Source organism: Cellulomonas sp. S1-8 (genome assembly GCF_026184235.1).
GTDB lineage: Bacteria > Actinomycetota > Actinomycetes > Actinomycetales > Cellulomonadaceae > Cellulomonas.
On the sequence record NZ_CP110806.1, the window covers coordinates 1 to 57671 of the forward strand.

The 57671-nt window shown below is 72.8% G+C and carries 49 protein-coding genes, 3 tRNA genes and 1 pseudogene (1 of these 53 running past the window's edge); 31 read left to right on the forward strand and 22 right to left on the reverse strand.

Going from position 1 to position 57671, the window contains the following annotated elements; translation table 11 throughout:
- Window positions 1-100: 100 nt before the first annotated feature.
- The 11 genes and pseudogenes from dnaA to OKX07_RS00055 all read left to right on the forward strand — a co-directional run bounded on the left by dnaA (window position 101) and on the right by OKX07_RS00055 (window position 12865).
- Window positions 101-1657, forward strand: coding sequence for a chromosomal replication initiator protein DnaA (dnaA, locus tag OKX07_RS00005; protein WP_265629820.1), 1557 nt, complete (start codon window positions 101-103; stop codon window positions 1655-1657).
- A gap of 784 nt (window positions 1658-2441) precedes the next feature.
- Entirely contained in the window at window positions 2442-3572 is a 1131-nt protein-coding gene (gene dnaN, locus OKX07_RS00010) for a DNA polymerase III subunit beta (RefSeq protein WP_265629821.1), read from the forward strand.
- 51 nt (window positions 3573-3623) lie between these two features.
- Window positions 3624-4604 (forward strand): annotated as a pseudogene (gene gnd, locus OKX07_RS00015) (phosphogluconate dehydrogenase (NAD(+)-dependent, decarboxylating)); the annotation flags it as partial.
- A gap of 5 nt (window positions 4605-4609) precedes the next feature.
- The gene (gene recF, locus OKX07_RS00020; protein ID WP_265629823.1) at window positions 4610-5800 is read left to right on the forward strand and encodes a DNA replication/repair protein RecF; all 1191 of its coding nucleotides are present in this window, start codon (window positions 4610-4612) and stop codon (window positions 5798-5800) included.
- A complete protein-coding gene (locus OKX07_RS00025) occupies window positions 5790-6440 on the forward strand; it encodes a DUF721 domain-containing protein (protein ID WP_265629824.1) in 651 nt (216 codons plus the stop codon). The genes recF and OKX07_RS00025 overlap by 11 nt, the downstream gene beginning before the upstream one ends.
- 263 nt (window positions 6441-6703) lie before the next feature.
- Complete coding sequence (gene gyrB / locus OKX07_RS00030; RefSeq protein ID WP_265631976.1) at window positions 6704-8722, forward strand: DNA topoisomerase (ATP-hydrolyzing) subunit B; 2019 nt, start codon at window positions 6704-6706, stop codon at window positions 8720-8722.
- 64 nt (window positions 8723-8786) lie between these two features.
- Window positions 8787-11381, forward strand: coding sequence for a DNA gyrase subunit A (gene gyrA / locus OKX07_RS00035; RefSeq protein ID WP_265629825.1), 2595 nt, complete (start codon window positions 8787-8789; stop codon window positions 11379-11381).
- Window positions 11378-12379: a DUF3566 domain-containing protein gene (locus OKX07_RS00040; protein WP_265629826.1), complete on the forward strand. Its 1002-nt coding sequence runs from the start codon at window positions 11378-11380 to the stop codon at window positions 12377-12379. Before gyrA ends, OKX07_RS00040 begins: the two co-directional genes overlap by 4 nt.
- Window positions 12380-12519: 140 nt before the next feature.
- Window positions 12520-12593, forward strand: a tRNA-Ile gene (locus tag OKX07_RS00045).
- Between the two features lie 63 nt (window positions 12594-12656).
- Window positions 12657-12776, forward strand: coding sequence for a DLW-39 family protein (locus OKX07_RS00050; protein ID WP_265629827.1), 120 nt, complete (start codon window positions 12657-12659; stop codon window positions 12774-12776).
- A gap of 16 nt (window positions 12777-12792) precedes the next feature.
- Window positions 12793-12865, forward strand: a tRNA-Ala gene (locus tag OKX07_RS00055).
- 49 nt (window positions 12866-12914) lie between these two features.
- On the opposite strand, the gene OKX07_RS00060 is transcribed toward OKX07_RS00055, so the two are convergent.
- Window positions 12915-13478, reverse strand: a complete 564-nt coding sequence (locus tag OKX07_RS00060) for a hypothetical protein (protein WP_265629828.1) — start codon at window positions 13476-13478, stop codon at window positions 12915-12917.
- Window positions 13479-13571: 93 nt separating this feature from the next.
- On the reverse strand, window positions 13572-14042 hold the full coding sequence (locus OKX07_RS00065; RefSeq protein WP_265629829.1) for an ATP-binding protein: 471 nt from the start codon (window positions 14040-14042) through the stop codon (window positions 13572-13574).
- A gap of 646 nt (window positions 14043-14688) precedes the next feature.
- Here OKX07_RS00065 and OKX07_RS00070 point away from each other — a divergent pair.
- Entirely contained in the window at window positions 14689-14895 is a 207-nt protein-coding gene (locus OKX07_RS00070; RefSeq protein WP_265631977.1) for a cold-shock protein, read from the forward strand.
- Between the two features lie 211 nt (window positions 14896-15106).
- Window positions 15107-16333 carry an RtcB family protein gene (locus OKX07_RS00075; protein ID WP_265629830.1) on the forward strand — a complete coding sequence of 409 codons (1227 nt, stop codon included), beginning with the start codon at window positions 15107-15109 and terminating at the stop codon, window positions 16331-16333.
- Window positions 16334-16406: 73 nt separating this feature from the next.
- On the opposite strand, the gene OKX07_RS00080 is transcribed toward OKX07_RS00075, so the two are convergent.
- The 4 genes from OKX07_RS00080 to OKX07_RS00095 form a co-directional block, all read right to left on the reverse strand.
- A complete protein-coding gene (locus tag OKX07_RS00080; protein ID WP_265629831.1) occupies window positions 16407-16973 on the reverse strand; it encodes a hypothetical protein in 567 nt (188 codons plus the stop codon).
- Between the two features lie 65 nt (window positions 16974-17038).
- The gene (locus OKX07_RS00085; RefSeq protein ID WP_265629832.1) at window positions 17039-17740 is read right to left on the reverse strand and encodes a GNAT family N-acetyltransferase; all 702 of its coding nucleotides are present in this window, start codon (window positions 17738-17740) and stop codon (window positions 17039-17041) included.
- 248 nt (window positions 17741-17988) lie between these two features.
- Window positions 17989-21477, reverse strand: a complete 3489-nt coding sequence (locus tag OKX07_RS00090) for a glycoside hydrolase family 9 protein (RefSeq protein ID WP_265629833.1) — start codon at window positions 21475-21477, stop codon at window positions 17989-17991.
- A gap of 215 nt (window positions 21478-21692) precedes the next feature.
- A complete protein-coding gene (locus OKX07_RS00095) occupies window positions 21693-22535 on the reverse strand; it encodes a hypothetical protein (RefSeq protein WP_265629834.1) in 843 nt (280 codons plus the stop codon).
- A 169-nt stretch (window positions 22536-22704) separates the two neighbouring features.
- Here OKX07_RS00095 and OKX07_RS00100 point away from each other — a divergent pair, with 169 nt between their 5' ends.
- A complete protein-coding gene (locus OKX07_RS00100) occupies window positions 22705-23244 on the forward strand; it encodes a peptidylprolyl isomerase (RefSeq protein ID WP_265629835.1) in 540 nt (179 codons plus the stop codon).
- A gap of 184 nt (window positions 23245-23428) precedes the next feature.
- Complete coding sequence (locus tag OKX07_RS00105) at window positions 23429-24139, forward strand: rhomboid family intramembrane serine protease (protein ID WP_416220806.1); 711 nt, start codon at window positions 23429-23431, stop codon at window positions 24137-24139.
- Between the two features lie 207 nt (window positions 24140-24346).
- Here OKX07_RS00105 and OKX07_RS00110 read toward each other — a convergent pair whose 3' ends face one another.
- On the reverse strand, window positions 24347-24643 hold the full coding sequence (locus OKX07_RS00110; RefSeq protein WP_416220807.1) for a cell division protein CrgA: 297 nt from the start codon (window positions 24641-24643) through the stop codon (window positions 24347-24349).
- 181 nt (window positions 24644-24824) lie between these two features.
- Between OKX07_RS00110 and OKX07_RS00115 the strand changes: the two genes are divergently transcribed.
- Genes OKX07_RS00115 through OKX07_RS00130 form a run of 4 tightly spaced genes read left to right on the forward strand, consistent with a single transcriptional unit; the run spans window position 24825 to window position 27285 of the window.
- Window positions 24825-25682, forward strand: a complete 858-nt coding sequence (locus tag OKX07_RS00115; protein ID WP_265629837.1) for a DUF881 domain-containing protein — start codon at window positions 24825-24827, stop codon at window positions 25680-25682.
- Window positions 25679-26446 (forward strand): class E sortase, encoded by a 768-nt coding sequence (locus tag OKX07_RS00120; protein ID WP_265629838.1) that lies wholly within the window; start codon window positions 25679-25681, stop codon window positions 26444-26446. The genes OKX07_RS00115 and OKX07_RS00120 overlap by 4 nt, the downstream gene beginning before the upstream one ends.
- Before the next feature lie 54 nt (window positions 26447-26500).
- Window positions 26501-26662 carry a hypothetical protein gene (locus tag OKX07_RS00125; RefSeq protein WP_265631982.1) on the forward strand — a complete coding sequence of 54 codons (162 nt, stop codon included), beginning with the start codon at window positions 26501-26503 and terminating at the stop codon, window positions 26660-26662.
- A complete protein-coding gene (locus tag OKX07_RS00130) occupies window positions 26662-27285 on the forward strand; it encodes an aminodeoxychorismate/anthranilate synthase component II (RefSeq protein WP_265629839.1) in 624 nt (207 codons plus the stop codon). The genes OKX07_RS00125 and OKX07_RS00130 overlap by 1 nt, the downstream gene beginning before the upstream one ends.
- A gap of 74 nt (window positions 27286-27359) precedes the next feature.
- On the opposite strand, the gene pknB is transcribed toward OKX07_RS00130, so the two are convergent.
- The 7 genes from pknB to OKX07_RS00165 are packed head-to-tail and all read right to left on the reverse strand — an operon-like array spanning window position 27360 to window position 36472.
- Window positions 27360-29381 carry a Stk1 family PASTA domain-containing Ser/Thr kinase gene (gene pknB, locus OKX07_RS00135; RefSeq protein WP_265629840.1) on the reverse strand — a complete coding sequence of 674 codons (2022 nt, stop codon included), beginning with the start codon at window positions 29379-29381 and terminating at the stop codon, window positions 27360-27362.
- Complete coding sequence (locus OKX07_RS00140; protein WP_265629841.1) at window positions 29381-30736, reverse strand: serine/threonine-protein kinase; 1356 nt, start codon at window positions 30734-30736, stop codon at window positions 29381-29383. The genes pknB and OKX07_RS00140 overlap by 1 nt, the downstream gene beginning before the upstream one ends.
- The gene (locus OKX07_RS00145) at window positions 30733-32184 is read right to left on the reverse strand and encodes a peptidoglycan D,D-transpeptidase FtsI family protein (protein ID WP_265629842.1); all 1452 of its coding nucleotides are present in this window, start codon (window positions 32182-32184) and stop codon (window positions 30733-30735) included. Before OKX07_RS00145 ends, OKX07_RS00140 begins: the two co-directional genes overlap by 4 nt.
- The gene (locus OKX07_RS00150; RefSeq protein ID WP_265629843.1) at window positions 32181-33770 is read right to left on the reverse strand and encodes an FtsW/RodA/SpoVE family cell cycle protein; all 1590 of its coding nucleotides are present in this window, start codon (window positions 33768-33770) and stop codon (window positions 32181-32183) included. The genes OKX07_RS00145 and OKX07_RS00150 overlap by 4 nt, the downstream gene beginning before the upstream one ends.
- The gene (locus OKX07_RS00155) at window positions 33770-35248 is read right to left on the reverse strand and encodes a Stp1/IreP family PP2C-type Ser/Thr phosphatase (protein WP_265629844.1); all 1479 of its coding nucleotides are present in this window, start codon (window positions 35246-35248) and stop codon (window positions 33770-33772) included. The genes OKX07_RS00150 and OKX07_RS00155 overlap by 1 nt, the downstream gene beginning before the upstream one ends.
- 3 nt (window positions 35249-35251) lie before the next feature.
- On the reverse strand, window positions 35252-35755 hold the full coding sequence (locus OKX07_RS00160) for an FHA domain-containing protein (RefSeq protein WP_265629845.1): 504 nt from the start codon (window positions 35753-35755) through the stop codon (window positions 35252-35254).
- Window positions 35756-35764: 9 nt separating this feature from the next.
- Window positions 35765-36472, reverse strand: a complete 708-nt coding sequence (locus OKX07_RS00165; protein WP_265629846.1) for an FhaA domain-containing protein — start codon at window positions 36470-36472, stop codon at window positions 35765-35767.
- 360 nt (window positions 36473-36832) lie between these two features.
- Between OKX07_RS00165 and OKX07_RS00170 the strand changes: the two genes are divergently transcribed.
- Window positions 36833-36915, forward strand: a tRNA-Leu gene (locus OKX07_RS00170).
- Window positions 36916-37184: 269 nt separating this feature from the next.
- Here OKX07_RS00170 and OKX07_RS00175 read toward each other — a convergent pair.
- Window positions 37185-37493 (reverse strand): hypothetical protein, encoded by a 309-nt coding sequence (locus tag OKX07_RS00175; protein WP_265629847.1) that lies wholly within the window; start codon window positions 37491-37493, stop codon window positions 37185-37187.
- A 391-nt stretch (window positions 37494-37884) separates the two neighbouring features.
- Between OKX07_RS00175 and OKX07_RS00180 the strand changes: the two genes are divergently transcribed.
- Complete coding sequence (locus OKX07_RS00180) at window positions 37885-38721, forward strand: matrixin family metalloprotease (protein WP_265629848.1); 837 nt, start codon at window positions 37885-37887, stop codon at window positions 38719-38721.
- A 268-nt stretch (window positions 38722-38989) separates the two neighbouring features.
- Here OKX07_RS00180 and OKX07_RS00185 read toward each other — a convergent pair whose 3' ends face one another.
- Window positions 38990-40114 (reverse strand): class I adenylate-forming enzyme family protein, encoded by a 1125-nt coding sequence (locus OKX07_RS00185; RefSeq protein WP_265629849.1) that lies wholly within the window; start codon window positions 40112-40114, stop codon window positions 38990-38992.
- Between the two features lie 14 nt (window positions 40115-40128).
- Window positions 40129-41607 carry an AMP-binding protein gene (locus tag OKX07_RS00190; RefSeq protein WP_265629850.1) on the reverse strand — a complete coding sequence of 493 codons (1479 nt, stop codon included), beginning with the start codon at window positions 41605-41607 and terminating at the stop codon, window positions 40129-40131.
- 189 nt (window positions 41608-41796) lie between these two features.
- Between OKX07_RS00190 and OKX07_RS00195 the strand changes: the two genes are divergently transcribed.
- Window positions 41797-42324, forward strand: coding sequence for a phosphopantetheine-binding protein (locus tag OKX07_RS00195; protein ID WP_265629851.1), 528 nt, complete (start codon window positions 41797-41799; stop codon window positions 42322-42324).
- Between the two features lie 98 nt (window positions 42325-42422).
- A complete protein-coding gene (locus tag OKX07_RS00200; protein ID WP_265629852.1) occupies window positions 42423-43355 on the forward strand; it encodes a transglutaminase domain-containing protein in 933 nt (310 codons plus the stop codon).
- Window positions 43356-43431: 76 nt separating this feature from the next.
- On the opposite strand, the gene trpS is transcribed toward OKX07_RS00200, so the two are convergent.
- The 4 genes from trpS to OKX07_RS00220 all read right to left on the reverse strand — a co-directional run bounded on the left by trpS (window position 43432) and on the right by OKX07_RS00220 (window position 47551).
- The gene (gene trpS / locus OKX07_RS00205) at window positions 43432-44562 is read right to left on the reverse strand and encodes a tryptophan--tRNA ligase (protein WP_416220808.1); all 1131 of its coding nucleotides are present in this window, start codon (window positions 44560-44562) and stop codon (window positions 43432-43434) included.
- 99 nt (window positions 44563-44661) lie between these two features.
- A complete protein-coding gene (locus OKX07_RS00210; RefSeq protein ID WP_265629853.1) occupies window positions 44662-45615 on the reverse strand; it encodes a phosphotransferase family protein in 954 nt (317 codons plus the stop codon).
- Window positions 45616-45680: 65 nt separating this feature from the next.
- Window positions 45681-46730, reverse strand: coding sequence for a hypothetical protein (locus OKX07_RS00215; protein WP_265629854.1), 1050 nt, complete (start codon window positions 46728-46730; stop codon window positions 45681-45683).
- Window positions 46724-47551 (reverse strand): hypothetical protein, encoded by an 828-nt coding sequence (locus OKX07_RS00220; protein WP_265629855.1) that lies wholly within the window; start codon window positions 47549-47551, stop codon window positions 46724-46726. The genes OKX07_RS00215 and OKX07_RS00220 overlap by 7 nt, the downstream gene beginning before the upstream one ends.
- A gap of 435 nt (window positions 47552-47986) precedes the next feature.
- Between OKX07_RS00220 and OKX07_RS00225 the strand changes: the two genes are divergently transcribed.
- The 5 genes from OKX07_RS00225 to OKX07_RS00245 all read left to right on the forward strand — a co-directional run bounded on the left by OKX07_RS00225 (window position 47987) and on the right by OKX07_RS00245 (window position 52131).
- On the forward strand, window positions 47987-48985 hold the full coding sequence (locus OKX07_RS00225) for a hypothetical protein (protein ID WP_265629856.1): 999 nt from the start codon (window positions 47987-47989) through the stop codon (window positions 48983-48985).
- Window positions 48986-49134: 149 nt separating this feature from the next.
- Window positions 49135-50202, forward strand: a complete 1068-nt coding sequence (locus OKX07_RS00230) for an AMP-binding enzyme (RefSeq protein WP_265629857.1) — start codon at window positions 49135-49137, stop codon at window positions 50200-50202.
- Window positions 50199-50945, forward strand: coding sequence for an SDR family NAD(P)-dependent oxidoreductase (locus OKX07_RS00235; protein WP_265629858.1), 747 nt, complete (start codon window positions 50199-50201; stop codon window positions 50943-50945). Before OKX07_RS00230 ends, OKX07_RS00235 begins: the two co-directional genes overlap by 4 nt.
- Entirely contained in the window at window positions 50942-51268 is a 327-nt protein-coding gene (locus OKX07_RS00240) for an acyl carrier protein (RefSeq protein WP_265629859.1), read from the forward strand. Before OKX07_RS00235 ends, OKX07_RS00240 begins: the two co-directional genes overlap by 4 nt.
- Window positions 51269-51327: 59 nt before the next feature.
- Window positions 51328-52131: an HAD family hydrolase gene (locus tag OKX07_RS00245; protein WP_265629860.1), complete on the forward strand. Its 804-nt coding sequence runs from the start codon at window positions 51328-51330 to the stop codon at window positions 52129-52131.
- 37 nt (window positions 52132-52168) lie between these two features.
- On the opposite strand, the gene OKX07_RS00250 is transcribed toward OKX07_RS00245, so the two are convergent.
- Window positions 52169-54073, reverse strand: a complete 1905-nt coding sequence (locus OKX07_RS00250) for an ABC transporter ATP-binding protein (RefSeq protein ID WP_265629861.1) — start codon at window positions 54071-54073, stop codon at window positions 52169-52171.
- Window positions 54074-54360: 287 nt separating this feature from the next.
- Here OKX07_RS00250 and OKX07_RS00255 point away from each other — a divergent pair, with 287 nt between their 5' ends.
- The 3 genes from OKX07_RS00255 to OKX07_RS00265 form a co-directional block, all read left to right on the forward strand.
- Window positions 54361-56433 (forward strand): hypothetical protein, encoded by a 2073-nt coding sequence (locus tag OKX07_RS00255; protein WP_265629862.1) that lies wholly within the window; start codon window positions 54361-54363, stop codon window positions 56431-56433.
- A 461-nt stretch (window positions 56434-56894) separates the two neighbouring features.
- On the forward strand, window positions 56895-57659 hold the full coding sequence (fabI, locus tag OKX07_RS00260; protein WP_265629863.1) for an enoyl-ACP reductase FabI: 765 nt from the start codon (window positions 56895-56897) through the stop codon (window positions 57657-57659).
- A 5-nt stretch (window positions 57660-57664) separates the two neighbouring features.
- Window positions 57665-57671 carry the 5' portion of a nitronate monooxygenase gene (locus tag OKX07_RS00265; protein WP_265629864.1) on the forward strand. It continues 1475 nt past the right edge of the window, so 7 of the gene's 1482 nt are visible here — the first part of the coding sequence; its start codon is at window positions 57665-57667; its stop codon lies beyond the right edge, outside the window.

Below are 57671 nucleotides of genomic sequence, written 5' to 3' on the forward strand. Positions count from 1 at the left end.
CGACCCGAGACCCGCGCGCACAGGTGTGGACAACTATGTGGACGACTGTCGACCGTGCCAGACTCACCCATCCCGCCGTACCGAGGACCGAGGTAGGACGTTGTCACAAGACGAAGAGCCGACCCGCGTCTGGGGTCACGTCGTCACGAACCTCGAGGCGAGCCCCGACATCACCCCGCGGCAGCTCGCGTTCGTCCGTCTCGCACACCCGCTCGGGCTGCTCGACGGCACGATGCTGCTCGCGGTCGGCAACGACCTGACCAAGGAGTACCTCGAGACGCGGGTCCGCGCCGAGGTCACCCGCGCGCTGTCCGAGGCACTGGGCCGCGAGGCACGGTTCGCGATCACGGTCGACGCCGAGGTCGCGGACGACATGCCGCCCGCGCTGCGCGTCGTCCCGCCCTCCCCCGGGCAGGCGCCCTACGAGCGCAACGGCGAGCAGCGTCCGGACCTCGCTCTGGTGACGTCGCACCACGGCTTCTCGCGCGACGACCACGGCGACCAGACGTCCGGGCGCTCCGACGACGGTCCGGGTGATCGCCACGACGACGGTCGGCCGTCCCTGCGCTCGGTCGACGGCTCCTCGCACGACGGCGCCGCACCACGGCGCGGGCTGTCCGAGCCGGCCAGGCTCAACCCCAAGTACCTGTTCGAGACGTTCGTCATCGGGTCGTCCAACCGGTTCGCCCACGCCGCGGCGGTGGCGGTCGCCGAGGCGCCCGCGAAGGCGTACAACCCGCTGTTCATCTACGGCGACTCCGGGCTGGGCAAGACGCACCTGCTGCACGCGATCGGGCACTACGCGCAGAACCTGTACCCCACGGTGCGCGTGCGGTACGTGAACTCGGAGGAGTTCACCAACGACTTCATCAACTCCATCGGCGAGGGCAAGGCCGGGTCGTTCCAGCGGCGCTACCGCGAGGTCGACGTCCTGCTGATCGACGACATCCAGTTCCTGCAGGGCAAGGAACAGACGATGGAGGAGTTCTTCCACACGTTCAACACCCTGCACAACGCCAGCAAGCAGGTCGTCATCACGTCCGACGTCCCGCCCAAGCAGCTGAACGGGTTCGAGGACCGGATGCGGTCCCGCTTCGAGTGGGGCCTGATCACCGACGTGCAGCCGCCCGACCTCGAGACGCGGATCGCGATCCTGCGCAAGAAGGCGGCGAGCGAGCGCCTGCAGGCCCCGGACGACGTGCTGGAGTACATCGCCTCGCGCATCTCGACGAACATCCGCGAGCTCGAGGGTGCGCTCATCCGCGTCACCGCGTTCGCGAACCTCAACCGCCAGCTGGTCGACGTGTCGCTGGCGGAGATCGTCCTCAAGGACCTCATCACCGACGACCAGACGCAGGAGATCACGTCCACGACGGTCATCGGCCAGACGGCCGCCTACTTCGGACTGACGATCGAGGACCTGTGCGGTTCCAGCCGGTCCCGCGTGCTCGTCACGGCCCGGCAGATCGCGATGTACCTGTGCCGTGAGCTCACGGACCTCTCGCTGCCGAAGATCGGTCAGGCGTTCGGTGGACGCGACCACACGACCGTGATGCACGCGAACCGCAAGATCCGCGAGCTGATGGCGGAGCGGCGCTCCATCTACAACCAGGTCACCGAGCTGACCAACCGCATCAAGCAGCAGCACCGGGGCTGACGCACGCCCCTCACCACCGGTCTTCTCCTTGCCGGACGCAGCCTCCCCCTGGACACCCGACCAGAGTTATCCACAGGTTTGCCCACTGCCTGGGGACACTTGTGAACGCCTTCACCCAATCGGGTTAACCAGGCGCCCTCAGGCGCGCAAAGAACGCACGTCACAGCGTCGTGACCTGCAGGGACGCCATCTGCACCCCACGCTGAGCGCGTCCACAGGTGGTCGAGAAACACCGTGCTCACGCGAGTTCTGTGAGAGGACTCTCACCATCAAACCGCCACGAATCGCTTGACGACGCCGCGCGGGACCGGGTGAAACATGCATGGGACGAATGTTCACACCTGTGTACACACCTGTGGACGACGGTGGACGACACGCGGTGGAGCTGTGGATCCCGGCCGCGGATCGGTGGACGACGAATCGCTCCGCTCGCACCGTCCACCCTCGTCCACCGCGCAGCGTCCTGGGACCACAGGCTCCTCCACACGCCGCCACGCCTGCTGACCTGCGCACCGACCCTCCATCCACATCATCAACAGGACCGATGACGACGACGAACCATTGATCAGAGGGGAATCCACACACCGACGTTGGGGACGGGGCGCGGGCGGCGGCGACCCGCGCCGAACTCACCGGCCACCCCGACCCCGTGGCCTGTACCGGGTGTCGGGCCTGTCGCGTAGTGTTCGGCACAGCCCCGACAACGCCCGCTGCCGTGCCCGAACGTGCCCGTTGCGCACCGCCGTGCACACGCTCCCGGGCCGGACGACGAGAAAGGTGATGCATGAGGTTCCGCGTCGATCGTGACGTGCTCGCCGATGCCGTCACGTGGACCGCACGCAGTCTGCCCACGCGTCCGCCGGTCCCGGTCCTGGCAGGGGTCCGCATCGAGGCGGACACCACGGGCACCGTCCAGCTGTCGAGCTTCGACTACGAGGTCTCCGCCCGCGCCCAGCTGCCGGCGGACGTGAGCGAGCCCGGCACCGTCCTGGTCTCGGGACGCCTGCTCGCGGAGATCTCCCGGTCGCTGCCGGCCAAGCCGGTCGACGTCGTCCTGGACGGCACGAAGGTGCAGGTCACGTGCGGGGCCAGCCGCTTCACGCTGCTGACGATGCCGGTCGAGGACTACCCGAACCTGCCCGTCATGCCGGAGCTCACGGGCACCGTCGACGGCGACGAGCTCACGCACGCGGTGGCCCAGGTCTCGGTCGCCGCGAGCCGCGACGACACGCTGCCCCTGCTCACCGGCGTGCGGGTCGAGATCGAGGGCGAGAAGGTCACCATGCTGGCGACCGACCGCTACCGGCTCGCCCTGCGCGAGATGACGTGGAAGCCGACCAACCCGGCCGTCGCGGCCGTCGCCCTGGTCCGGGCGCGGACGCTCTCCGACGCGGCGAAGTCGCTGGGCGGGTCGGGCTCGGTGTCCGTCGCGCTGTCGACGGGCGGCGGTGTCGACCTCATCGGCTTCGAGGCCGCCGGGCGCCAGACGACGAGCCTGCTCGTCGACGGCGACTACCCGCCCGTGCGCCGGCTGTTCCCGGACGACACGCCGATCCACGCGATCGTCAACACCCAGGCCCTGGCGGAGGCCGCCAAGCGCGTGGCCCTCGTCGCCGAGCGCAACACCCCGATCCGGCTGACGTTCACCGACGGCCAGGTCGTGCTGGACGCCGGCCAGGGCGACGACGCGCAGGCCTCCGAGGCGCTCGAGGCCGTGCTGGTCGGTGAGGACATCTCAGTCGCGTTCAACCCGCACTTCCTGGCCGACGGCCTGGGCGCGCTGGACACCACCTTCGTCCGGATGTCGTTCACGCACCCGAACAAGCCCGTGGAGTTCACGGGCCAGGAGTCGCTCGAGGGCGACGACCTCAAGGACTACCGCTACCTGCTGGTGCCGATCCGCTTCGCCAGCTGACACCGCACGCGCCGACGCCGCACGCGCGGCCACGCCACGGGTGCGGCACAGTGGCCCGGACGGACGTCGCCGCACACGGCGGGACGCGGAGAGGGGCACGGCATGCACATCGGTCTGGTGGGTCTGGGCAAGATGGGCGCGAACATGCGCCTGCGGATCCGGGGCGCGGGCATCGAGGTCACGGGGTACGACCGCAACCCGGACGTGACCGACGTGCCGTCGCTGCAAGGGCTGGTCGAGGCGCTGCCCGCCGGTGAGCGCGTCGTCTGGGTGATGGTGCCGTCGGGTGCGATCACGGACGGCGTGATCCAGGACCTCGCCGGCCTGCTGGCCCCGGGCGACCTGGTCATCGACGGCGGCAACTCGTACTACCAGGACGACGCACCGCACGCGGCGACGCTCGCGGCGCACGGCATCGGCTTCATCGACGCCGGGGTCTCCGGTGGCATCTGGGGCCTGGAGAACGGCTACGGCCTGATGGTGGGCGGCGCGCCGCAGGACGTCGAGCGGGCGATGCCGGTGTTCGACGCCCTGCGCCCCCCGGGCGAGCGTGCCGACGGCTTCGTGCACGCGGGCCCGGTCGGCGCCGGCCACTACGCGAAGATGGTGCACAACGGCATCGAGTACGGACTCATGCAGGCGTACGCCGAGGGCTACGAGCTGCTCGCCGCGAAGGACCTGATCACGGACGTGCCGGCGACGATGCGCGCGTGGACGACGGGCACGGTCGTGCGGTCGTGGCTGCTCGACCTGCTGGTCCAGGCGCTCGCCGAGGACCCGCGCTTCGGTGCGATCGACGACTGGGTCGAGGACTCGGGCGAGGGTCGCTGGACCGTCGACGAGGCGATCGACCTGGCCGTCCCGGCGCCCGTCATCTCGGCGGCGCTGTTCGCCCGCTTCGCGTCCCGGCAGGGCGAGTCCCCCGCGATGAAGGCCGTCGCGGCGCTGCGTCAGCAGTTCGGTGGGCACGCCGTGCGCGCCGCGGGTGCGGCGACGGTGACCCCGACGGCGCCACCCACGTCGGAGGCCTGAGCCGCGTGTACGTCGCGCACCTGTCCCTCACCGACTTCCGGTCGTACCCGCAGGTCGAGCTGCCGCTCGAGCCGGGCATCACCGCGTTCGTCGGACCCAACGGGCAGGGCAAGACGAACCTCGTGGAGGCGATCGGGTACGTCGCCACGCTGGGCAGCCACCGGGTCCCGTCGGACGCGGCGCTGGTCCGGGCGGGTGCCGGCCGCGCGGTCGTGCGGGCGCGGGTCGTCCGCGAGGAGCGCGCGTCGCTCGTCGAGGTCGAGATCACGCCCGGCAAGGCGAACCGCGCCCGGGTCAACGGCGGCTCCCCCACGCGGGCGCGCGACATCCTGGGGATCCTGCGGACCGTGCTGTTCGCGCCCGAGGACCTCGCGCTCGTCAAGGGCGACCCGGACGGGCGCCGCCGCTTCCTGGACGATCTGCTGGTGCAGCTCACGCCGCGGATCGCGGGTGTCCTCGGGGACTACGAGCGGGTGCTGCGGCAGCGATCGGCGCTGCTGAAGTCGGCGGCCGCCGCGACGCGGGCGCGCGCGGGTGCCGACCTGCGCACGCTCGACGTGTGGGACGCGAAGCTCGCCCAGGTCGGCGCGCAGGTCGTCGTCGCGCGGCAGGCCCTCGTGGCCGCGCTGGGGCCGCGGGCCGCCGACGCGTACCGGCAGGTCAGCTCGGGTCAGGGCGAGCTGCGCCTGGCGTACCGCTCGACGCTGGACGCCGCGGCGGCGGACGGCGAGCCCACGGTCGAGCCCGATGCGGGCGTCGACCTGGTCGAGGCACGGCTGCTCGACGCGATGGGCCGGCTGCGCAGCAAGGAGATCGAGCGGGGGGTGTGCCTGGTCGGTCCGCACCGCGACGACCTGGTCCTCACCCTCGGTGACCTGCCGGCCAAGGGGTACGCGAGCCACGGGGAGTCGTGGTCGGTGGCGCTGGCGCTGCGGCTCGCGTCGTACGCGCTGCTGACCCACGGCGTCGACGACGCGGGCGCGTGGGCGGCGGACTGGGGTCCGGACGGCGAGCCGGTGCTGATCCTCGACGACGTCTTCGCGGAGCTGGACACACGCCGCCGTGAGCGGCTCGCGGAGCTGGTGGCGGGGGCGCGGCAGGTGCTGGTGACCGCGGCGGTGCCGCAGGACGTGCCCGAGCCGCTGGCCGGTGCCCGCGTCGACGTCATGGGGGGCGAGGTCGCGCGTGTCCTCTAGGCCGGGACGCGGCTCGTCGGGGGCGGGACGACGCTCCCCCGTCGACACGTCCGGCCCGAACGCTCCGGGACCGGACCCCGCGCAGGGGACGGACGACGACGCGCTCCTGCCGGCGCCGACGTCGGTGCCGGATGGGCTGCCGGTGTCCGAGCTGGTCGTGCTCACACCTCCCGAGCAGGTGGTCCGTGCCGCGCTGGCGCGCGCGAAGGCGGCCGCGCGGGCGCGGGGCCTGCGTCCCGGCGTGGTCCGCAGCAGGCCCGTGAGCAGCGGGGCCGCCGCGGGGCCGCGCGACCCGCAGCCGCTCGCCGTGTCCGCGGGCCTGCTGGCCCGTGACCTGGGCTGGGAGCCGGGGCTCGTCGTGGGTGACCTGGTGCACCGGTGGGCGCAGATCGTGGGGCCGCAGGTCGCGGACCACTGCGAGTTCGTGTCGTTCGAGGCGGGGCTGCTGACGGTCCGGGCGTCGTCGACGGCGTGGGCGGCGAACCTGCGGCTGCTGGCACCGACGATGTTGGCGCGCTTCGACGAGACGCTCGGCGAGGGCGTCGTCGTGCAGGTCGAGGTGGTGGGTCCGGCGGGCCACGGCTTCGGACGTGGCCCGCGCCGGGTCGCCGGTCGCGGTCAGCGGGACACGTACGGCTGAGCCGCCCACGACCTGTCCTGCCACACGCGCCCCTTCCTGCCCGATCCGGGGCGTCCAGCGGGTAGACTAGACAGGTCAACAAAGGCGCCTGCCTGCCCACGAGAGCCCGGAACTCCGCCGACATGGAGTGATCCGGTCTCCCCGCCGGTTCGCAGCCGCCCACGACGCGCCTGGCGCGTACGAGCTCTCGAGGAGAACCGCTGCCCGTGGCCGACCAGAGCACCCCTCGAGACCCGCAGGACACACCCGTCGAGGGGCAGGGGATGGCCACCGGGTCGGCCGCGCGCCGGTCGGGTGACCCCTACGACGCGGACCAGATCACCGTCCTCGAAGGCCTCGAGGCCGTCCGCAAGCGTCCCGGCATGTACATCGGCTCGACGGGCGCCCGCGGCCTGCACCACCTGGTCTACGAGGTGGTCGACAACTCCGTCGACGAGGCCCTGGCCGGGTACTGCGACACGATCGAGGTCACGCTGCTCGCCGACGGCGGGGTGCGCGTGAGCGACGACGGCCGCGGCATCCCCGTGGCCATGCACCCGACCGAGGGCCGTCCGACCGTCGAGGTCGTCATGACGATCCTGCACGCCGGCGGCAAGTTCGGTGGTGGCGGCTACTCGGTCTCCGGTGGTCTGCACGGGGTCGGCATCTCCGTGGTGAACGCGCTGTCCTCGCGCGTCGAGACCGTGATCCGGCGCGACGGCCACGTCTGGAGCCAGGACTTCGCCGACGGCGGCAAGCCGGTCGGCGAGCTGCGCAAGGGCGACGCGACCGACGCGACGGGAACGACGCAGACCTTCTGGGCCGACGCGTCGATCTTCGAGACCGTCGAGTACGACTTCGAGACCCTGCGCGCGCGGTTCCAGCAGTACGCGTTCCTCAACAAGGGACTGCAGATCTCGCTGACCGACGAGCGCCCGCAGCACACGGGCACCGAGGACGAGGTCACGGGCGAGCGTCCCGACGCCCCGCCGGCGGTCTCGCACAACGTCACCTACCGGTACGACGGCGGGCTCGTCGACTACGTCACGCACCTGAACTCGGCCAAGAAGGTCGACGTGGTCCACCCCGAGGTCATCGACTTCGAGGCGGAGGACACCGCACGGCGCATCTCCGTCGAGATCGCGATGCAGTGGACGAACGCCTACTCCGAGTCCGTCCACACGTTCGCGAACACGATCTCGACGACCGAGGGCGGCACGCACGAGGAGGGGTTCCGGGCGGCGATGACGTCGCTGATGAACCGCTACGCGCGCGAGAAGGGCATCCTCAAGGACAAGGACGAGAACCTCACGGGCGACGACATCCGCGAGGGCCTCACCGCCGTGGTGTCCGTCAAGCTCGGCGAGCCCCAGTTCGAGGGCCAGACCAAGACCAAGCTCGGCAACACCGACGCCAAGCGCTTCGTGCAGCAGGTCGTCAACGACCAGCTCGGTGCGTGGCTCGACGCGCACCCGGTCGAGGCCAAGGACGTCATCCGCAAGTCCATCCAGGCGGCCGCCGCCCGGATGGCCGCCCGCAAGGCCCGCGAGGCCACGCGCCGCAAGGGCCTGCTCGAGTCCAACTCGATGCCCGGCAAGCTGCGTGACTGCCAGTCGAACAACCCGGCCGAGTGCGAGGTCTTCATCGTCGAGGGCGACTCCGCCGGCGGGTCGGCCGTGCGCGGACGCAACCCGCGGACGCAGGCGATCATGCCGATCCGCGGCAAGATCCTCAACGTCGAGCGCGCCCGGCTCGACAAGGCCCTGGGCAACCAGGAGGTGCAGGCGCTGATCACGGCGTTCGGCACGGGCATCGGCGAGGACTTCGACGTCTCCCGCCTGCGGTACCACAAGGTCGTGCTGATGGCCGACGCCGACGTCGACGGGCAGCACATCCGCACGCTGCTGCTGACGCTGCTGTTCCGCTACATGCCGCAGCTCATCACGGGCGGGTTCGTCTACATGGCGCAGCCGCCGCTGTACCGCATCAAGTGGAGCAACGCCCCGCACGACTACGTGTACTCGGACCGGGAGCGGGACGCCGTCATCGCCGACGGGCGGGCGAACAACCGCCGCCTGCCGAAGGAGAACGGCGTCCAGCGGTACAAGGGCCTGGGCGAGATGGACTACACGGAGCTGTGGGAGACCACGATGTCCCCGGAGCACCGGACTCTGCTGCAGATCACGCTGGACGAGGCCGCGGCCGCCGACGAGACGTTCTCGGTGCTGATGGGCGAGGACGTCGAGGCGCGTCGCGCGTTCATCCAGCGCAACGCCAAGGACGTCCGCTTCCTCGACATCTGACGCGGGCGCCGGCGACGCCGGCCACCGCGACCGACCTGGTACCGACGACTGGAGTGACCCGCACGTGACCGAGACCCCGGGCGACATCGAGCACGGCCGCATCGACCAGGTGGACCTGCAGCTCGAGATGCAGCGCTCGTACCTGGACTACGCGATGGCGGTCATCGTCGGACGTGCGCTGCCGGACGTGCGCGACGGCCTCAAGCCGGTGCACCGCCGCGTCCTGTACGCGATGTACGACGGCGGCTACCGCCCGGACCGGCAGTTCTCCAAGTGCAGCCGCGTCGTCGGCGACGTCATGGGCAAGTACCACCCCCACGGCGACACCGCGATCTACGACGCGCTCGTCCGCCTCGTGCAGGACTGGTCGCTGCGCTACCCGCTCGTGTCGGGGCAGGGCAACTTCGGCTCCCCCGGCGACGACCCGGCCGCCGCCCCGCGGTACACCGAGTGCAAGATGGCGCCGTTGGCCATGGAGATGGTCCGGGACATCGACGAGGACTCCGTCGACTTCCAGGACAACTACGACGGCCACACCCAGGAGCCGGCGGTCCTGCCCTCGCGCTTCCCGAACCTCCTGGTCAACGGCTCGTCGGGTATCGCGGTCGGCATGGCGACGAACATCCCGCCGCACAACCTGCGTGAGGTCGCGGCAGGCGTGCAGTGGCACCTGGACCACCCGGAGTCCTCGAAGGAGGAGCTCCTCGAGGCGCTCATGGAGCGCATCAAGGGCCCCGACTTCCCGACGGCGGCCACGATCCTGGGCCGGCGCGGCATCGAGGACGCGTACCGCACGGGACGCGGGTCGATCACGATGCGCGCGGTCGTCGAGGTGGAGGAGATCCAGGGCCGGCAGTGCCTCGTGGTCACCGAGCTCCCCTACCAGGTGAACCCCGACACCCTGGCGAAGAAGATCGCGGACCTCGTCAAGGAGGCCCGCGTCCAGGGCATCGCGGACATCCGCGACGAGACCTCGGGCCGCGCGGGCCAGCGCCTCGTCATCGTGCTCAAGCGCGACGCGGTCGCGAAGGTCGTCCTGAACAACCTGTACAAGCACACGCAGCTGCAGGACACGTTCGGCGCGAACATGCTCGCGCTCGTCGACGGCGTCCCTCGCACGCTGAGCATCGACGCGTTCGTCCGGCACTGGACCGCGCACCAGATCGACGTCATCCAGCGCCGCACGCGCTACCGCCTGCGCAAGGCGGAGGAGGACATCCACATCTACCGCGGCTACCTCAAGGCGCTCGACGCGCTCGACGAGGTCATCGCACTGATCCGGCGCTCCCCGGACGCCGAGCAGGCCCGCAACGGCCTGATGGCGCTGCTCGAGATCGACGAGCTGCAGGCGCAGGCGATCCTCAACCTGCAGCTGCGCCGGCTCGCCGCGCTGCAGCGCCAGGAGATCCTCGACAAGCACGCCGAGCTCGAGGCGGTCATCACCGAGCTCAACGCGATCCTGGCGTCGCCCGTGCGGCAGCGGCAGATCGTCAGCGAGGAGCTCGCGACGATCGTCGACAAGTTCGGCGACGAGCGCCGGACGCACATCCTGCCGTTCGACGGCGAGGTCTCGATCGAGGACCTCATCGCCGAGGAGGACGTCGTCGTCACGATCACGCGCGGCGGGTACGCCAAGCGCACGCGCGTCGACGCGTACCGCGCGCAGCGCCGCGGCGGCAAGGGCGTGCGCGGCGCCCAGCTGCGCGAGGACGACCTGGTCGACCACTTCTTCGTCACGACGACGCACCGCTGGCTGCTGTTCTTCACCAACCTGGGGCGCGTCTACCGGGCCAAGGCGTACGAGCTCCCCGAGGCGGGCCGCGACGCGAAGGGTCAGCACGTCGCGAACCTGCTGGCGTTCCAGCCGGGCGAGAAGATCGCGCAGGTCCTGGACCTCAAGGACTACCAGCAGGCCGAGCACCTGGTGCTGGCCACCAAGCGTGGCCTGGTGAAGAAGACGATGCTGACGGAGTACGACTCCAACCGCAGCGGCGGCGTCATCGCGATCAACCTGCGCGAGGACGACGAGGGCCGCACGGACGAGCTCGTCGCGGCGCGCCTGGTGAACTCCGACCAGGACGTCATCCTCGTCTCCCGGCAGGGGCAGTCGGTGCGGTTCACCGCGTCCGACGACGCCCTGCGGCCGATGGGCCGGGCCACGAGCGGCGTCACGGGCATGAAGTTCCGCGGGGAGGACGACCTGCTCGCGATGGACGTCGTCCGCGACGACGCGTACCTGTTCACGGTCACGGAGGGCGGCATCGCCAAGCGGACCGCGCTCACGGTCGAGAACTACCGGCAGCAGGGCCGCGGTGGGCTGGGGATCAAGGTCGCCAACCTGCCCGAGGCGAACGGGGACCTGGTCGGCGCGCTCGTCACCGACGCCGACGACGAGGTCCTGGTCATCATGGAGCGCGGCAAGATCGTGCGTTCGGCGACGACCGAGGTCAACGCGACGGGACGCACCACGCAGGGCGTCATCTTCGCCAAGCCCGACGCGGGTGACCGGATCATCGCCGTCGCCCGGAACAGTGAACGACACCTCGTGGACGATGGCGGTACCGTGGGCGAGAACGTCACCAACCACGACGCAACCGACGTACCGGACCCTGACGGGTCGGTGCCTGACAGCGGCGACCGACCTGCGGAGGATGCATGAGCGACACGCCCCCCTCGATCCCCCCGCGGAAGCGACCGACGACTCCCATGACGGGCGGCGCGCCGTCGCCCGACCAGGGAGGTGCGGTGCAGGCCGCCGAGCACGACGCGTCGGCCGGCAGCTCGTGGGCGTCGCTCGGTGGGGTCGGGGGCTCCGCTCCCCCGACGTACACGGTCGACGTGGGCCGGGCGCCGTCGACGTCGGGCCGGACGTCCGGTCCCGCGTCGTCGCCGCAGCGGTCGTCGAGCGGTGCCGCGCCGGCGCGGTCGTCGGGTCCCTCGGGGTCATCGGGTGCGTGGACGGACGAGCGGTCCCGCTCGACCGAGCCCCGCCGGACCACGACGGCCGCCCCTGCCCCGGGTGAAGGTTCTGGCGACGACGAGCCGCCGTCGCCGCTGGTCACGGCGGTGGACGCCACGACCGAATGGCTGAAGAAGGCCGCGGGAGTCACGGGATCCGGCCTGTCCAGGGCGTATTCTCAGCTGACCCGACCCCGCACCGAGGACGCCCACATGACAGCGACGCCGACGACAGCCGGTGCCACCACCGCCGAGCGCCCGGCAGCGCGGTCCACCGCGCCCGTCACGGGGGCGACCCCGCGGCCGGCGACGGGCCGCATCCCCACGGTGGGCGGCGGGCCACGGCGCGTCCGGCTCGCGATCTCGCGCGTTGACCCCTGGTCGGTCATGAAGCTCGCGTTCCTGCTGTCCGTCGCGATCGGCATCATGATCGTCGTCGCGGCAGTCGTCGTGTGGTTCACGCTCGACGGCCTGCACGTGTTCACGCAGATCGACGACCTGGTCACCCAGGTCGTCGGCACGGAGAGCCCGCTGGACATCCTGGCGTACGTGTCGTTCGAGAAGACGGTCTCGGCGGCGACGCTGGTGGCCGTCATCGACGTCTTCCTGCTGACGGCGCTCGCCACGATCGGCGCGTTCCTGTACAACATCGTGGCGGCTCTCGTCGGTGGCGTGAACGTCACGATGACCGACGAGTGAGCCGTCCGGGTCTGCCTCCGGTGCTGGACTGCGGGACCGCCGCCATCGGTTTGGGTGCGGTGGCCGCGCTGGGGTAGTCTCGACCGTCGCGCCCGCCGGTGCGGATCCCCTCGTGGGGTCGGACCGGTCGGACGTGTCACGGGCCTATAGCTCAGACGGTTAGAGCGCTTCCCTGATAAGGAAGAGGTCACAGGTTCAAGTCCTGTTAGGCCCACGCTGCAGGTACGCGCGTCGTACCGCGGACTGGCGGCACCCGCCCGAGACACCGGGGGAACCGATGAAGAAGCTCCTGCTCCTGGCCGCTGCCGCGGCCGTCGGATACGTCGCCTGGCAGAAGTACGCGCAGGACCGCGACGAGCGGGACCTGTGGGCCGAGGTCACCGACACCTTCGAGTGACTCCCCGGCCCGTCCCGGGGCCATGGCGCAATTGGTAGCGCACCTGCTTTGCAAGCAGGGGGTTAGGGGTTCGAGTCCCCTTGGCTCCACCCGGCACGGTTCGCGACGGCACAGGTGCGCGACGCGGAACGCCGTGACTCAGTCCCGCGTCACCACGATGCGATCGGCGAGCTCCTCGACGTCGAGGCCCTCGTCGTCGGGCAGCCGCAGGGCGTTCACCAGCCGCGCAGGTGTGCACCCGTGCCGGCGCAGCTCCTCGACGAGGATCCGCAGGCAGGTCAGGGCCCGGTAGGGGAAGGGGTCCTCGTCCTCGCGCGCGTCGAACGCGAGCACCACCGTGCCGCCCTGGACGTCCGGGTAGCCGAACGGGTCCGGGTCCTCGATCTCGACGTCCGGGCCGGCCTCGACCCCCTCGTCGTCGACCCGGGCGAACCGCCGCCACGCGACGTCGCACGCGTCCCGCGTCCGTGCGGCGTCGGCCGACTCCACCCGGACCCAGCACCGCATCACGACGTACCCGCCCGGGGTGAGCACGGGTCCGAAGACGTCACCGCCGCACTGCACGTCCCCGGCGGTCGACTTCGCGCGGACCGCCAACGCCCACAGGCCCTGCGAGACCCGCACGTCGTCCCCGTCGGGGTCGGCGAGCACGGCCTCGATCGCCGCGCGCCACACGCCGTCCACGGCCACCGCATCGCTCATGCCACGGACGCTACCGGCTCGCCCACCCCGCCGACCGGAACCCCACTCCATGTCTGCCACCCCCAGCGGTGAGCGGTGTTGCGGTCGTGGCCGTCAGCGGACTGCGAACGTGGCCCAGACGTTCTTGGTCCGCTCCGTGGCGTACCAGCCGACCTCCTGCGAGAGCTGCCGCGCCAGGTGCAGGCCCAGGCCGCCCTCGCCGCGGATGCGCGCGCCGGCGTACACGGGCGCGGACTCGGGGTCGTGGTCCCCGACGTCGAGCATCCAGCGGTCCTCGCGTCGCGACAGGCGCACCATCGTGGGCGGCAGGCCGTGGACGAGGGCGTTGGACGCCAGCTCGGTGGCGATGAGGACGAGGGCCTTGGGCGTGCCCGTCAGCTCGTGCAGTCCCCCGACCTCGTGCTCGGCGATCTGCGAGGCGAGCTCGTGGCGCAGCGTTCGCAGCTGGGCCGTCGTTGACAGCGCCCACTCGCGCACCAGCTCGTACCCCGCCGGCGGCTGGCTCAGGGGCAGTCCGGCGTCGACCCCTGGCAGGTCCAAGGGCAGGTGCTTCCAGTCCTCCATGTGAGCTCCCTCCCGTCGGTCCAGAGTCGAGCCTCACAGCAACGGGACGAAGATGCACGTCGGAGCCCCGCGCGGCACGTGACGAGGGCTGGCGCGGTACGTGACGAGGGCTGGACGAGGGCCTGCTCGCGCGTCATCGGAACCGTGGTGTACAGTCGTCATGCGTTCTTGCCACGCGAACACCTACCGTGGCGTACTTCGGTCCACCGCATCGGAGCGAGGACCAACGCAACCGGGCAGCACCGCTGCCGTCGAACATCTCCGCCGCCGAAGGCGCGGAGCGAAAGTAGAGATCATCACTGACCAGTACCTCGAGTCGTCCGCCGTGCCAGCAGTTGCGGCACCGGTCAGCTCCGGGCAGGCTCCCGTGTGGCGCCCCGCCGATGACGACCTCTGGGTCGCCACGGCAGGCGGCGAGTACGCGGGCCTCATCGCCCGCCGTGCCGACGGCTTCCATGCCCATGACCAGCTCACCCGCCCGCTCGGCGTCACCCCGACGTTCGACGCTGCGGCCCACCTCGTGGCGACGCTCCGCGTCCGCCCGCTGCGTGCACGACGTGCACGCACCCACCACCGTCAGCGCCCCTCCGGGCGCGGCATCCGGAGACGCATTCGCGGTCCGGTCGACCGAATGAAGGAAGACATCATGGCCACCGGAACTGTGAAGTGGTTCAACGCTGAGAAGGGCTTCGGCTTCATCGCCCCGTCCGACGGCTCCGCCGACGTGTTCGCGCACTTCAGCGCGATCGCCGACACCGGGGGCTTCCGTAGCCTCGACGAGAACCAGCAGGTCGAGTTCGACGTCACGCAGGGCCCCAAGGGCCTGCAGGCGTCCAACATCCGCCCGCTCTGACTCACACCGGCTCCGGGGCGCGCGAGCGCCCCTGACCGATGCACCACGAGAGCCGCGCAGCATCTGCTGCGCGGCTCTCGTCGTTGCGTACCGGGGAAACAGGGCGACGCGGCCGGGGATCAGCAGGGATCCTCCTCTCGGCCCGGCGGGAGACCTCCGCCGGGTGTCCCGCGTCCGGACGCTCCCGGACGCCTCTACCAGGAGGGGTGCCATGACCAACGCGTTCCCCGTCGAGCTGCGCGGCGCCGCCGCGCCCACGCTCATGTGGGCCCACGAGCACGACGTCGAGCCGGCTGCGCTGCAGCAGCTGCGCAACATCGCCGCGCTGCCCTGGGTGCACGGGGTCCGCGTCATGCCCGACGTCCACCTGGGCAAGGGGGCGACGGTCGGGTCCGTCATCGCGATGCGCGACGCGGTCTCCCCCAACGCCGTCGGCGTCGACATCGGCTGCGGCATGATCGGCGTCCGCACGTCCCTGACGGCGGACGACCTGCCGGACGACCTCCACGCGCTGCGCACGGCGGTGGAGGCCCGCATCCCCGTGGGTTTCCGCTCGCACGACGAGGCGGTCGACCTGCGCCGGCTGCGGCCCATCGGCGCGCGGGCGCAGACCGCCGAGGCGCTGCGGGGCGCGGATGCGTTCTGGGCCCGGTTCGACTCGCTGACGCCGCAGGTGCGGGACCTGGAGACGCGTGCGCGGCGCCAGCTCGGCTCGCTGGGCGGCGGGAACCACTTCCTCGAGGTGTGCCTGGACCAGGACGACGGCGTGTGGCTGCAGCTGCACTCCGGGTCCCGGAACATCGGCAAGACGCTCGTGGAGGTGCACGTCGCCGTCGCCAAGGGCCTGGCGCACAACCAGGGCCTCGTCGACCGGGACCTCGCGGTCCTGCTGACCGGCACACCGCAGATGGAGGCCTACCTGAACGACCTGTGGTGGGCGCAGGAGTACGCGGCCCGGTCCCGTGCGGTCATGATGACGCTGTTCGTCGACGCCGTACGGGCGACGTTCTCCGACCGGGAGGTGACGTTCGAGGAGGTCGCGAACGTCCACCACAACTACGTGACGACCGAGCACATCGACGGCGCCGACCTCGTCGTGACCCGCAAGGGCGCGATCCGGGCCGGCGCGGGGGACCTGGGCCTCATCCCGGGGTCGATGGGGACGGGCTCGTACATCGTGCGCGGGCTGGGGAACCCGGCGTCGTACTGGTCGGCGTCCCACGGCGCCGGCCGGCGCATGTCGCGGAACGCGGCCAAGCGGACGTTCACGCTCGACGACCTGGCGGCGCAGACCGCAGGCGTCGAGTGCCGCAAGGACGCCGGCGTGCTCGACGAGATCCCCGGTGCCTACAAGGACCTCGACCAGGTCATCGCCGCCCAGGCGGACCTGGTGGAGGTCGTCGCCCGGCTCCGGACGATCGTCTGCGTGAAGGGGTGACGGGCCGAAGGCCGTGCAGCAGTCTGCTGCGCGGCCTTCGCTCTCTCCTGGTGTCGCTCAGCCCTGGTGTCGCTCAGCGGCGCACCCCGCGCCGGGCCCGCGCGACGATGTCGGCGAGCACGTCGTCGGTGTAGACCGGTTCGGCCTCGTCGGTCACGACCCCCTCGTCGAGCGTCGCCCACTGCCAGTGCGGGTGGACGTCCGCGGTCGTCGCGTCGTCGTGCAGGCGCAGGTCCAGCAGCACGGCGTACCGGTAGCCGAACCGCCGCTGGATGGCCTGCGCGACTGCGAGGTCCGCCGCGCCGGGCGCCGCGGCGGACGCGTCGGCCGTCAGCTCGACCAGCAGCAGGTTGTGCTCCGGCCCGAGCCGGCCGCGCTGGTGGACGATCAGGTGCGGCGGCCGGTGCGTGGCGCCGTCCAGCCGCACCGACGACTCGAGCACCATGCCCGACCGGTCGTAGTCGGCGTCGACGTCCCACGTCCGCTCGACCATGCCGCGCAGCGCCCAGCCCAGGTGGAACGAGACCGTGCGTTCCGACGGTCGGCTCGTGCCAGCGGACGGGGCCACGAGCGTCCACTCGTCGACGAGCGTGGTGGTGAGCGCGATGCGCACCCTGGCCTGCAGGTCGGCGAGCAGCATGACGGGACGCTACCGCTGCGCAGCGGCGGCCGACCAGGACCTGTGGGTGCAGGTGCCCCGCCAGGTCACGCCATGCCGAGCTGCTCCCGGACGGGACCGAGGCCCTCGATGCGCATGTCCGGGCGCAGCGCGTCGGGCCGGGCGTCCCAGTCGGCGCGGTCGAGGACGAACAGCTGGCTGTCCACCGGGCCGCCCTCACGCGCCTGGTGCAGCACGCCGTTCTCGCGGTACCCGATCTTGCGGCTCACCCCCGCCGAGCCGGGGTTGTCGACGAACGCCGAGCTGGTCGCGTGCAGCGCGTCGAAGCCCTCGAACAGCAGGTGCAGCACCATCAGCCGCATCCGCGTCCCGACGCCGCCGTGCTGGTGGCTCAGGCCGAGCCACGAGCCCGTCTCGGCCGTGCGCGTCACCAGGAAGTCCTTCGCGTAGAAGCCCTGCGTGCCCAGCGGCACGCCGTCGCGGACCACCGCGAGCTCGATCGCCCAGTCCGTGGGCGTCGTGCGCTGCCGCAGGCCCCACTGGTACGTCATGACGCTGCGCGCCACCTGCGTGGGCGTGCCGCGCGTCCACGGCACCAGGAACGGCATGTAGTCCTCGCGGTGCACGCCCCGCGCGGCGAGCCGGGCCAGGTCCAGCAGCATCCGGTCGTCCGGGGCGCGCAGCTCGAGGTCACCGCAGACGACGCGCAGGCCGGTCAGCGGCCAGATCTCGACGTCGGTGAGGGCGGGGGACGGGTCGACGGGCGGCGTCGGGGAGGCGTCGTTCACCGCTGCAGCCTCCCCGGCGCGCGGGGGCGGGGTCAATACGGAACCTCCGAGCACGGGGCGGGCACCGGCGGGCTGCCGGGCAAGGTGGCGAGGGCGTCGCGCGCAACACGCGACGCCCTCGCCCGACGTCCGACTGCCCCCGCGTCGGACGTCAAGCCCGGGCGGACGGAAGCGGGCCGCCCGCCCGGGGTTTGAAGCGGTCCCGATCCGGCGACGTCGGGGGTCGAGCCGGACCGGGACCCGTCTGGTTACCCCGACGCGCAGGTCGCGCCGTTCACCGCGAACGACGTCGGGGCAGGGTTCTGGCCGGTGTGCGACCCGTTGAAGCCGAGGTCGACGGTCGCGCCCGGTGCCAGCGTGGCGTTCCACGCCGCACCGGTGGCCGTGACCCGCGTCCCCGTCTGCGACCACGTCGCGCTCCAGCCCTGCTGGACCCGCTGCCCGGCCGTGAGGTCGAACGCAAGGGACCACGTCAGGGGCGCCGAGCCCGTGTTCTTCAGCCGCACGGACGCCGTGAAGCCGGAGTTCCAGCTGCTCGCGGAGTACGTCACCGCGCAGTTGGCAGGACCGGACGTGGGGGTGGGCGTCGACGTCGGTGTCGGCGACGACGTGGGACCGACGGTCGTGGTCGCGCTCACCCAGGGTGAGACGGCCCCGTCCGCGGCGACGGAGCGGACGTGCACCGTGTACAGCCCGGGGGGCAGGTCGAAGCCGGAGACGGACGTCGTCGTGGTCCGGCCGATGGTGCGGCTGCTGCCGCTGGACGGCCCGATGAACTGCGTCTCGTACGCGACCACCTCGGGCTCGCCGACGGGCGCACGCCACGTGAAGTTGACGTACCCCAGGTCGCCGGGCGACCCCGTGAGGTCGACCGGGACCGGCACGGTCGTCGGCCACGTCCCGGCGGCCGGGATGCTGACGTTCCGCACGACCCAGGCCGACGTGCCGCTGCCCGACTGCGACCGCACCTTCACCGTGTGCTCACCCGGTGCCAGGTCCAGGCGGTTGTACCAGGTGTTCGCGGTGCTCTGGACCGGCTCGTCGTCGACCTGCGTCTGGTAGGTCGTCACGCCGGCGCCGGTCGCCGGACTCGTCCACGTCAGGCGCAGCTCGGTGCCGGCGGCGACGAGACGCACGTCCTGCGGCGTCGTGCCCGGGTTCGTGGTCGGGGAGGGTGTCGGCGACGGCGTCACGACCGGTCCGACGTCCACGGTGCGGGTCACCCACGGTGAGACGGCGCCGTCCGCGGCCACGGACCGGAGGTACAGCCGGTACACCCCGCTCGGCATGCTGCTGGAGGTCATCGACGTGGACGTCGTCCGGTTGGGGGAGATGTTGCCGTTCGAGCCGACGAAGGAGATCTCGAAGGCGACCACCGCCGGCTCGCCGGTCGGGAAGCCCCAGTCGATCCGGACGCTGGGGACCGTGCGGTCGACCGTGGTCGTGACGTCGACCGGGACCGGGACCGTGGTCGGCCACGCGCCGGCCGGGATGCTGACGGTCCGCTCGACCCAGGCCGACGTGCCGCCACCAGAAGCCAGTGACCGCACCCGGACCGTGTGCTCACCCGGCGCCAGGTTGAAGCGGTTGTACCAGGTGTTCCTGGTGCTGTTCGGACCCTCGCCGTCGACCTCCGTCTGGTAGGACACGATGTCGGCGCCGATCGTCGGCTTGGTCCACGTCAGGCGCAGCTCGTTGCCGCCGGCGACCAGACGCACGTCCTGCGGCGTCGCGATGATCGGGTTGACCGTGGGGGTCGGCGTCGGCGTCGGCGTGGGCGAGGGCGTCGGGCCGTTCGGCACCGTGCCCCACAGCAGCGTGCTGCCCTCGTGGAGCGTGATCCCCTTCGTCTTCACGGGGTCGCCGGTCGCCGGCAGGCCCGCGAACGACGGGTCGTTCACCGCGTTCCACTGCAGCGTGCCCTGCACGCGGAACTGGATCTCGCGGCGGTGCTGCGACTGGCCACCGGGGTGGATGTTCTGGCCCGCGCAGCCGATCTCGGCGTAGTACAGGGAGCCGGACGCGTGCTTGACGGCGGCGGGCTGGCTGCCGCACTCGGTGTAGTTCGTCGAGACGGACAGGCTCGAGGCGGGGACGCCCTCGTCGAGCGTGAACCAGTAGCGGATGGACGCGTCGTTCAGGGCCCGCGCCGGGAACGCCGAGCGGTTGCGGATGATCGCCTTGACCTCGGTGAACGCACCCGACTGCGGCTGGTTGAGCTTCGCCTCGACGAAGAACTCGTCCTGGTCGGGCTTCTCCGCGGTGGGGAAGCCCGCCAGCGGCGTGCCGCCGTACTGGGCCGTCAGGTAGGCCAGGGCGCTGGTGAACCCGGCGTTGTAGTCGGTGGCGACCTCGTTCGCGACGTAGTCGCCGCGGTCGTCGGTGTACGCGTCGTTGGCCGATCCGGGCCCTCCGACGAGCGCGCCGTACAGCACGTGACGCGTCTCGACGGGGTCCTTGAGCGAGTCCAGCCACGACCCGTGCGCGGTGCGGTGGTGCGGGTTCTTGGGCGGGTTGGCACCGAAGCCGACGACGTAGGACGCCTTGCGCGGGTTGTCACCGAGCGCGTAGTTGATCTGCCGCACGCCGAAGTCGTGGTAGCGCGCCTTGCGGGTCGCGTCGGTCGTCCAGTCGGAGTAGACCAGCGCGACGAAGGAGGTGTTGGCGGCGTACCGCAGCGCGCCCCACGAGTCGAGGACGGCCATGCCGCCGGGGGAGTAGGTGACCTTCTGCCCGTTCACGCCGACGGTCCAGTAGTCGAGCCAGCGGTTGGCGTCGTCGACGTACTTCTGCTTGCCCGTCTCCATGGCGAGCAGCGCGTACGCCGCGTACGACTTGTCGTCCCAGGCGACGGTCCACTTGAAGGACTTCGTCGACGTCTGGTTCTCGTTGCTCAGCTTGTCGTACTCGGACTCGGCCTTCGTCAGGTAGGCGGCGTCCCCCGTGGCCTTGTAGAGCCAGTACGCGCCCCAGACGAGCTCGTCCTGGTAGCCGGACCACGACTTGTAGAACGACTGGGCGTCGGTGACGCAGTCGGAGTACTTGCCGCGGTAGGTGTCGGCGAACGTGTAGAGCTGCTTGGCGTGGGTCAGGAGCGTCGCGGAGTAGGCGGGGTCGGCCTGCTGGAAGACGAGGGACGCGGACGCCATGGCGGCGGCGGTCTCCGCTGCGGCGTCGGAGCCGGGGCAGGACGCGGTGATCTTGTACGACGGGCGGGCCATGGTCATGACCTCGGCGGGACCCCACCACTTGTGGTCGTCGTCGCCCTTGCCGATCTGCACGTACAGCTCGTTGGGCGCGGTGTGCGCCTTGACGAAATAGTCGTTGACGGCGCGCAGGTTGTCGCGCAGCTCGTCCATCTGGCCCGACTCGGTGTAGCCGGCGGGGCTCTCGAGCGCGCCCCACGCGAGCATGGTCGCGGTGAAGGCCATCGGCAGCCCGAACTTCACGTGGTCGCCGGCGTCGTACCAGCCGCCCGTCAGGTCCTTGCCGACGTCCTTGCCGTCGTCGAGCGCGGAGTCCCCGCGCCACGAGACGGGGTAGTCCGCGGGCAGGTCGCCGGAGCGCTGCGCCTGGTAGAAGAACATCGACTTCTGCAGGGCCTCGGCGTAGTTGTACGCGGGCGCGGCCTGCGCGGCCTGGACGGGCAGGGTGACGGTTCCGGCGACGACCGCGACGGCGGCTGCGCCGGCCCACAGCGCGCGACGCTGCGCGCGGCGGGCGGAGGTGCGGGGCATGGAACGTCCCTTCAGACGGAGCACGAGCGCCTGGTGGAGCGCTCCCACGGGCGTCACCGCACGGCGCACGACGATGTCGCGCCGGGGCGGCGGCCCGCGCTGATCGTGCTGAGGGACCCGCGCGGGGGTCAACTCTCGAATCCTTTAGGCGCGGGCATACGCCGGCCCCGGACCGTCGGGGACGGGCCGGGGCCGGCGTTCGGGTGGTGCAGCGATCAGATCGCGGGGGTCTCGCCCTCGTCCGGGGTCTTCGGCGCCGAGCGGCGGGTGGCCTTGCGCGCGGTCTCCTGCGCGGCCTCCTTGGCCTCCTTGGCCTTGTCGCCGATCTCCTCGCTCGCGTGCGCGACGGCCTCGGCGGCCTTGTCCGCTGCCTCGCGACCCTTCGCGACGGCCGCGCCGGCAGCCTCGCCGACCGCGTCCGCTGCGTCGCCGACGGCGGTCTGCGCGCGTGCCTTGAGCGACTCCCCGCCGAGCGAGTCCGCGGGCTCCCACGGCTCGGCCCAGGGGTCGGTGGTCGAGCGCGAGCGGAGCCAGGCGAAGACCGCCGCGCCCGCACCCGCGAGACCGGCGACGACCCAGAACACCTTGGCGCCCGAGTGCGAGCGATCGGCCTTGGCGGCCTCCTTGGCGGCCTTGCGCGCCGCCTTCGCGACCTTCTTCGAGTGCTTGCCGGCCTTCCCGGCCGCGACGTCGGCCGCGTGCTCGACCTGCGCGCCGGCCTTGACCGCGGCTGCGTTGAGCGCGGCGACCAGCGCCGGGATCAGGTCGTCGACGAGCTTGTCGTGCGCCGTGTCGATCGCCGGCGTCGCCTTCCTGGCGGCCTTCTCGACCTGGGGCGCCGCGGTCTTGACGCTCTCCTTGTACAGGTGCTCCGCGCGGGGCAGGAGCCAGTCGATGAACGCCTCCACCTTGGGCGTCGTCCACTCCTTGGCGTGCCCGGCCGCGTCGGAGGCCTTCGCCGCCGCGTCCTTGGCGCCGTCGGCGAGCGATGCTCCCAGGTCGGCCGCCTGCCCCTTGAGGCGTTCGGTGTCCACGTCGATCTTCGGACGATGGGTCATGTGCCACTCCCGCGCTGTCTCGGACTGCTCTCGACTGGTCGGCGACGCTGTGACCTCACACTCTGCCACTGCCGGGCCACTCGTGCCTGATGCACGCCGGTGGTTCGCCAGCGGCGAAGTGCACGGTGCGACCGGGTGCGACGTCGGCGACGGGTGCCAGACTGGTGCCATGTTCGCGACCATCCACACGTCCGCCGGTGACATCCGGGTCGAGCTGTACGAGAACCACGCACCGCGCACCGTCGACAACTTCGTCGGCCTCGCGCAGGGTTCGATCGAGTGGACGGACCCCTCGACGGGTGCGCCCCGGACCGACCCCCTGTACTCCGGCGTGGTGTTCCACCGCGTCATCCCCGACTTCATGATCCAGGGCGGGGACCCGCTCGGCAACGGCCGTGGCGGCCCGGGCTACCAGTTCGACGACGAGATCCACCCCGAGCTGACGTTCTCCGAGCCCTACCTGCTCGCGATGGCGAACGCCGGCAAGCAGCTCAACCCCGTGACCGGCAAGGTCGGCGGGACCAACGGCTCGCAGTTCTTCATCTCGGTCGCCGCGACCACGTGGCTCAACGGCAAGCACACGATCTTCGGCAAGGTCGCCGACGACGCCAGCCGGAAGGTGGTCGACGCGATCGCTGCGCTGCCGACCCGTCCGGGCGACCGCCCCGTGCAGGACGTGACCATCACGTCGATCGACGTGGAGGGCTGACATCAGCGGCTCCTCCGTCCCGGGCGGCCCCCTCGCGGGGCCGCCCGCGGCACCCGGCGACGACGGGTCGCAGCCCCCGGTCTGCCCCCGTCACCCGGACCGCGTGGCGTACGTCCGGTGCCAGCGGTGCGGGCGCCCCGCGTGCCCGGACTGCCAGCGGCCCGCGCCGGTGGGCGTGCACTGCGTGGACTGCGTCGCGGAGGCGGCGCGGACCGCGCCGGAAGGTCGCACCGTCTTCGGCGGGCGCGTGCGCGGGGGGCGTCCCGTCGTCACCCTGACGCTCATCGCGCTGTGCGCCGTGTCCTACGTGCTGCAGCTGACCGTGACGGGCTGGACCTCGCAGTGGGCGTTCAGCCCGGTGGCCGGCGCCTTCGAGCCGTGGCGCTTCCTTACGGCCGCGTTCCTGCACTCCCCGGGGCAGATCTTCCACATCCTGTTCAACATGATCGCCCTGTACATGGTCGGGCCGTACCTCGAGTCGACGCTCGGCCGCGCGCGGTTCGCGACGCTCTACCTGGTCAGCGCACTGGGCGGGTCGGTCGGGGCCGTGCTGCTCGCCCCGGCGACGGACACGTGGACCACGGCGATGGTCGGCGCGTCGGGCGCGGTGTTCGGGATGTTCGGTGCGGTGCTCGTGGTGCTGCGGCGCCTCGGCCGTGACGCCGGCCCCATCATCGGGATCCTCGTCCTCAACGGCGTCCTGGGCTTCGTCCTGCCGGGCATCGCGTGGCAGGCGCACCTCGGTGGCCTCGTCGTCGGCGCGGCCCTCGGCGCCGCCTACGCGTACGCGCCCCGGGAACGTCGTGCGCTCGTGGGGTGGGCCGCGCCGCTGGCGCTGCTCGTCCTGCTCGGTGCCACGACGTGGGGGATGTACGCGTCGTACGGCCTGGTGTGACGGGCCTGGTGCGAGGGGCGTTCTGTGACCGGCCTGGGGCGACGTCCGCCCGGGCCGCTGCCCGGGGGGCGAACTACACCGGTGTAGTTCTCCACAGGTCTGTGCACTGCCTGTGGACGGCCCGTAGGACCGCCTGTGGACGAGACTGTGGGCAGAGCGACGCGCCCTGCCCCACCGGCCGACGACGACCGCGCCGACGAGGTCCGATCAGCGCCAGCGGGTGAGCATGCCGAAGCCCACGATGATGATCGCGAAGCCGATCGCCAGGTTCCACTGACCGAGGCCGGGGACGGGGTAGCCGGCGCCCGGGGACAGGTAGGTGACGACGAGCCAGACCAGCCCGAGGATCATCAGCCCCAGGGACAGGGGCAGGAACCAGCGGGGCAGCGGCGGCAGCGGGGTGGCCTTCGCGGGCGGCGGGGTGTACGTCGCCTTCTTGCGCGACTTCGACTCGGGCACGGGCGTGGCTCCTGTCTGCGACGGTGCGGTGAGCAGGCGGGGCATCGACGCCACCGCGAGGACCAGGACGGTGGGCCGTCCGGGTGCCCCGTGTCGTCGACCTGCACACCGGTGTCGGCATGCTGCCGAACGTGACCTAGCGTAGTGCCGTCGTCCCGCGTGCCGTGCGGGAAGCCCGCGAGGGCCGGCACGGGGCGCGGCGGACGACGCAGCGGAGGGAGCAGAGGTGACGCACGACGGGAACCGGGCGGACACCCGCCCCACGCGGCCGCGTCGCCGCGGCCTGGGTCGCGGAGCCGTCGCGGTCGGCCTGGTCCTGGGGCTGTCCGGTCTGCTGTTCACCGTCAACGCGCGCAGCACCAGCGCGGGCGAGGCCCGTCACCCGCAGGACCTGCGCGAGCTCACCGAGCAGAAGGCCGCCACTGTCGAGCGGCTGTCCCTCGAGGTGGACGCCCTGCGCTCGCAGGTCGAGACGCTCGCCGCCGAGCAGAACGCCCTCGCCGGCCTGCCGGTCGTCACCGCGGGCGCGGGCGCCCTCGTCGCCGGGGGATCGGTCCCCGTCGCCGGCCGGGGCCTGGTCGTCCGGCTCGACGACGCCCCCGTCGACTCGCGTCGCGAGGACGTCAACCCCGACATGCTCGTCGTGCACCAGCAGGACATCCAGTCGGTGATGAACGCGCTGTGGGCCGGCGGCGCCGAGGCGATGGGCCTGATGGACCAGCGCGTCGTGTCGACCACCGGGGTGCAGTGCCAGGGCAACGTGCTGCGCCTGCACGGACGCATGTACTCCCCGCCGTTCGTCATCACGGCGGTGGGCGACCCCGACCTGCTGCGCGCCGCCCTCGACGACGACCTGGCCGTGAGCAGCTACATCCGCGACGCGGGCGAGCTCGGGCTGGGCTGGCACGTCGAGGACCGCACGGACCTGGCGCTGCCCGCCTACTCCGGCGCCACCGAGCTCACCTGGGCGCACGTGCCCGACGACGTCGAGGTGCTGCCCGGCCTCCCGGCCGCGACGACGACCGGCGACGACGCCCTCGCCGGCGACGCCCTCGCCGGCGACGCGGCGGAGGCCGAGCTGTGAACGCCGCGCCCGCCGCGGTGCGGCCGCCCGCGCACGCCCGCACGCCACGGCCCCGGACCGCCGCGACGTTCGTGTACGGCGCCGTCGGGGTGCTCGGCGAGCTGCTCATCACCATCGGCGTCCTGCTGCTCGGGTTCCTCGTGTGGCAGCTGTGGTGGACGGACGTCGAGGGCAACGCCGTGCAGGCGGAGATCGTGCGCGAGCTCGACTTCGAGCAGCCCGTCGTCACGGCGGCCGACGACGGGATCGCCGAGCCGCGGCGCGACGAGCCGCCCGTGATGGACGAGCCGGCCCACGCGACGACGTTCGCGACGCTGCAGGTGCCGCGGTGGGTCGGGGAGCAGGAGCGCCCGATCTCGCAGGGCACGGACCGTCCCACGGTGCTCGACGTGCTCGGCATCGGCCACTACGAGGGCACCGCGATGCCGGGCGGCGTCGGCAACTTCGCGCTCGCCGGCCACCGCGTGACGTTCGGCAAGCCGTTCAACCGCATCGAGGAGCTGCAGGTCGGCGACGCGATGGTCGTGCGGACCACGGACACCTGGTACGTCTACAAGGTGACGGCGACGGAGGTCGTCATGCCCGCCGAGGTCCGCGTGATCGCGCCCGTGCCCAACCAGCCGGACGCCACGCCGACCGAGCGGTTCATCACCCTGACGACCTGCCACCCCATGTTCTCGGCGCGCGAGCGGTACGTCGTCCACGGCGTGCTCGACTACTGGGCGCCCGTGGCCGACGGCACCCCCGCCGAGCTGCTGGGATGACGGCCGGGTGACCGGCAGGCGGGACCGGGCTGGGCGGACGACGACGGGAGGCACATGATGTACGGATGGTTGTGGCGGCACCTGCCGGGCCCGACGCCCGTGCGCCTGCTGCTCGCGGCCGTGCTCGCCGCGGCGGTGCTCGTGGCGTGCTTCCTGTGGGTGTACCCGGCGATCGCGCCGTTCATGCCCTTCAACGAGACCACGGTGGGGGAGTGATGACGCGGATCCTCGTCGTCGACAACTACGACTCGTTCGTCTACACGATCGTCGGCTACCTCGACCAGCTGGGCGCGAAGACGGAGGTCGTCCGCAACGACGCCGTGCCGCCCGCCGACGAGCGCGCCGGGTACGACGGCGTCCTCATCTCCCCCGGGCCGGGCGCACCCGTCGACGCGGGCGCGAGCATCCAGGTGATCCGGGACTGCGCCGCGGCGGGCACGCCGATGCTCGGCGTCTGCTTGGGCCACCAGGCGCTCGGCGAGGTCTTCGGTGGCGTCGTCACGCACGCGCCCGAGCTCATGCACGGCAAGACGAGCCAGGTCGAGCACGACGGGCAGGGTGTCCTGGCCGGCCTGCCGGAGCCGTTCACCGCGACGCGCTACCACTCGCTCGCGGTCGTCGACGGCACGTTCTCCGACGAGCTGGTCGTCACGGCCCGCGCGCACGGCATCGTCATGGGCCTGCAGCACCGCGAGCTGCCGCTGCACGGCGTGCAGTTCCACCCCGAGTCCGTGCTCACCGAGGGCGGGCACCGGCTGCTCGCCAACTGGCTGCGGGTCTGCGGCGCGGCCGACGCGATCGAGCGGTCCGTGGGGCTGCACCCGCTCGTGCGGCTCTGAGCCTCGCGCGCTGACGGCAGGCTCACCACGAACGCCCCCGGCCAACAGGCCGGGGGCGTTCGTCGTGCGTGCTGCTAGCCGCCGCTACCCGGCAGCAGAGACGACGGTGTCGGCGTGCTGCCCCCGCCCCCGCCGTTCCCTCGCGGCCCGCCCGACACCCGCAGCTGGACCTGCTGCCCCTTGGCGATCTCGGTGCCGCCGCTCGGGTTGGACGACACGACCGTGCCGACCGGGTCGTCGGACTCACCGGGGTCGAGGTCGTCCCTGCTGACGTTCGTCAGCCCGACGGCCGTCAGCGCCGCCACGGCCTGCTCGTACGTCATGCCGCGCAGGTTGTTCGGCACGACCGCGGTGCTGGGCGGCGCGGCGATGCCGAGGTTGACGACCGTGCCCTGGGGGACGATGTCGCCCTCCGCGCGGTCCTGGGAGATGACGTTGCCCTCCGGCTCGGTCGACTCGACCTCGCTGGTGTTGACGCGCAGGCCCAGGTCGGCCAGCGCCTGCGTCGCGACCTCGACGTTCTGGCCGGTGACGTTGGGGACGACGACGTTGCCCGACGACACGAACAGCGTGACGGTCGCTCCCGACGAGGCGGCGGCGTTCGCGGCCGGCTCCGTCTTGGTGACCCGGTCCTTCGGCACGGTCGGGCTGTCCTCGCGCTGGCGCGCGGGAGCCACGACGAGCCCCGCAGCCTCGAGCGCGGCGACCGCCTCGGCCTCGGTCTTCCCCGTGACGTCAGGGACGGTGACCTCGGACGGTCCGGTCGAGATGTAGAGCAGGACCTCGGTCTCCTTCTCGACCGACTCGCCCTCGGCGGGGTCGGTGCGCGTCGCGAGCCCGGCGGCGACCTCGTCGCTGGGCTCCTGCGCGGGCTTGGACAGCAGGTCCGCCTCGCTGAGCGCCGCCTGGGCGGCCTCCAGCGACAGGCCCGTCACCGCCGGGACCTCCACCGTGGTCTCGGGCGGCGGTGCGGAGCTCGCCATGATCGCCCAGATGATGCCACCGACGGCGAGCAGGGCCACGGCCGCGAGCACCCACACGAGCCACGGGCGCTTGTTCTCGTCGTCCTCGTCGCCCTGCTGGGTGGTCGTCGTCGTCGCCAGGCCCGTCGCGCCCCACGGCGCCGTCGCGGGCGGCATCGCCTGCGTCGTCGCCACGGCGGGCGCCATGACCTGGGTCGCGTCGCCCGCGGGGACCGCAGCGAGCGCCGCGCCGACGGCGGGCGCGTCGACGTGCCCGCCGCGCAGCACGGCCTCGAGGTCGGCGCGGAACTCCGCGGACGAGGAGTAGCGGGCGTCGCGCTCCTTGGCCAGCGCCTTGAGCGTGATGCGGTCCAGCGCGTCGGGGACGTCGGACGCGATGGTGCTCGGCACCGGCGGGATCTCGCGGACGTGCTGGTAGGCGACCGCCACGGGGGAGTCCCCGACGAACGGCGGACGGCCCGTGAGCAGCTCGAACAGCAGGCAGCCGGTGGAGTACAGGTCGGACCGGGCGTCGACCTGCTCGCCGCGCGCCTGCTCCGGCGACAGGTACTGGGCGGTGCCGATGACGGCCTGCGTCTGCGTCATCGTCGCGGCGGAGTCCGCGATGGCGCGCGCGATGCCGAAGTCCATGACCTTGACCGCGCCCGTCGGCGTGATCATGACGTTCGCGGGCTTGATGTCGCGGTGCACGATGCCCGCGTGGTGGGAGTACTCGAGCGCGGAGAGCACGCCCGCGGTGATCTCGACGGCCTCGTCGATGGGGACGGCGTGCCCGTCGCGCAGGATGTCCCGCACGGTGTGGCCCTCGACGTACTCCATGACGATGAACGGGACGTGCGCGACGTTGCCGGACGGCTCGGTGAAGGTGTCCTCACCGGTGTCGTAGACGGCGACGATCGCGGGGTGGTTCAACGCGGCGGCCGACTGCGCCTCGCGGCGGAAGCGGGCCTGGAACGACGGGTCGCGCGCCAGGTCGGAGCGCAGGATCTTGATGGCGACGGTTCGCCCCAGGCGCGTGTCGTGCCCGATGTGCACCTCGGCCATGCCGCCACGCCCGATGAGCTCGCCGACCTCGTACCTGCCGGCCAGGATCCGGGATCCGTCGTCCACCACTAGTGGTCCTTCGCTTCCGTCGGTCGCGGGTCATCGGTGCGTGCACGTGCCCCGCCTGCGGGATCGGACGCGCCGTCCCGGGTCGGTTCTGCGGTGATCATCCCACCCGGTGGGCCGCCACGAGGGTACTCGGCGGACACCGTGGCACCGCCTGTCTGCGGGGCTCCCGCGCCCAGCAGCCGGTCCGCGAACGCGGCGCCGAGCAGCGCGACGAGCACGAGGACCAGGACGACCAGGGGCAGCCGCAGCCGGCGCACCCAGGCGACCGCGCTCGCGAGCGCCCCGTCGAGGGACCGGTCCGGGGTCGAGCCGTGCCGGGCGCGTCGCGTCCCCTCGTCAGGGGCGGCCGCCGCACGGCCGGGCCGCTCGCGGCGCGACGGCGGGTACGACGGCGGCGCGTCGTCGGCCGTGGCCGTGCCGGGGGCCGTGCCGGGGGCCGTGCGCTGCCGGTCACCGGGCGCGGGCTCGGTCGCGCGGCGGCTGTCCCGCGCGCGCGACGGCTTGCTGACCAGGACGGCGACGCCCGACGGCGGCGTCTGCGGCATGAGCTTGTCCAGCAGGCCCGCGAGCTCCTCGCCCGACGCGGGCCGCTCCGCCGGCTCCTTCGACAGCAGCCGCAGCACGAGCGCCGCGAGCTTCTTCTCGACGGCGGCCGACAGCGGTGGCACCGGGTCGTTGACGTGGGCGACCGCGATGTCGACGGCCGTCGGCCCCGTGAACGGCCGGCGGCCCGCCAGCGCCTCGTACGCGACGACCCCGAGGGAGTACAGGTCCGACAGCGGCGTCGCGGGACGTCCCACGGCCTGCTCGGGGGACAGGTACTGGGCCGTGCCCATGACCATGCCCGTGGCGGTCATCGTCTTCTGGTCGGCGGCCAGGGAGACGCCGAAGTCGGTGATCTTCACCTTGCCGGAGCGCGCCAGCAGGATGTTGCCCGGCTTGACGTCGCGGTGCACGACGCCCGCGAGGTGCGCGGCGTGCAGGCCGCGGGCCGTCTGCGCGAGGATCGGCAGCAGCCGGCGGGCCGGCAGGACCGGCTCGCGCTCGAGCAGGTCGGACAGGGGCTCGCCGACGACGAGCTCCATGACGAGGTACGCCGAGCCGTCCTGCTCGCCGTAGTCGAACAGCGCCGCGATGTGCGGGTGGTGCAGCGCGGCGGAGTTGCGCGCCTCCGTGCGGAACCGCTCGAGGAACCCCGCGTCCCCGGCGAACTCCTCGCGCAGGACCTTCACGGCGACGGCCCGCGCGAGGGCGTCGTCGTTCGCCTCCCACACCTCGCCCATGCCGCCGACGGCGATCCGGCGCAGCAGCCGGTAGCGGCCACCGCCCAGCGCGACACCCGGTGCGGACCTCATGAGCCGAGCACCGCCTCGATGACGGCGCGGGCGATCGGTGCGGCGACCGCACCGCCGGTGGCCTCGTTGCCGAGGCTGCCGCCGTTCTCGACGATGACCGCGACCGCGACGCGGGGTGCCTCGGCCGGCGCGAACGCCGTGAACCACGCGTGCGGGGGCTCACCCTCGACGGTCTGCGCCGTGCCCGTCTTGCCCGCGACCTGCACACCGTCGATGCGGGCGGAACGTGCCGTGCCGGACTCGACCACACCCACCATCATCTGGGTCAGGGCGCTCGCGGTGGACGCCGACACGGCGTCGGAGAGCAGCGCGGGCTCCGTCTGGGAGACGACCGTCAGGTCCGCGGCGCGGACCGTCTCGACGAGGTACGGCGTCATGAGGCGTCCGCCGTTGGCGATCGCCGAGGCGACCATCGCCATCTGCAGCGGCGTGGCCTGCACGTCCCGCTGCCCGATCGCCGACTGAGCGAGCTGTGCGGCGTCCAGTCCGGTGGGGAAGACCGACTCGACGACGGGCATGGGCACCGTCAGCGACGGGTCGAGGAACCCGAACCGCTCGGACTGCTCGCGCAGCGCGTCCTCGCCGAGCGTCATGCCGAGGCTCGCGAACGCGGTGTTGCAGGAGATGCGCATCGCGTCCGCCAGGGTCGACTGCTCGCCGCCGCAGCTGCTGCCGCCGAAGTTGCCGATGGTCGCGGACGTCTGCGGCAGCGTGAGCTCGGTCGGCGACGGCACCAGCGTCTCGGCGGTGTACGCACCCGACTCGAGCGCAGCGGCGGCGGTCACGAGCTTGAACGTCGAGCCGGGCGCGTAGCGCTCCTGCGTCGCGTTGGAGCGCAGCGGGTTGCCCTCGACGGCCTCGAGCGCGCGGTACTGCGCGGCGGCGTCGCTCGTGGAGTGCACGGCCAGCACGTTGGGGTCGAAGCCCGGCGTGGAGACGAGCGCGAGGATCCGGCCCGTCGACGGCTCGATCGCGACGACCGCACCGTGCTGGTCGCCGAGGCCGTCGCGCGCGGCCTGCTGCGCCGCGGGCAGGATCGTCGTCTCGACCGCGGCGCCCTCGGGGCGTCGGCCCGTCAGCAGGTCGCGGATGCGGGAGAAGAACAGCTGGTCGGACCGGCCGGTGAGCTGGTCGTTCGCGTGCTCCTCGAGCTGGCTGCGGCCGTTGGCGATCGAGTAGAAGCCCGTCACGGCGGAGTACAGCTCGCCGTTCGAGTACGTGCGCTGGTAGCCGAACGGGTCGTCGACCGGGACGGACGACGCCACGGCCTCGCCGCCCGCGACGATCGGGCCGCGCGCGTTGCCGTGCTCGCGGTAGAGCGTGCGGACGTTGCGCGGGTCGGTGTTGAGGGACTCCGCCTGGAAGAACTGCACCCAGGTGGCCGAGGCCATGAGCGCGACGAACATGACGAGCGTGATGGTGGCGAGGCGACGCAGCGGGGTGTTCATCGTTGCTCACCTCCCCGCTGGTCGTCGCTCAGGTGCTGGGTCGGGCTGTCGTCGGGCGCGGGTCCGTCGGCGGCGCGGGTGGCCGTCGACGTCCGCACCGGCGGGGCGCCGCCCACCACCGGGGTCCCGGCGACGGGCGTGCCGGTGCGCCCGCTGCCCGTGCTGCGTCCCCCGCCGACGGGCCGGCTGCGCTCCGGTGAGGACATGGGGATGCCGATGTCCGGCGTCGCGACCGCCCGCACGGCGGGGACGGGCCGGCGTGCCTCGTCGGACACGCGCAGCAGCAGCGCTGCGATGACCCAGTTGGCCACCAGGGACGACCCGCCGTACGCCAGGAAGGGCGTCGTCAGGCCCGTCAGGGGGATGAGGCGCGTGACGCCACCGACGACGACGAACAGCTGGAACGCGATGACGAAGGACAGGCCGCCCGCGAGGAGCTTGCCGAAGCCGTCGCGGACGCCGATCGCGGTCCGCAGGCCGCGCTGCACGAGGACCGTGTAGAGCAGCAGGATCGCGAGCAGGCCCGTCAGGCCCAGCTCCTCACCGAGGGCCGCGACGATGAAGTCGGAGTACGAGAACGGCACGAGCTCGGGCCGGCCCTGGCCCAGGCCGGTGCCGAACAGGCCGCCGCTGGCCATGCCGAACAGCCCGTACACGAGCTGCCCCGACCCGCCGATCTCGCGGCGGAAGATGTCGTCGTCCAGCGCGTGCAGCCACACGTCGAACCGCGCGCCGACGTGCCCGAACGTCGCCGCGGCGGCCGCCGCCCCGACGACGAACAGCAGCAGGCCGATGACGATCCACGACGTGCGCTCGGTCGCCAGGTAGAGCGTCGCGACGAACAGCCCGAAGAACAGCAGCGACGTGCCCAGGTCGCGCTGCAGCACGAGGACGGCGAGCGAGGCCGCCCACACGACGATGATCGGCCCCAGGTCGCGTGGGCGGGGCAGCTGCATGCCCAGCAGCCGCTTGCCGGCCAGCGCGAGGGTGTCGCGGTGCGTCACCAGGTAGCCGGCGAAGAACACGGCCAGCGCGATCTTCGCGAACTCCGCGGGCTGCATGCCGACCGGCCCGACGCGCACCCAGATCCGGGCACCGTTGATCGTCTGCCCCAGGCCCGGGATCAGCGGCAGCACGATCAGCACGAGGCCGACGACCATCGCCGTGTACGTGTACCGGCGCAGCGTGCGGTGGTCGCGCAGGACGAGCAGGACCGTGATGGCCAGGGCCACCGAGATCGCCGTCCACGCCAGCTGCCGGTCGGCGATGTCCGCGTCGGCACGGCCGCGCGCCGCGAACGCGATGGAGATGCGGTAGATCATCGCCAGGCCGATGCCGTTGAGCGCGACCACGACCGGCAGGATCACCGGGTCCGCCCACGGGGCGCGTATCCGCAGCACCAGGTGCACCGCCAACGCCAGCACCGTGGTGCCGACCGCGTACGCGATGACGTGCGGGGGAACGGACCCCGTCGCACCGAGCCCGGCGAGCACGTACCCGGCGATGCCGATGCCGAGGGCGGGCACGAGCAGCAGGAGCTCGGTCCCGCGCCCGGGCCGGACCCGGTGGGGCTGGACGCCGGCCATCACAGGGCGAGCGTGACCGCTGCGGGGCCGGAGGTCGGCCCGCCGGCGGTGGGCGCGGGGTCGGTGGGCGGGGGGATCACGGGCACGGTGGACTGAGGGGGGAGCGTCGGGTCCGGCGTGCCGGACACGGTCGGCGTCGGCGTGGCCGAGGGGGTGGGCTCGGGCTCGTCCTCGACGTCCTCCGCGAGCATGGCGACCAGGCGCCGCGCCTCCTGCAGGGAGCCGGCGGAGATGGTCTGCTCGACGCGTTCGCGCAGGTAGCCGGGCAGGTCCTCGACCTGCACGTCGGACGTCTCGACCAGGGAGGCGAGGTTCAGCGGGCCGAGCTGCTGCGGGATGCCGCGGTAGACGGCGACCGTGCCGTCCGGTGCGCCCACGAAGTACTGGGTCTGCGTCCACCCGTAGCCGCCGGCGATCGCCGCGACCAGGGCCACCCCGACGGCGATCCACGTCACCACCAGCCCGCGACGCCGGGGCGACGGCTCCAGCGGCTCGTCCTCGGCGTCCGGGGCGTCGTCCGACGCGGTCGTCGTCACCGGTGCGCGCGACTCGTCGTCGTCCGTGTCGTCGTCGTCGTCCGCCGGCTCGTCGTCGGACGCGGTCGCGGGCGCACCGGAGCGGGCGCGCCGCGACAGCCAGGCCGCGCGCGCCGCCGGCCCGTCCGCCGCGGCCGACGGGCGGTGGCGGCTCACGGCCGCGGCGCCGACGACCGCGCTCGTCGTCGACGGCATCGCCCCGTCCGCCAGGTCGTCCAGCTCGACGACGTCCGCCAGGACGACCGTCACGTTGTCGGGTCCGCCGGCGCGCAGCGCCAGCTGCACCAGCCGGTCCGCGCACGCGTCGACGTCCGCGATGTCGGCGAGCGTCTCCGCGATCGTCTCCGCTGAGACGTAGCCCGACAGCCCGTCGGAGCACAGCAGCCAGCGGTCGCCGGGACGCGCCTCGCGCACCGACAGGTCGGCGGTCACGTCGGTGTCGAAGTCCCCCAGGACCCGCATGACGACGGAGCGCTGCGGGTGGTGCTCCGCCTCCTCCGGGGTGATGCGTCCCGTGTCGACCAGGTGCTGCACGAACGTGTGGTCCGTCGTGACCTGCGTGAGCGTGTCCTCGCGGAACAGGTAGCCGCGCGAGTCGCCCAGGTGCACCATCGCCAGCTTGTTGCCCGCGCGCAGGATCGCCGTGACGGTCGTGCCCATGCCCGCGAGGTCCGGCTGCGCGTCGCTGCGCGCGATGATCTCGGAGCGCGCGTCGTCCAGGGCCGTCTCGAGCTCGTCGAGCGCGTCGTCCGGGCCGTGCGACTCCCCGTCGAGCGGGGCGAGCGCGGCGACCGCGACCGACGACGCGACGTCGCCGCCAGCGTGCCCGCCCATGCCGTCGGCGACGACGAGCAGGTGGGGACCGGCGTACGCGGAGTCCTGGTTGTCGGAGCGCACGAGGCCGACGTCGGAACGCGCGGCGTAGCGGAGGGCGACCGTCACGCGCTACCTCTGCAGCTCGAGCAGGCTCTGGCCCACTCGCACCGGCGTGCCGGTGGGGACGGCCGTGGGCTGCTCGACGCGCTGCTCACCGACGAACGTGCCGTTGGTGGATCCCAGGTCCTCGACGAACCACTGCTCACCCTGCGGGAAGATCCGCGCGTGCCGCGACGAGGAGTAGTCGTCGTCGAGGACGAGCGTGCAGCTGGGGGCGCGCCCGACGAGCACCGCCGACGACCCGAGCGGCAGGGTCGTGCCGCGCAGCGGTCCCTCCGTCACGACGAGCCGCGTGGGGCCACCCGTGCCGCGCGGGCGTCGGGGTGAGCGCGGGGCCTCGCCGATGGGCACGGGCGACTCGGCTGCGGGCGCGGCCTTGCCGGGCGAGCGGCGGCGGTCGATGATCCGCGTGCCGTACAGGTCGCGGCGCAGCACCGTGATCGCCGACAGGACGAGGAACCACAGCAGCGCCAGGTACCCCAGGCGCAGCAGGGTGATCGTGAGCTCACTCATGCGGGGGCATCACTCGTCCACGTCCGCGTCGCCACCGGTCCAGAACAGGATCCGGGTGCGACCGATCGTCAGCGTGTTGCCGTCCAGCAGGGTCGCGGCGGGCACCTGGTGCCCCTCGACGAACAGCCCGTTGGTGGAGCCCATGTCGCTCGCGACGACACCGTCGGGCGTCACCTTGATCTCCAGGTGACGGCGTGAGACGCCGGGGTCGTCGACGATGATGTCGGCCTCCGAGCCGCGGCCGATGACCGTGACCGGGCCCGTGAGGATGTACCGCTGCCCGTCGATGTCGATCAGGGGGTGCCGCGGGCTGGGAGCCGAGTTCGTCGCCGGCGCCACGGCACCGCGCATCGTCGCGCTGTGCACCGCGAACCGGCCCGGTTCCTGCTCGGTGTTCTCGCTGAAGGAGACCGTCACGGGACCGACGAACGCGTAGTGCTGGCTGGACGCGTGCTCGGTGACGTTGGCCGCGAGCTCCTCCGCCAGCGCCTCGGCACCCCACGCCTCGACCTGGTCGTAGTCGGGCGTGGACAGCTCGATGGTGAACTCGTTGGGCACGACCGTGCGGTCGCGTCCCACCACCGCGGCGCGGTCGTCGAGCTCGCGCTTGAGGGCGTCGGCCAGTTCGATGGGTTTCACCTCGCTGCGGAAGGCGCGTGCGAACGCGTTGTTGACGACGCGCTCCACGCCGTTCTCGAACTTGTCGAGGAACCCCACGTTCACCTCCCTCCCGCCGGGGCGTGCCGTGCGGCCCGTCCCACCTGTCGTCGGCACGCGACGCGGGTGCGACGACGGTCCGTGCCGATGGTATCCGTGCCGTGGGCTGGACGGGTGCCCATGGGAGTGATGCGTGCGCGTTGCGCACCGGTGCGGGGGTGGTGGGAGGGGGTCGGGAGAGGGCGGGGAGCGGGTGAGGAGGGGGTAGGGGCCGGGTGGGAGGCCGGTTGTGGTCACATCTCGCCGCAGCGGACCGGATGGTGGTCGGTTCTGTGACCACTTCTCGGTGCCTGTGGATGTGGGTGCAGGTGTGGGGCCGTTCGGGGAGCGGGGTCCCGGCGTGCTAACGTTCTCCGGCGCGCGCGAGTGGCGGAACGGCAGACGCGCTGGCTTCAGGTGCCAGTGTCCGAAAGGGCGTGCGGGTTCAAATCCCGCCTCGCGCACAGGTGGGTGGTTCCGGAAGGAACCGCTCAGGTGGTACCGAAACTCCCGGTCAGGGTTCTCTGGCCGGGAGTTTCGTGGTTCTGGGGGTGTCGGGACCGGTCTGGATGCGCTCGCGGACTTCGAGAAGCCCTGCCGATGGGTGTCGGCAGGGCTTCTGGGGTCGATTCGGCGCTGTTGAGCCTGATCGCGGGCACGCTGATGCCGACTCGGTGGTGCGGTCATGCGTCCCGGCCGGCTGCCGGGCGATCAGTCGTCGATGGTCAGGCGCCTACCCGCGGTACGGGCGGCGCCGGCCCTTCGTCCAGGTGTGGCGGTCCATCGGTTCGGTCGACGGTTCTTCGCCGAGCTCGACCTGCCACGGGTCCGGTTGGTGCCGGGCGAGATGCCAGCCCCGGAGTCTCTCGATGTTGTGCGCCGCGAGCGTCACCGCCATCAGCAGCGTGGTCGCGACGAGCCCGGGCACGCGGAAGTACCCGCGGTTGACGTCGCGGACCTGGTAGCGCAGCCGAGCGTCGAGCCCTTCGATCAGGCTGCGGCGGTTGAAGGACAGCGCCCACCGCGTGGACTGCCAGGGCAACGGCGCCGTAGACCAGCAACCGGATCGCCGAGCTGCGACTCGACTTCAGTTGCGAGCTCGGCCGGTCGATGACCAGTGCGAAAGCCAACCTGAAGGGCACCCGAGTCAGCCTGTGAACGACATCCCGCACGACGCCACGCCCCGGTCCCCGTCTGGTCGTGTCCCCACGTGGGTCGTCGACGAAGCCGGCACCGGCGAGGCGGACGTCCCTGACCCGTGGCGGCAGGGCCCCATGGTGTGTGGGCCGCCGGCAACCGTCCAGGCATCGAGACGGGGGTGGCACGGTCGCCGCGCTGAGCGTGTCGAGCGCCGCAGCGTTCGCGCGTCGCGACGCCCAGCTGGTGGCATCCGGCAGTCCGCGGGACACGAGAACACGCGCGTCCTGTTCGTCGTGGCCTTGTTCGTCACGGGGGCGTGGTTCACGTACGGGGTTGCGTTCACCACGCCGGTCGTCGGTGCGCCCGTCGACCTGGGCGGCATCGACGTCCCTGTGCCGGCCGCGCCAGGGGCGACGCCGACGGGCACGACCATCCCCGAGGACGTCCGCACAGCGATGGGGTTCCCCACGCCCGGATTCGAGGCGGGCTCCGCTCCCCTCGGGCGCCCGCCGCTCGTCGCTCCGGTGTCGAGCTCGTACGCGTTCCTGCACGTCCAACCCGACGGCATCACGCCGGTCTCCTGGGACCCGTGCCGCCCGATTCACTACGTGACCCGTACGGCCGGCGCACCACCTGGCGGCAATGACATGATCGCGGCCGCGGTCTCGGCAGTGTCAGCAGCGAGCGGGCTGGTCTTCGTCAATGACGGCGCCACTGATGAGAGCGACCCGCTGCGCAGCATGCGGCCGCTGTCCCAACCGGCGCTCTACGGCGACCGTTGGGCCCCGGTCCTGATCGAGTGGGACACCGAGGCGCAGAACATGCGCCTTGCCGGCGACATCGCCGGTGTGGGCGGACCGACGCCGGTGTCCATCGACGGGCAGCTGCTGGTCAACGTGACCGGTGGCATCCAGCTGGACGTCGAGCAGGTCATGGACGCCCAGGCTGACGACGGGCAGGGCGTCACGATCGTGATGCACGAGCTCGCGCACCTGGTCGGTCTGGACCACGTCGCCGACCCGACCCAGATCATGAACCCGTCCGCGATGCCCGGCGTGAACACGTTCCAGGCGGGCGACCTGACCGGTCTGGCCCTGCTCGGTCAGGGGACCTGCGACCCACGCTTCTGACCACGGTCCACGCCGGCGGCGATTGCCGCGTGACCCGGCGGGCAACCAGTGCGCTGCACGACTGCCCGTTCCAGGTGCACGCCACACCCGGCCCGTCATGCGGTCGTCGACGGGTGCACGTCGACGGCGCCGGCTCGTGACGCCGGCCGAGGGTGAGGTCACGCCGATCCGATCACCCCTGCTCAAGGGGCGCGGGAACTGAGCACCCGGAGCATCGTGCCAACGGCGACAAGGGGGGTCGGTGGTGCACCGACCGCGGACCCCGCGCTCACCGCCCGTCGTCACGCCCGTGGAGGAAGAGGAACCCGTCGGCGTCGAGGTGCCCGAGGTCACCCACCGGACGGAACCCCCGCACCCCGGTGCGCGCGCCGCCAGGGGACAGTCCGAGCCGACGCATGTGGACACGCCCGACCGCCCCCACCGGGACGCGACGGTCCTCCCGGTCGAGGATCTCCAGCCGCGTGAGAAGACCCCGCCCGACCGTGCCGGGACGTGCGAGCCAGTCGTCTCCGCGCACGAACGTGTAGCCGTACCCCTCGGTGCTGCCGTACCACTCGTGCACCCGGTCCGCACCGAGCCCGGCGATCCACTCGCGCTTCAGGTCGTGGTCGCAGGGAAACACCCCGTGGAACAGCGACCGCAGCGTCCGCAGCGCGCCCACCGACGGTACGGCGGCCAGGGCGGCCGCCATCTGCGGGGGCGTCGTCTGCCACCACATGATGCCCTCGTCGAGCACGGCGGCGACCGCGTCCGCGCCGTCCCCGGTGCGCGTCGTCACGATGAGGTTGCCGTCCATGAGCCCGTCGAGCAGGGCGACCAGCGGACCGGCGTGGTAGAACGGCGTCGACAGCAGCTGCCGCTGCCCCGCGACCCACCCGGTTGCGCGCAGCAGCGCGTTCGGCACGAGCTGCGACGAGTGGCGCGGGTGACGCCCCTGCGGCGCGAGCTTGGGTGTGCCCGTCGTGCCGCTCGTGCACAGGTAGTAGGCCGGCAGGTCCGTGGCCGTCGTGCGCTGACCGACCACCCCCGGGACGACGGTCGCCGCCACATCCAGCCGCGGGTGCAGCAGGACGCGGACGTCGGCACCGACCTCGGCCGCGAGCGACGGCAGGAGATCCGCCGGCGGCAGCCGCGGCGGGATGACCAGCGGGACCGCGCCTGCCCGCAGGCAGCCGAGCAGACGCGCCACGCTGTCGCCGTCGTTGCCCGTCGGGAGGATGACGACGGTGCGCCGGCCGTCTCCGTCAGCGGCCACCGAGCGGGCGGCCTCCCGCGTCGCGTCCGCCAGTTCACCGCGGGTGAGGTCGTCGACCGTCGCGTCGCCGAGGACCCGCAGCGTTACGGCACCGGGCCGCTGAGCGGCGAGCACGTCGAGCCGGCTGCAGATGTCCACGTCTCTCCTCGATGCTAGGACGGCGCGGGACGCGCCGGCCCCGCGAGCGCGACGTAGTCGGTCTTGCCACTGCTGAGGCGCGGTATCCGGGGGGTCTCACGGGCCCGCAGGAGCCCGGTCGGTATGCCGAGCCGGCGGCACACCTCGCTGTGGCGCACCGCGACCTGCTCGGCGCTCGCCCGCTCGACGTGGACCACCGCCCGGTGACCGTCGACCGCGACGGCCGCCGTGGGGCCGAGGTCGCCGAAGAGCCGCTCGAGGTCGTCGAGCTCGACGCGCACGCCCGCGAGCTTGACGACCCGGTCGACGCGCCCGTGCACGTACAGGTACGCGTCGCGCAGCTCACCGCGGTCCGACGTCCGGAGGACCCCCCCGAGCCCGTCGGGTGCGTCGAGGTCGGCGCGGCGACTCGCGTACCCCAGCATGACCCCCGGCCCACGCACCACGACGCGACCGACGACCCCGGGTGGTGCGGGCCGCCCGTCCTCGTCCTGGATCTCCACCTGGGTTCCCGGCACCGGCACGCCGACCGACCCGGGACGCACGCGCACCTGCTCCGGCGGCAGGACGGTGACGCGCGCCGTCGCTTCGGTCATCCCGTACATCACCGCGAGGCGGCCGCCACCCGCCGCGACGACGTCGGCGGCGCGGGCCGTGTCCTCGGCGCCCAGCGCACCGCCCGCGACCGTCACCATGCGGACCGTCGGCGTCCGCAGCAGCGCGGCACGGCTCGCCAGCAGCGAGCGCACCTGCAGGGGGACGAGGGCGACGTGTGTCGTCGCGGTGCGCTCGACACGCCGCCAGAAGGGCAGGCCGGTGGGGGACTCGTCCGACAGGAGCACAGTCCCGCCCGCGGCCAGCGTGCTGTGCAGCACCGACATGCCGTAGGTGTAGTGCAGCGGCAGCGAGGTCACCGCACGCGTGTGCTCGTCGAGGCTCAGCGCCGCGGCGATGGCGCGGGCGTTCGACTCGACCGCCTCGCGCGAGAGGCGCACGAACCGCGCGCCTCCTGTCGATCCGGACGTCGACAGCAGCAGCGACGTCCGGACGGACGTGGACGCGACGTCGGCTCGGCCTTCCGGCACCGCGCGCCGCACGACGACGGACACGCGGACCGACGGGGCGATGTCCCACGTGACCGCCGGCGTCGCGCCGTGCAGACCGACGGCTCCGACCACGTGGTCCGGGTCGAAGTCGGTGAGGTGACGCGCCAGCTCGGCGCGCGTCGTGCTCGGGGCGAGCCAGGCGACGGTGTGGCCCGACGCAAGGGCCGCGAGGTGCACGAGCACGCACGCGGGCGTGCGGTCGCCGACCACCGTGACCAGCGACCCGGGTCGACCGCGGTCGAGCCGCGCGGCGATGTCGTCGACGGCGGCCAGGACGTCCGCGTGGGTGAGCGTGGAGCCGTCGGCGAGGACGAGCGCCGGCCGGTCCGACGCGGTCATCCCGAAGAGGTCGGCGTCCGGCACTCCCTGCGCGGCACGCGTCCCCACGAAGCCCCTCCTTCGTCCCGTCTGTCGCCGTCGTGCGCCGGACGGGACCACGACCCTACCGTCGGCCGGCACGACGACGACCGCGGCTCCGCGGGTTTTGACGCGGCGCTCGGGTCGGTGGCAGAGTCGCACATTTCGCCCACCAGATGACGTCGGACAGGAGGTCGCATGCCAGAGGTTCGAGGACGCATGACCGCCGTCACGGGTCCGGTGGCCGCCCTCGAGGACGTGGCGGCCGTGTCGCTGCTGCACGACGGCGACGACCGCGAGCTGCTGGCGGTGGCGTCCGACCGTTTCCTCAGCGGCCCGGAGTTGCGTGCGGTGGTCGCCGCGGCCGGAGTGCACCCCCCGGACCGGGTCGTCGTCGTGCCCGCGCGCTCGGCCGGTGCGCTGAACCACGTCGATGCGATCCTGGCCGACCCGGCGGCGGCCGTCTACGACTTCCGTCCGCCACGCGACGACCTCGAGCGCAGCCTCTGCGCGATCTGGCAGGAGACGCTCGAGGTCGACGCCGTCGGTGTCGAGGACGACCTGTTGGACCTCGGTGGCGACTCGATCACGGTCATGGAGATCGCGCTGCGCGTCCAGCAGCACACCGGCGTCGAGCTCGACCTCGCGGACGTGTTCGAGGCGGGCACCGTCCGGGCCCTGGCCACCCGCGTCGCCGACCTGCGCGGGCCCGGGGCGCCCGGCGCCGACCGACCCGACCCGACCTGACCACAGGTCAGTCCGACCTGCGCCGGCGCCGTCGCGGGCGGTGTCACCGCCTGCCCGCGCTGCGTGGACGTCCGCGCACCGTTCGACGAAGGAGCCACGTGACGACCCCGGACGACACCGAGCGGTCCGGCCGGCGAGACGACCTGCGGGACGCGCTCGCGGTGACCGTGCCGGTCCCCTCGGGCCACCAGGCCTGGGTCACACGGGACGCCGCCCTGCGGACCCTGCGGTGCACGGCCGCCGACCTCGACTCCCTGCTCGCGGCCGGCCTGGCGCACCAGGGCGGACAGGTCGAGCGGAACGACGTGTGGAACGTCGGCCTCCACGACGCGTCCAGGCGTTCGGTCCCGGCCCGCGAGATGCTCTTCTTCGACATGATGCTGCGCTCGGAGGGCGCCGACTGGCTGTCGGCGCGGCGCTACACGGCCGTTGCGGAGGCGCGCTGCCCCCGGGGACCCGCGTGCGCCGAGCCGGTGTGGCCGCAGCCGCCGCGCTCGGGAGCGCGCTGGGAGTCGCAGACGGGTGGCCCGGGCGCGAGCCGGTGGACCGGCGATGTCGTCCTCAGCGGACGTCGGACGACTCCGGACCCCGTGCTGGGCGAGGTCTGGGACCATCTCCTGGAGACCTACGCGTACCAGGCGACGCCGTCCTCGCTCGCGCGCGACGTCGAGCGCACGCGTGAGCGTCGCGTCGGGGACTGCGAGGCGCTCGCGCGGCTGCTCGTCGACGACCTGCAGGCGGCCGGGCATGAGGCCCGTCTGCAGACCGGCTACTTGCTCGGCGGCGTCAGGACGCGGTGGCACTACTGGGTCCGGGTGACGGGGAGGGACGGGACGACGACCTCCCTGGACCCGTCGATGGCCGTTCTCGCGCAGCGCTTCTTCTCCCCCGAGTACGCTCGGTGGTGCTACGGGTCCGAGCTCAACCGGGTCGTGCCGCTCGTCGAGGAGGACGACTTCTGGGTCGAGCACGTCTGCGCCACCGGGTCCGCGCGCGTACCCGTCGAGCTGACGTTGCGGATCCGCCGCTGACGACCTGCGGCTGACCCGCTGACGAGGGTCACCGGCCACACCGGCAGGTCGACCTGGCGCCGGTCGACGTGAGCCCTCAGTAGGTCATGCCCATGAGGTCGCGGACGTCGTCGAGCGTGCGGTCGGCGATGTCGCGGGCGCGCTGGTTGCCGCGTGCGAGGATCGCCTGCAGGTACTCGGGACCCTGGGCGGCGGCCTCCGCGCGACGTTCGCGCATGGGACGCAGCCCCTCCACGAGGGCCTCGGTCACGACCTGCTTGAGCCGCCCGGCACCGGCCGCACCGACCTCCTCGGCGAGCGCCTCGGGCGTCGTCCCGGCGAAGTGTGCGCCGATCGTCAGGAGGTTCGCGATCTCGGGGCGACGGTCGGGCTCGTAGGTGATGTGCCGCTCGGAGTCGGTCTTGGCGCGCTTGACGAACCGGACCGTCTCCTCCTCGGTCGCACGGATCTCGAGGCCGTTGCCGGCAGACTTCGACATCTTGGCGCCGTCGTTGCCCAGGATCGTCGGAGTCGACACGATGAGGGCGTCGGGCTCCGGGAAGTACGGCCGGTCCGGCGAGTAGCGGCTGTTGAAGCGTCGGGCGATCGCGCGGCTGATCTCCAGGTGCGGCAGCTGGTCCTGGCCCACGGGCACGAGGTTGGCCCGGCAGAACAGGATGTCCGCGGCCTGGTGCACCGGGTACGTGAACATCAGGCCCGACATGCCGCGCCGGCCACGCCGCTCGGCGTCCGCGGTCTCCGCCTTCACCGTGGGGTTGCGCTCGAGCTCGGCGACCGTGACCAGCGACAGGAAGGGCAGCATGAGCTGGTTGAGCGCCGGGACGGCGGAGTGCGTGAAGATCGTCGTGGCCTCCGGGTCGATCCCGGCGGCGAGATAGTCCAGCAGCACCTCGCGCACGACGCCGGAGAGGTCGCCGGCGACGTCGCGGTCGGTGATGACCTGGTAGTCGGCGACGATGAGGAAGATCTCGACGCCCTGCGCCTGGAGCCGCACCCGGTTCGCCAGCGTCGCGATGAGGTGCCCGAGGTGCAGGGCGCCCGTGGGACGCTCGCCCGTGAGCACCCGGAACGGCGTCGGGTCGGCTGCGATCTGCTGCTCGAGCGCCGCGGAGCGTCGCCACGCGGCGCGGACGGACTCCGTGGAGTACACGCCGTCGATGGCGGCGGACGTGGCGGGCTCTGTGCTCAAGGCTCTGACCTTCCTCATGGCTCGCGCCGGTCGCGGGACCAGGCCGGGCTGCGAAGCGGGAGGTCCCAGGGTCGTGGCAGGGGACTCCGGACAGCAGGTGGGGAGCCAGCGGCGACCCTACCGTGCGGTGACGAGCCGCACCGCCTCCCCGATGAGAGGCGCCGCGAGCCACGGGCGCTCCGGCACGACGCGTGGGACCTCACGCAGATACAGCATCGCCGTGTGGTGCGCCAGTGCCGTGGCGTCCGCGTCCCGTCGGTGCGGGTCCGTCATGGACTCGAAGGCGGCCAGGCCGGGGGCGAGCACGTCGGCGCGGGGCGAGTCGGGGAGGTCGTAGGTCAGCTCCGCGCGGCCGGGTGCGGAGGTCCTCACGCTGCCCCGCGAGCCCTCGAGGAGCCCTTCGACCTGCCACCACCCGATGACGTGGCTGAGGAGCATCCGCCAGTCGTGGTGAGTCCCCGCCCACTCCCAGTCGACGAGGTGCCACCGGTCGTCGGGCTCGACGAGGACGTTGCGCGGTTGGGGGTCGCCCTGGCAGGTCACGTGCACGGCCGGGGCGGGGACGCCGGCGAGCCGGTCGAGCGCCGCACCGAGCGCACCGTGGTCACGTCCGTTGACGACGAGGCGTGTGTCGAGGGTGTCGCCGGGTCCGAGCCCGAGCGCGGGGAGCGCCCACTCGAGCCCCTGGACCGCACGCCGCCACCGCATCGAGTGGCTCCGCGTCGCCAGTGCCGGCGTGAAGCCGGGGACCGCGGTGGAGCGCCAGATCCGTTCGAGGTCCTCGACGACGTCGCGCCAGATGCGGACGGCCCGCGCCGGGTCGGTGGCGTGCACGTCGGCCAAGGTGGTGGCCGAGGGGCACTCGGTCACGAGGACGTCGCGCCCGCGGCGGCGGCTCGCGTGCAGCACCTGCGGCAGCCGGCCCGGGAAGTGGGGCGCGATACGGTCGCGCGCCGCGGCCTGCTGGGGGGCCGACACGCGGCCCCAGCGGGCGGACTTCACGGCACGTCGTGTGCCGCACGGGAGCGTGACGATCGTGACGACGGCGCCGGACGACCCGGTGTCCACCATGCTGGAGATCCGGCCTGGCCCGGGTCCGCCGGTCGCCAGCACGGGCGGAGGTGTCTCGAGGACCGTCACGGGCGATCGCCCGACCCTGCGCCTGCGGTCGCGGGTCGTCGGCCGCCCGCGCGCAGGGACGGCGTGCCCAGGTCGACGACCGACCGTGCGACAGCCTCGACGTGGAGGGCCTTGCACTCGCCGCACAGCAGGTCGCCCGACTGGCACGCCACGAGCGTCGCCTGCGCCTCGTCCGCGGGCCGCAGGAGCTCCACGCTCGCGAAGAGCGGGCACTGCACCGGGTCGCCGCCGCGTGCACGCTGGTCGTCGACGTGGTCACGTCCCCCGGTGACGGCGCTGCGCACCTTGCGGCGGACGTCCGCCGGGGCGTCGTCGAGGAAGATCGTCGAGGCGGGGTCCTTGACGGAGCCGCGGCCGGTGGGCAGGCGCAGGCTGGGGAAGAGTCGCCGGTAGAGGAGCGTCGGCGTGGGCAGCCCGAGTGCCCGGCCGGCGCGCGCCAGCGCGACGCTGTGCGCGGCCTGCTTGGCGTCGACGAACACGACGTCCCGGCGGTCGGCGCGGGAAGGTGCGTGCAGGAAGGCCCCCAGCATCGTGCCCAGGTCGGTGAACACCGAGGCGGGCGTGGAGTCGTCCCAGCCGTAGACGCGGGCGAGCTTGCCGACATGGAGGACCGCCAGCGCCTCGCGTTGCGTGCGCCGGAGCGCGTCGTCGTCGTCGGGCACGACCTCCACGGAGCAGTCGGGAGCCCCGAACCACGTCAGCATGTGCTCGAACAGCCGCACGGCGCCCTGGTCGGTGTCAGGCCCGCCGAACAGGAGCACCCGCCCGTCCTCCGGGAGCGTCTGCGCGACCGACCGCGCCAGGCCGACGTGGCCGAGGTGGAACCGACGGGCAGTGAAGCCCACGCGCACATCCCCGGACGTCGGCGTCGCCGAGGGCCGCCCGTCGGGCTGCTGCCACGCCCACACCTCGGGCGTCGGCGCGCTCTGGCCCCACCCCTGGCCATGGACGACGGGCCGCAGACCGAACTGCCGGACCCGCGGCTCCTCGTCGTCGGTCGTGCCCGCGTTGAGCCGATCGTGCCACTGCGTGATGCTCGTCAGCACGGGGAGCCGCCGGCGGCGACCGCGTGGAGCAGACCCAGCGCGGCGTCCCGCTCCGCGCAGCTCGCGCGGGCGTCCGCCTTGCTGAAGTACAGGTCGGGGAAGCCCGCGTCGGACCCGTGGCAGACCGCGCCGAACGCCCAGAACCGCGCCGTGCAACGGTCACGCAGGTCGACCGCGACGTCGGCGGTGCCCTCGGCGTAGCGCCACCCCCCAGGCGTCGCCCGGACGGCACCGGTGGCCGCCAGCGCACGCAGGTGCGCCTCCCGCTGGTGCGTCCACACCTGGTCGAGGAGGGCCGTGTCCCGCACGAGCCGGGCGACGTAGCTGCTGAAGTCCGGGTACAGGTCGAGGAAGGCGAGGTACGCATGGGCCAGCACCTGGTCGGCCGTCCACGGACCGCGGTGCCCTGACGCCTCGGCCTCGCGGGCACCGAGCGGACCGAGGAACCGCGCGGCGGCGGTCGCGGGCGCACCGTCGTCGACGGGTCGGTCGGTGGTGTGGGGGCTGAACAGCTTGAGCGCGAAGTACCCGCCGAACCGGTGGTCGCGGGCGTCCGCCTCCAGGTCGTCGTGGGACAGCACGTAGACGGTCACGGGGCGGCCGTCCCAGGTGGCGTCCCGCCGGTGGGGAGCCGTGCCCGGGCGGCTGTCGTGCAGCAGCATGGCGTCGAGGTCGCTCTCGGCGCGACCGGCGCCGAGCGGCAGGCTGCCGTAGAAGACCCACCGGCGTCCGCTCGTCGGGACGTCGGCGACGGTGGGGCCGAGCGTCGCGACGATGTCGGGGATCTGCTGAGTGAACGCAGGACAGATGGCCGTGCTCACCGTGTGCATCGTGTACCCCATCGTCGCCGTCCTGCTTCTCCCGGCTCGACGCCGAGGTTCCCCGCGCGCTCGCACGGAGGACGCAGCGTAGCGGCAGCTCTTCTTTTCCGTGCGCGGCCGGTCGACCGTTCCGCAGACCCGGTGGGGCACGTGCGCCGTACCCACGGCGAAAGTCGCGAGAACGTCCACCAGAGGTGCGGACCACCATCTGAGACAGCGCCGTGGCTGTCCGAGATGTCGGATACCGTATCGTTAAATCAAACGGACGCAAATGGCTCGCACCGCCATTGATATCCGTCCACGGAGTCGTCGACGGATCACCATTCCGATGGCCTGCTCCGCGATGCTGCGTTCGCGTCGAGCCGTCGAATGGACGACGTGCCGCCGAGGCCGGCGCACCTCGGTTTTCTCGACCGTTCTTCCTGGAGGCGCAGCATGACCGCGGGTGGCCACCTCCAGGATCAGGTGCAGTCGTTCTGCCCGATCCCCCCGGGGCAGCAGACGGTGACGTCCTCCGAGGAGGCGCGCGCGGTGCTGCTCGCACCGCGGTACACCACGCGGCGTGACGTGACCTCGGTGGACCTCTACCGGGATGAGACCCTCGACGCACGCACCCGGCTCGCCTCCTTCTTCAACTCCTGGCCCATGTACTCCGAGGGCGCGCAGCACGCCGTGCTGCGCCGGTTGACGCGGCAGATCGTCGCCGCCGGCACCGAACCCGCACTGGCCGGGGTCGAGCGGGTGCTGGCGGACGCACTGCCTCCCCTGCCGCGCACCGCCGCGGCCGACCCGTTCGACTGGGTCGCGGACGTGTCGGTACCGGTGAGCGCAGCGGTCGTCGGAGGGCTCCTCGGGCCCGTCCTGCCGCGCGTCCCGGTCAGCGAGCTCGTCGCCCTCGGTGCTGCCCTCATGCTCCAGCTGTCGAGGCTGGCACCCGGCCCCGCCACCGAGCAGGCCGCGCTCGCGGCCGGTGCGCGGCTGGCGGACATCGCCGAGCTGCACCGCGACGTGCTCGACGAGCAGCTCGAGTGCGCCGGGACGAGCAGCGAGCTCATCGGCGGTGCGCTGGCCCAGATCGTCACGGGGGCCCTCGACCCGCTGCAGGCCGCGGTCTCCTGCGTCCCGCTGCTCCCGGGGGAGAAGGCTCGTGCCGTCGTCGCGCAGGCGGCGCCTTTCAGGTTCGTCCGGCGGATCGACACGCTCGCCCCCGGCGCCGGCGGCGTCCGGGTCCCGCTCGTGTGGCCCGAGCCCGGGGCGATCCCGTTCGGCTTCGGTGCTCACCGCTGCACCGCCGCGGCACTCACCGAGCAGGTGGTCGCGCTCGTCGTCGACCGCGTCGACGCCGTCGCTCCGGACGGGCTCGTCGTCGTCAGGGGCGCGCTCGCCCCGGCCGCCTTCCTGCGATTCGAGGACCTGTGGGTCAGCCACCGGTAGGCCGCCGCGCCGAGGCCCGGCGCGATCACGCGGCCACGGATGCGCCGCAGCCGCCCATCCTGGTCGACGGTGACGGCGCCGCCACCGACGAGACGCTGCGTCGGGCGGGTGCGGCACTGAGGGGTCGGGTCGCACGCGGGGAGCACGTCGTGCTGGAGCAGCCGACCGCCCGGACCGTCGCGGCGGCCGTGCACGGACTCGACGGGTGGGCGGGAGTGGTCGAGCTCCTCGGAGCGGGCGACCGCAGGTCACAGAAGCCGGTGACGCCGCCCCCGGCAGGTGGCGTGGCGGCCGTGGCCGCCACGGCGTGGCGGGTCCACACGTCAGGGACGTCGGGTCGCCGGTCCTGGACCGACCACACGTGGACCACCCTGAGCGCCGGGGTGCGGCAGGGCGCGGGCGGGGGGCCACGGCGCCGGTGGGGGCTGCTCTTCCCCGCCTGCCGGATGGCGGGCCTGCAGGTGATCGCCCAGGCGCGGACGACCGGTGACGTCCTGGTCGACCCGACGCACCTCACGAACCTCGCGGACCAGATCGCCTTCCTCGCCGAGCACGGGGTCGACGCCCTGTCGGCGACCCCGACACGGTGGCGCCAGCTCCTGCGGATGTCCGGGACCGACCTCCTGCACCTCGCCCAGGTGACCCTCGGCGGCGAGACCGTCGATCAGCCGCTGCTGGACGCGCTGCGTGCGCGTTTCAGCGCCCGCGTCACGCACGTGTACGCGTCGACGGAGGCGGGCAGCTGCTTCGCCGTGCACGACGGGCGTGCAGGTTTCCCCGTGGGCCGGCTCGGTGACGAGCTCCAGGTCCGCGACGGCGTGCTCCACGTACGGGCCCCGTGGAGCATCACGGCCGGGCCGGACGGGTTCGTGTGCACGGGCGACCTCGTCACGGTCGACGGCGACCGCGCGTACTTCCGGGGCCGGCGGTCCGGTGTCCTCAACGTCGGTGGCGAGAAGGTGTCGCCCGAGGTGGTCGAGGTGGTCCTGCGCGAGCACCCCGCTGTTGTCGACGCCGTGGCCACCGGCCGGCCGAACACGTTCTGCGGCACGGTCGTCGTGGCCCGGGTCGTCCCCGTCGACGAGCAGCACCCCCCACGTCAGGGCGAGCTGCGCCGCTGGGTCGCGGAGCGGCTGACCGGCGCGCACGTGCCGGCGGTCATCGACGTCGTGCCTCACCTCACCCAGACCACGGCAGGAAAGGCGGCACGCGCATGAGCGGGCAGCAGCGCACCACCACGGCGGAGCAGGACCGCCGCGTCATCGTGGTCACCGGCACCAGCAGCGGGCTCGGACGCGCCGTCGCGGGCCGTCTGGTGGCGGACGGCTACGTCGTCGTCGGCATCGCGCGCAGGGACGTCGAGGAGGCCGAGGTCGGGGTCGGCTACCGCCACGTCCGCGCCGACCTCGGCCGGCTCGACGCACTGCCGGCGCTCGTGCGCGAGGTCGTCGCCGAGCACGGCGCGCCCTACGGGCTGGTGAACAACGCGGCCGGTGCGGTCGCCGGGGTGCTGCCCAACCTCACCGACGACCAGGTGCGCCACGCCGTCGAGCTGGACCTGCTGTCTCCTCTGCTTCTCACCAAGCACCTGGTGCGTCCGATGATCTCGCGCGGGGTGGGCAGGATCGTCAACGTCTCGTCGATCGTCGCCGAGAGCGGGTTCCGGGGACTGTCGGTGTACGGCGCCGCGAAGGCGGGCCTGGTGGGCTTCACGCGTTCGCTCGCTCGCGACGTCGGCGCACGGGGCGTCACCGTCAACGCGGTCGCACCCGGGTTCCTCGACACCGCGATGACGGGGACGATGGACGACGACACCGTGCAACGGGTCCGCAACCGGAGCCCGCTCAAGAGGTTCGCGACGGTCGACGAGGTGGGTGCCGCGGTCGCCTACCTGCTGTCGGACGGTGCGGCCGGTGTGACCGGCACCGTTCTCACCGTCGATGCGGGGTCGACGGCATGACGCCGACGACCACCCCCACCAGCCGCGCGTCGAGCGCGGGAACCACCAAGGAGAGACTCGTGTCGGACACGCAAGATGTGCGGGCAGCGGTCGTCGGCGTGCTGGAGGCGCTGCTGATCGAGGACGGGGTGGAGCACCCGGAGCTCACGGACGACGTCGACCTGAGCGACGTCGGCCTCGACAGCCTCGGGTTCGCGGTCCTCATCACACGTCTCGAGGACGAGCTGGACCGCAACCCGTTCGTCACGATCGAGGGCGTCGAGGCGCCGCGCACCGTCGGGTCGCTCGTCGCGCTCTACCAGCCGGGCCACGCGCCGGCGTGACGGACCGTCGCGGCGGCGTCCTGCCCACGACGGCTCGGGTGTCACGGTCGGCAGAGGGCGTGCCCCGGACCGCCGGACCGACCCTCGTCGCCCTCGACATCGACGGCACGATCGCCGACGACGCCGGGACGATCAGCCGCGGCGTCGTGGCCGCCGTCCGCACCGCGCAGGCCGTGGGGCACCACGTGGTGCTCGCGACCGGCCGGTCGCTGGTCGGTCTCGCACCGGTCCTGCGGCAGCTCGACAGTGCGGACGGCTGGGCCGTCATGTCGAACGGCGCGCTGCTGGTGCGGGTCGGCGGCGGCGGACCCGTCGGGTACCGGGTGGAGGCGGCGCGGCTGTTCGACCCGTGCGCCGTCGTCACCCGTGCCGTGGAGCTCGTGCCCGAGGTGGCGGTCGGCGCGGAGGAGGTGGGTTCCGGGTGGCGGTTCTCGCGTCCTCTCCCGACGAGGCCGCCGCGGGGCACATTGCGCTGGGCGTCCCTCGTGGAGCTGCGCACGACCCCCGCCACCAAGGTCGCGCTGGTCGCGCCCGGGATCGGCCGCTTCGTCGACGTGCTGGCCGCGACCGGCGCGACCGTGACGACGGTCGGCCAGGACTGGCTCGACGTCGTCGGGCCCGGGGTCTCCAAGGCCGCCGCCCTGGAAGACCTCCGGTGTCGCCTGGGGGTGCCGCTCGCCGCGACGCTCGCCGTCGGCAACGGGAGCAACGACGTCGCGATGCTGTGCTGGGCCGCTCGGTCCTACGCGACCGCGGATGCACCCTCGGCCGTGCGGGCCGCGGCGAGCGACGTGTGCGCTGCGGTGGCGGACGACGGTGTCGTCGACGTGCTGCGCTCGCTCGACGACCCTGCACGGCGCTGAGCCGCCGACCTTCCACGCCGCCGCCGGTCCGCGCGGGTCACGACGAGACGGACGAGCTCAGCAGCACGCGGTACCGGCCCTCCTGCTCCGCCAGCTCCTCGTGACGGCCGGCCTGCACGATCCGACCGGCCTCGAGCACCACGATCCGGTCCGCCTGCCGGACCGTCGACAGCCGGTGGGCGATCATGAGGATCCCCGCCCCGGCGAACAGCTGATCCATCGCCGCACGCACGTGTGCCTCCGTGGCCGTGTCGAGGTGGGCGGTCGGCTCGTCGAGCACGACGAAGGCCGGGCGCTTGAGGGCTGCCCGGGCGATGGCGATCCGCTGCCGCTCACCGCCCGAGAGGCGGTGGCCCTTCTCGCCGATCACCGAGTCGAGGCCGTCGTCCAGCTGCGCGACGAGCTCGTCGAGGGCGACCGCCCGGCACACGTCGAGCAGCTCGCTGTCCGTGGCGTCGGGGTTCGCGTACCGGAGGTTGTCACGGACGCTCGCGTGGAGCACGTACGGCTCCTGCGGGATGTACGCGATGAGCGCGGCACGCTGCTGCTCGTCGAGGGACTGGATCGCGTTGCCGGCGATCTCGACGGTGCCCTCGTCGCAGTCGAGCAGACCGGCGGCGATGCCCGCGAGCGTCGACTTGCCGGCACCGGAGGAGCCGACGATCGCGACGACCTCCCCCCGATCGACCGTCAGGTCGATGCCGTCGAGCGCGTCGGTGCGTGCGGCGCCGGGCCGGGCGTCCGCCGTGGGGCCGCGGTCGTCCCCGCCGAGGCCGGTGATCGGCAGGAAGGAGATGGACAGCGCGTCCCCGGCGTGGGAGAGGCCCTCGATGGAGTACGAGGACACCGGGGGGTACCGGTACCGCGTGCCACGCATGCGCAGAGCGGGCGCCGGCTGTCCCGCACGCGGCTGCTCGGTGGGCGTCGTGCCGGCCGGCCGTGCGGCAGGGGTGTCGCCGGAACCTGCGGCGAGGACGGCCTCGACGCGGTCGAGCGCGATCGTCGACCGCATCCTGGGGTAGCGCGTGCCGAGCAGGCTCTGCACCGGGGCCTGCAGCTGCTGGAGGTACAGCACGATGAGGATGACGCTGCCGACCGTGACGTTCTGCTCGGCCACGAGCCACACCCCCATGGCGAGGGCTCCGGCGGTGATGACGACGAAGGCGGCACCGTAGCTGGCGCCCGACGTCGCCGCGGCCTTCGCGGTGGCCGCGGTCAGCCCGGCGAGCTCGCGCGTCTTCTCCTCGAAGTGGCGCTGCTCGCGCTCCGTCTGCCCGTTCTGGCGGGCGAGGACGGCCCCGTCCCGGCTCACGAACGTCTCTGCGGACGACGCGAGGTCCTTCGTGACGTCGAACGACCGCGCGATGAGCTGGTTGATCCGTGCCTCCGCGCGGCGCACGTAGGCGATGGCGACCGGGATGACGACGAGCAGCACCAGGAGCCGCGGGTCGACGAGCGCGACGATGACCACCGAGGCGACGATGGTCGTCACGCCCGAGACGACGACGGGGACGACGGACGTGTACATGGCCTCGGCGCCGTTGGCGTCACTGGTCAGGCGGCTGACGATCGCCCCCGGCCGGACCGTCGTGTAGAACTGGATCGGCATGGTCGTCAGGCGGCGGAACATCGACGACTGCATGTCTGCGATGACCTCGCCGGCCGCCCGGGTCGAGACGACCCGCGCCGCGTAGGTCATCCATACGCCGAGTAGACCGAGGCCGAGCATCCCGGCGATCTGCCAGGCGACGTCGCTGCCGGTGGTCCTGTCCTGGACGAGCCCGTCGATGACCGACCGCAGCAGGAGGACCTGGACCAGCGGGGCGACGCCACCGATCACCTGGCAGACGTACGAGACCGTGAACCGTCTGCGGTGGGCGCGGACCAGCTGCCGGACGTTCGCGTGCCGGGCGGGGTCTTCGACGGTGCTCCGCCGGCTCACGGCTGCACCGGTCGGCCCGCGTCGACGACACCGTCCGGTACCGGCGGGGTGGTCGTCATGGCAGATCTCCCTCTCGACGGCACAGCCGCGCGCATGCTCCTCGTCGAGGTCGTCGCCGGCGGAAAGAATGACGAACGGGTGGTGCTCGCGCGTCGCAGCGAATGTAGCGCACGTCGCTGTTCTGTCATTGTGTATCTCACGGAGCGACACGACCCGCCCATGTGGTCCACGATGTGACCGGCCCCGGTGCGCGGTACGTGCCGACGGTATCGTCTCCTGAGTTTTTCATGACGCCGACCGTGCGCACGCCCGATCCGCTCGCAATGCGTGCTGTGCTCGGTCGTCCTGACGTCGACGTGCGGAGGCATCGGCGTTCTCTGCCGGTGCGTGTCGTCGTGCAATTCTCCGAGGTCGACGGAAATGGAGGACGGCCCGTGGGAAAGCTCGTCGCGGGGAAGGGCGGGTCGGCCGTGGTCCGCACGGGACCGCTGAACTGGGCCCAACGCATCTTCTGGCTCTCGAACTACGTCGCGTCGCGCCAGGGTGGCGACGGGGCCCCGCTGATCCAGTGGGGTGTCGACGTGCCGCCCGGTGCGACCGTCGGCGGGCTGGAGGAGGCCCTCGGTCGGTGCGCGCGTGCCTTCGAGGCGCTCCGGACGGTCTACGTCGACGCCGGTGCGCGGTCGGCCGAGCAGATGGTGCTCCGGAGTCACCACCCGAGGATCGTCGACGACCGCGAGGACGGGTCGGGCTGGCTCGACATCTCCCGCGAGCCGTCCGTCCACTGCCGGGTCCGGCAGGAGGACGGCGCGCTCGTCAGGGTGACGCTAGTGGCGAACCAGATCGACATGGACGGCTGGTCCATGGCCCGCGTGTCGCGCCTCCTCACCGACCTGCTGAGCGGAGTGCCCTTCGAGGACGCCGCGCGCGGCACGTCGCTCGTCCTGCACCCCCTCGACGCGGCGCTCCAGCTCGAGGCGGACGACAAGCACGTTCGCCGGGCGCTGCGGGGACTCGCCTGGGTGGCCGAGGAGCAGTCACGGACCCCGCGCAACCCGCTGCCGGTCGATCGCTCCGCAGGTGCGCCGGGAGGGCAGCGCGGTTACTCGGCGCTCGAGCCGGGGTTGATGCGCGACCTGCGCACGGTCGCCGACGTTGCCCGTGTGACGGCGCCGACGCTGGTGCAGGCGGTGATCGGCATCCTCCTCGCACGCTGGACCTCGACAAGCCGCCTGTTCGTCGCTCCCGCGGTCTCCAACCGGTGGCGCCCCGAGAGCCGTACGTCGATCGGGAGGTACGCCACGTGGGCGGCGACGGTCGTCGAGGCCCAGGAGGACGTGCCGCTGGCGCAGTGCCTGCGGACCGCCCATCGGAACCTGCTCCAGACGTACGTCTGCTCGCCCGCCGACTTCGCCGAGCAACCGGTTGTCAAGAGTCGCGCGGATGCGGGCTTCGGCAGCCTGCTCGCCATCCCGGTGGGCTTCGAGTACCTCGACTTCGACGACGGTGACCGCGCCGACGTACGTCAGGGGCCTGCGGTGACCCAGCCGCAACGGTCGCGCTGGACGGTTCCGGGTCCCGCGGGCCACGTCTCGTTCACGATCGTCCCCGGGGGCGACGACCTGCGGCTGGTCATGACGATCGACGACGCCGTCGCGCCGCCGGACCTCCTCGACCGGCTGTTCGAGGACGTGGTGGACCTGCTGCGCAGGGTCTCGACCCTGACGGCCGCAGAGCTCGACCAGCCGCTCGGGACGGTCTGCGCGCCTCGCCCGCGCGTGCTCGGGGACGCGGGCACGGTGGTGCGGCGGGGCCAACGCTTCTCCGGGTCCCGCATGCGCGCGGCCGTGATGCGTGACGCCGTGGTCGACGACGTGTCGTTCACGGTCGTGCGCCGCCCCGAGGAGCGGCTCGTGGCGGTGGTCCGGTCCGGGCGCCCCGATCTGCGGGCGGCCCACGAGCGGCTGCTCATGGCGGCCGCGACGGATCCGTTGACGGTCGTCGCGGACCTCTACCTGCGCACGACGCGGGCCGATGCCCTGCCGGACGTGGTCGACGCCGTGACGGAGCTGACCGGGCGTCCGGGCGTCGTGGAGCTGTTCGACCCCCAGGTCCACTACCTCGACGACTGCATCGACACCCCGGAGCGCGCCGCACTGCGCCGGGCGTTCGAGGCGAGCCACCCGGGCCGCACCGCGGACCTCACGCGCGCGTACTACGAGCAGGGCGGAGAGCACCTGCGGCTCCCGCTGGTGCTCGAGCGCCTGCGTCGCGAGGGCCTCGACGACGTCGACTGCGACCTCTTCCTGCAGTTTGCGAGTCTCGGTGCCATCGCCAGGGAGATCGCCGCGGACCGGTAGGCGCTCGACGATGAAGCTGGATGCTCAGAGGACGATCAGTCACCTTCGACCCCCCGTACGTCCCGATGTGGATTCCCGACTGGCTGAAGACTCGCGGCTCACGTCACCGGTGCGGGTGTTCGAGGTCGGCCCAGGGCGGGCGCCTGCGTCGATCGGGCTCTGCCGGGATCACGCGACGACGGACGCCGTGATGCGCAACCTGCTGGAGCAGGACGGCTGAGGCAGGACGCCGCACGGTACTGCGACGCCTCCGAGAGGCGGCTGGGTTTCAGGCTGCCCCCTCCCGAACCCCCGCCGCCCCGCACGGCCACGCACGCCTGACCTAGGCAGTTGGGCCCAGGTCCACGCCCACACCCACCCCTACCCTCGCGGAACGGCCCGCGCCACGCGCAGCCGGCACCGCTGACCGCCCGGCGCCGCGGCTCCGTCACGTCGCACCGACCCAGCGAACGGAGCCCGTCATGGGACTGCTCGACGGTAAGTCCATCCTGGTCACCGGCGTCCTCACCGAGGGGTCGATCGCGTTCCACGTCGCGCGGCTCGCGCAGGAGCAGGGCGCCGACGTGGTGCTGACGTCCTTCGGCCGGCAGTTCCGGCTGACCGAGGCCATCGCGCGGCGCCTGCCCGCACCGGCCCCCGTCGTCGAGCTGGACGTGACGTCGACGCAGGACCTGGCCGACCTGGCGACGCGGGTCGCGGCGCACGTCCCGCGGCTCGACGGCGTCGTGCACTCGATCGGCTTCGCACCGCAGTCCGTGCTGGGCGGGCGGTTCCTCGAGGCGGCCTGGGAGGACGTGAGCACGGCGCTCCACGTCTCCGCGTACTCGCTCAAGGCGCTGGCCGTGGCGGCCCGCCCGCTGCTGGGTCCCGGCTCCTCGGTGGTGGGTCTGACGTTCGACGCGCGCTACGCCTGGCCGGTGTACGACTGGATGGGCGTGGCCAAGGCGGCGTTCGAGGCGACGTCGCGGTACCTCGCGCGGGACCTGGGACCCGAGGGGGTCCGGGTCAACCTGGTGTCCGCCGGTCCCGTCAGGACGACCGCCGCCACGTCGATCCCGGGCTTCGACACCATCGAGCGGGGGTGGGACGCGCGCGCCCCGCTGGGCTGGGACGTCCGCGACGCCGGGCCCAGCGCGCGCGCGGTCGTCGCCCTGCTGTCCGACTGGTTCCCGGCCACCACAGGAGAGGTCGTGCACGTCGACGGTGGCGCGCACGCGATGGGATGAGCGCGATGTCCG

What these genes read in the sequence shown, in the direction of transcription:
- OKX07_RS00160 (WP_265629845.1), bottom strand. Translation starts at nt 35,755, where the DNA reads ATGAGTGAGCTCACGATCACCCTGCTGCGCCTGGGGTACCTGGCGCTG.
- OKX07_RS00255 (WP_265629862.1), top strand. Translation starts at nt 54,361, where the DNA reads ATGACGCCGACCGTGCGCACGCCCGATCCGCTCGCAATGCGTGCTGTG.
- OKX07_RS00130 (WP_265629839.1), top strand. Translation starts at nt 26,662, where the DNA reads ATGACGCGGATCCTCGTCGTCGACAACTACGACTCGTTCGTCTACACG.
- OKX07_RS00100 (WP_265629835.1), top strand. Translation starts at nt 22,705, where the DNA reads ATGTTCGCGACCATCCACACGTCCGCCGGTGACATCCGGGTCGAGCTG.
- OKX07_RS00040 (WP_265629826.1), top strand. Translation starts at nt 11,378, where the DNA reads ATGAGCGACACGCCCCCCTCGATCCCCCCGCGGAAGCGACCGACGACT.
- dnaN (WP_265629821.1), top strand. Translation starts at nt 2,442, where the DNA reads ATGAGGTTCCGCGTCGATCGTGACGTGCTCGCCGATGCCGTCACGTGG.
- OKX07_RS00110 (WP_416220807.1), bottom strand. Translation starts at nt 24,643, where the DNA reads ATGCCCCGCCTGCTCACCGCACCGTCGCAGACAGGAGCCACGCCCGTG.
- OKX07_RS00065 (WP_265629829.1), bottom strand. Translation starts at nt 14,042, where the DNA reads ATGGAGGACTGGAAGCACCTGCCCTTGGACCTGCCAGGGGTCGACGCC.
- OKX07_RS00145 (WP_265629842.1), bottom strand. Translation starts at nt 32,184, where the DNA reads ATGAACACCCCGCTGCGTCGCCTCGCCACCATCACGCTCGTCATGTTC.
- OKX07_RS00235 (WP_265629858.1), top strand. Translation starts at nt 50,199, where the DNA reads ATGAGCGGGCAGCAGCGCACCACCACGGCGGAGCAGGACCGCCGCGTC.
- OKX07_RS00140 (WP_265629841.1), bottom strand. Translation starts at nt 30,736, where the DNA reads ATGAGGTCCGCACCGGGTGTCGCGCTGGGCGGTGGCCGCTACCGGCTG.
- OKX07_RS00060 (WP_265629828.1), bottom strand. Translation starts at nt 13,478, where the DNA reads ATGAGCGATGCGGTGGCCGTGGACGGCGTGTGGCGCGCGGCGATCGAG.
- OKX07_RS00075 (WP_265629830.1), top strand. Translation starts at nt 15,107, where the DNA reads ATGACCAACGCGTTCCCCGTCGAGCTGCGCGGCGCCGCCGCGCCCACG.
- OKX07_RS00080 (WP_265629831.1), bottom strand. Translation starts at nt 16,973, where the DNA reads ATGCTGCTCGCCGACCTGCAGGCCAGGGTGCGCATCGCGCTCACCACC.
- OKX07_RS00090 (WP_265629833.1), bottom strand. Translation starts at nt 21,477, where the DNA reads ATGCCCCGCACCTCCGCCCGCCGCGCGCAGCGTCGCGCGCTGTGGGCC.
- OKX07_RS00095 (WP_265629834.1), bottom strand. Translation starts at nt 22,535, where the DNA reads ATGACCCATCGTCCGAAGATCGACGTGGACACCGAACGCCTCAAGGGG.
- OKX07_RS00210 (WP_265629853.1), bottom strand. Translation starts at nt 45,615, where the DNA reads ATGGTGGACACCGGGTCGTCCGGCGCCGTCGTCACGATCGTCACGCTC.
- fabI (WP_265629863.1), top strand. Translation starts at nt 56,895, where the DNA reads ATGGGACTGCTCGACGGTAAGTCCATCCTGGTCACCGGCGTCCTCACC.
- trpS (WP_416220808.1), bottom strand. Translation starts at nt 44,562, where the DNA reads ATGAGGAAGGTCAGAGCCTTGAGCACAGAGCCCGCCACGTCCGCCGCC.
- gyrB (WP_265631976.1), top strand. Translation starts at nt 6,704, where the DNA reads ATGGCCACCGGGTCGGCCGCGCGCCGGTCGGGTGACCCCTACGACGCG.
- OKX07_RS00070 (WP_265631977.1), top strand. Translation starts at nt 14,689, where the DNA reads ATGGCCACCGGAACTGTGAAGTGGTTCAACGCTGAGAAGGGCTTCGGC.
- OKX07_RS00240 (WP_265629859.1), top strand. Translation starts at nt 50,942, where the DNA reads ATGACGCCGACGACCACCCCCACCAGCCGCGCGTCGAGCGCGGGAACC.
- OKX07_RS00125 (WP_265631982.1), top strand. Translation starts at nt 26,501, where the DNA reads ATGATGTACGGATGGTTGTGGCGGCACCTGCCGGGCCCGACGCCCGTG.
- OKX07_RS00150 (WP_265629843.1), bottom strand. Translation starts at nt 33,770, where the DNA reads ATGGCCGGCGTCCAGCCCCACCGGGTCCGGCCCGGGCGCGGGACCGAG.
- OKX07_RS00225 (WP_265629856.1), top strand. Translation starts at nt 47,987, where the DNA reads ATGACCGCGGGTGGCCACCTCCAGGATCAGGTGCAGTCGTTCTGCCCG.
- OKX07_RS00195 (WP_265629851.1), top strand. Translation starts at nt 41,797, where the DNA reads ATGACCGCCGTCACGGGTCCGGTGGCCGCCCTCGAGGACGTGGCGGCC.
- OKX07_RS00050 (WP_265629827.1), top strand. Translation starts at nt 12,657, where the DNA reads ATGAAGAAGCTCCTGCTCCTGGCCGCTGCCGCGGCCGTCGGATACGTC.